This is a genomic window from Hymenobacter properus (genome assembly GCF_015694735.1).
Classification (GTDB): Bacteria; Bacteroidota; Bacteroidia; order Cytophagales; family Hymenobacteraceae; genus Hymenobacter; species Hymenobacter properus.
The window spans coordinates 113,472-159,193 of record NZ_JADQDP010000007.1 but is presented as its reverse complement, the minus strand read 5'-3'; the positions used below and the strand labels follow the sequence as shown (position 1 = coordinate 159,193).

The 45,722-nt window shown below is 60.9% G+C and carries 45 protein-coding genes (1 of these 45 only partly in view); 25 read left to right on the top strand and 20 right to left on the bottom strand.

Features of this window, described 5'->3' with window-relative positions; all coding sequences use genetic code 11:
* Positions 1–239: 239 nt before the first annotated feature.
* On the top strand, positions 240–1,280 hold the full coding sequence (locus tag I2I01_RS21985) for a threonine aldolase family protein (protein WP_196288679.1): 1,041 nt from the start codon (positions 240–242) through the stop codon (positions 1,278–1,280).
* Positions 1,281–1,387: 107 nt separating this feature from the next.
* On the opposite strand, the gene nhaA is transcribed toward I2I01_RS21985, so the two are convergent.
* Positions 1,388–2,575 carry a Na+/H+ antiporter NhaA gene (gene nhaA / locus I2I01_RS21980; RefSeq protein WP_196288678.1) on the bottom strand — a complete coding sequence of 396 codons (1,188 nt, stop codon included), beginning with the start codon at positions 2,573–2,575 and terminating at the stop codon, positions 1,388–1,390.
* 293 nt (positions 2,576–2,868) lie between these two features.
* On the opposite strand from nhaA, the gene I2I01_RS21975 reads away from it, so the two are divergent.
* Both I2I01_RS21975 and I2I01_RS21970 read left to right on the top strand, forming a co-directional pair.
* On the top strand, positions 2,869–3,540 hold the full coding sequence (locus tag I2I01_RS21975; protein ID WP_196288677.1) for a metallophosphoesterase family protein: 672 nt from the start codon (positions 2,869–2,871) through the stop codon (positions 3,538–3,540).
* 21 nt (positions 3,541–3,561) lie between these two features.
* Entirely contained in the window at positions 3,562–4,194 is a 633-nt protein-coding gene (locus I2I01_RS21970; protein ID WP_196288676.1) for a DNA-3-methyladenine glycosylase family protein, read from the top strand.
* 8 nt (positions 4,195–4,202) lie between these two features.
* On the opposite strand, the gene I2I01_RS21965 is transcribed toward I2I01_RS21970, so the two are convergent.
* Both I2I01_RS21965 and I2I01_RS21960 read right to left on the bottom strand, forming a co-directional pair.
* Complete coding sequence (locus I2I01_RS21965) at positions 4,203–4,880, bottom strand: 2'-5' RNA ligase family protein (protein WP_196288675.1); 678 nt, start codon at positions 4,878–4,880, stop codon at positions 4,203–4,205.
* Positions 4,870–5,433 carry a DUF1572 family protein gene (locus I2I01_RS21960; RefSeq protein ID WP_196288674.1) on the bottom strand — a complete coding sequence of 188 codons (564 nt, stop codon included), beginning with the start codon at positions 5,431–5,433 and terminating at the stop codon, positions 4,870–4,872. Before I2I01_RS21960 ends, I2I01_RS21965 begins: the two co-directional genes overlap by 11 nt.
* Before the next feature lie 155 nt (positions 5,434–5,588).
* Here I2I01_RS21960 and I2I01_RS21955 point away from each other — a divergent pair, with 155 nt between their 5' ends.
* The 3 genes from I2I01_RS21955 to I2I01_RS21945 all read left to right on the top strand — a co-directional run bounded on the left by I2I01_RS21955 (position 5,589) and on the right by I2I01_RS21945 (position 11,539).
* Positions 5,589–8,264, top strand: coding sequence for a hypothetical protein (locus I2I01_RS21955; protein ID WP_196288673.1), 2,676 nt, complete (start codon positions 5,589–5,591; stop codon positions 8,262–8,264).
* 245 nt (positions 8,265–8,509) lie between these two features.
* Entirely contained in the window at positions 8,510–9,490 is a 981-nt protein-coding gene (locus tag I2I01_RS21950) for a T9SS type A sorting domain-containing protein (RefSeq protein WP_196288672.1), read from the top strand.
* 144 nt (positions 9,491–9,634) lie between these two features.
* Positions 9,635–11,539, top strand: coding sequence for an ABC-F family ATP-binding cassette domain-containing protein (locus I2I01_RS21945; protein ID WP_196288671.1), 1,905 nt, complete (start codon positions 9,635–9,637; stop codon positions 11,537–11,539).
* Between the two features lie 122 nt (positions 11,540–11,661).
* On the opposite strand, the gene I2I01_RS21940 is transcribed toward I2I01_RS21945, so the two are convergent.
* From I2I01_RS21940 to I2I01_RS21930, 3 genes are all read right to left on the bottom strand, one after another.
* Positions 11,662–11,997 (bottom strand): hypothetical protein, encoded by a 336-nt coding sequence (locus I2I01_RS21940; protein ID WP_196288670.1) that lies wholly within the window; start codon positions 11,995–11,997, stop codon positions 11,662–11,664.
* A gap of 157 nt (positions 11,998–12,154) precedes the next feature.
* Positions 12,155–12,724, bottom strand: a complete 570-nt coding sequence (locus tag I2I01_RS21935; RefSeq protein WP_196288669.1) for a DUF4256 domain-containing protein — start codon at positions 12,722–12,724, stop codon at positions 12,155–12,157.
* Between the two features lie 105 nt (positions 12,725–12,829).
* Complete coding sequence (locus tag I2I01_RS21930; RefSeq protein WP_196288668.1) at positions 12,830–13,678, bottom strand: class I SAM-dependent methyltransferase; 849 nt, start codon at positions 13,676–13,678, stop codon at positions 12,830–12,832.
* Positions 13,679–13,942: 264 nt separating this feature from the next.
* Here I2I01_RS21930 and I2I01_RS21925 point away from each other — a divergent pair, with 264 nt between their 5' ends.
* Positions 13,943–14,500 carry a GNAT family N-acetyltransferase gene (locus I2I01_RS21925; protein WP_196288667.1) on the top strand — a complete coding sequence of 186 codons (558 nt, stop codon included), beginning with the start codon at positions 13,943–13,945 and terminating at the stop codon, positions 14,498–14,500.
* A gap of 74 nt (positions 14,501–14,574) precedes the next feature.
* Positions 14,575–15,906: a type IX secretion system plug protein gene (locus I2I01_RS21920; protein ID WP_196288666.1), complete on the top strand. Its 1,332-nt coding sequence runs from the start codon at positions 14,575–14,577 to the stop codon at positions 15,904–15,906.
* 130 nt (positions 15,907–16,036) lie between these two features.
* On the opposite strand, the gene I2I01_RS21915 is transcribed toward I2I01_RS21920, so the two are convergent.
* Both I2I01_RS21915 and I2I01_RS21910 read right to left on the bottom strand, forming a co-directional pair.
* A complete protein-coding gene (locus I2I01_RS21915) occupies positions 16,037–16,333 on the bottom strand; it encodes a hypothetical protein (RefSeq protein ID WP_196288665.1) in 297 nt (98 codons plus the stop codon).
* A gap of 14 nt (positions 16,334–16,347) precedes the next feature.
* Entirely contained in the window at positions 16,348–16,908 is a 561-nt protein-coding gene (locus I2I01_RS21910; protein WP_196288664.1) for a hypothetical protein, read from the bottom strand.
* 252 nt (positions 16,909–17,160) lie between these two features.
* Between I2I01_RS21910 and I2I01_RS21905 the strand changes: the two genes are divergently transcribed.
* Entirely contained in the window at positions 17,161–18,621 is a 1,461-nt protein-coding gene (locus I2I01_RS21905) for a M48 family metalloprotease (RefSeq protein WP_211538104.1), read from the top strand.
* 57 nt (positions 18,622–18,678) lie between these two features.
* Here the strand turns inward: I2I01_RS21905 and I2I01_RS21900 are convergent, their stop codons facing one another.
* From I2I01_RS21900 to I2I01_RS21890, 3 genes are all read right to left on the bottom strand, one after another.
* Positions 18,679–19,299 (bottom strand): HNH endonuclease, encoded by a 621-nt coding sequence (locus I2I01_RS21900; protein ID WP_196288663.1) that lies wholly within the window; start codon positions 19,297–19,299, stop codon positions 18,679–18,681.
* Positions 19,300–19,366: 67 nt separating this feature from the next.
* The gene (ychF, locus tag I2I01_RS21895; RefSeq protein ID WP_196288662.1) at positions 19,367–20,467 is read right to left on the bottom strand and encodes a redox-regulated ATPase YchF; all 1,101 of its coding nucleotides are present in this window, start codon (positions 20,465–20,467) and stop codon (positions 19,367–19,369) included.
* A gap of 293 nt (positions 20,468–20,760) precedes the next feature.
* Positions 20,761–21,114: a DUF3276 family protein gene (locus I2I01_RS21890; RefSeq protein WP_196288661.1), complete on the bottom strand. Its 354-nt coding sequence runs from the start codon at positions 21,112–21,114 to the stop codon at positions 20,761–20,763.
* Between the two features lie 258 nt (positions 21,115–21,372).
* Here I2I01_RS21890 and I2I01_RS21885 point away from each other — a divergent pair, with 258 nt between their 5' ends.
* The 5 genes from I2I01_RS21885 to I2I01_RS21865 all read left to right on the top strand — a co-directional run bounded on the left by I2I01_RS21885 (position 21,373) and on the right by I2I01_RS21865 (position 23,700).
* A complete protein-coding gene (locus tag I2I01_RS21885; RefSeq protein ID WP_196288660.1) occupies positions 21,373–22,290 on the top strand; it encodes a DUF58 domain-containing protein in 918 nt (305 codons plus the stop codon).
* A gap of 153 nt (positions 22,291–22,443) precedes the next feature.
* Positions 22,444–22,668 carry a hypothetical protein gene (locus I2I01_RS21880; protein WP_196288659.1) on the top strand — a complete coding sequence of 75 codons (225 nt, stop codon included), beginning with the start codon at positions 22,444–22,446 and terminating at the stop codon, positions 22,666–22,668.
* A 102-nt stretch (positions 22,669–22,770) separates the two neighbouring features.
* Positions 22,771–22,956: a hypothetical protein gene (locus I2I01_RS21875; RefSeq protein WP_196288658.1), complete on the top strand. Its 186-nt coding sequence runs from the start codon at positions 22,771–22,773 to the stop codon at positions 22,954–22,956.
* A gap of 27 nt (positions 22,957–22,983) precedes the next feature.
* Positions 22,984–23,448: a hypothetical protein gene (locus I2I01_RS21870; protein WP_196288657.1), complete on the top strand. Its 465-nt coding sequence runs from the start codon at positions 22,984–22,986 to the stop codon at positions 23,446–23,448.
* A gap of 78 nt (positions 23,449–23,526) precedes the next feature.
* Entirely contained in the window at positions 23,527–23,700 is a 174-nt protein-coding gene (locus I2I01_RS21865; RefSeq protein ID WP_196288656.1) for a hypothetical protein, read from the top strand.
* Between the two features lie 81 nt (positions 23,701–23,781).
* Here I2I01_RS21865 and I2I01_RS21860 read toward each other — a convergent pair whose 3' ends face one another.
* From I2I01_RS21860 to I2I01_RS21845, 4 genes are all read right to left on the bottom strand, one after another.
* A complete protein-coding gene (locus tag I2I01_RS21860) occupies positions 23,782–24,543 on the bottom strand; it encodes an SDR family NAD(P)-dependent oxidoreductase (protein WP_196288655.1) in 762 nt (253 codons plus the stop codon).
* Positions 24,544–24,662: 119 nt separating this feature from the next.
* The gene (locus I2I01_RS21855; RefSeq protein WP_196288654.1) at positions 24,663–25,376 is read right to left on the bottom strand and encodes an SDR family oxidoreductase; all 714 of its coding nucleotides are present in this window, start codon (positions 25,374–25,376) and stop codon (positions 24,663–24,665) included.
* 161 nt (positions 25,377–25,537) lie between these two features.
* Positions 25,538–26,482, bottom strand: coding sequence for a helix-turn-helix domain-containing protein (locus I2I01_RS21850; RefSeq protein ID WP_196288653.1), 945 nt, complete (start codon positions 26,480–26,482; stop codon positions 25,538–25,540).
* Entirely contained in the window at positions 26,482–26,949 is a 468-nt protein-coding gene (locus I2I01_RS21845; RefSeq protein ID WP_196288652.1) for a helix-turn-helix domain-containing protein, read from the bottom strand. The genes I2I01_RS21850 and I2I01_RS21845 overlap by 1 nt, the downstream gene beginning before the upstream one ends.
* 190 nt (positions 26,950–27,139) lie before the next feature.
* On the opposite strand from I2I01_RS21845, the gene I2I01_RS21840 reads away from it, so the two are divergent.
* The 4 genes from I2I01_RS21840 (at position 27,140) to I2I01_RS21825 (ending at position 30,599) form a co-directional block, all read left to right on the top strand.
* Positions 27,140–27,721, top strand: coding sequence for a hypothetical protein (locus tag I2I01_RS21840; RefSeq protein WP_196288651.1), 582 nt, complete (start codon positions 27,140–27,142; stop codon positions 27,719–27,721).
* Positions 27,722–27,889: 168 nt separating this feature from the next.
* The gene (locus I2I01_RS21835; RefSeq protein ID WP_196288650.1) at positions 27,890–29,197 is read left to right on the top strand and encodes a cystathionine gamma-synthase family protein; all 1,308 of its coding nucleotides are present in this window, start codon (positions 27,890–27,892) and stop codon (positions 29,195–29,197) included.
* Between the two features lie 95 nt (positions 29,198–29,292).
* Positions 29,293–30,177 carry an endonuclease/exonuclease/phosphatase family protein gene (locus I2I01_RS21830; RefSeq protein ID WP_196288649.1) on the top strand — a complete coding sequence of 295 codons (885 nt, stop codon included), beginning with the start codon at positions 29,293–29,295 and terminating at the stop codon, positions 30,175–30,177.
* 2 nt (positions 30,178–30,179) lie between these two features.
* Complete coding sequence (locus tag I2I01_RS21825) at positions 30,180–30,599, top strand: hypothetical protein (RefSeq protein ID WP_196288648.1); 420 nt, start codon at positions 30,180–30,182, stop codon at positions 30,597–30,599.
* A 57-nt stretch (positions 30,600–30,656) separates the two neighbouring features.
* Here I2I01_RS21825 and I2I01_RS21820 read toward each other — a convergent pair whose 3' ends face one another.
* The 4 genes from I2I01_RS21820 to I2I01_RS21805 all read right to left on the bottom strand — a co-directional run bounded on the left by I2I01_RS21820 (position 30,657) and on the right by I2I01_RS21805 (position 34,996).
* Positions 30,657–31,628: a deoxyhypusine synthase family protein gene (locus tag I2I01_RS21820; RefSeq protein WP_196288647.1), complete on the bottom strand. Its 972-nt coding sequence runs from the start codon at positions 31,626–31,628 to the stop codon at positions 30,657–30,659.
* A 173-nt stretch (positions 31,629–31,801) separates the two neighbouring features.
* On the bottom strand, positions 31,802–32,341 hold the full coding sequence (hslV, locus tag I2I01_RS21815) for an ATP-dependent protease subunit HslV (RefSeq protein WP_196288646.1): 540 nt from the start codon (positions 32,339–32,341) through the stop codon (positions 31,802–31,804).
* Positions 32,342–32,452: 111 nt separating this feature from the next.
* Positions 32,453–34,186 (bottom strand): pyruvate dehydrogenase complex dihydrolipoamide acetyltransferase, encoded by a 1,734-nt coding sequence (locus I2I01_RS21810; RefSeq protein WP_196288645.1) that lies wholly within the window; start codon positions 34,184–34,186, stop codon positions 32,453–32,455.
* 186 nt (positions 34,187–34,372) lie between these two features.
* Positions 34,373–34,996 carry a histidine phosphatase family protein gene (locus I2I01_RS21805; RefSeq protein WP_196288644.1) on the bottom strand — a complete coding sequence of 208 codons (624 nt, stop codon included), beginning with the start codon at positions 34,994–34,996 and terminating at the stop codon, positions 34,373–34,375.
* A 183-nt stretch (positions 34,997–35,179) separates the two neighbouring features.
* Here I2I01_RS21805 and I2I01_RS21800 point away from each other — a divergent pair, with 183 nt between their 5' ends.
* The 5 genes from I2I01_RS21800 (at position 35,180) to I2I01_RS21780 (ending at position 42,205) form a co-directional block, all read left to right on the top strand.
* Positions 35,180–35,614 carry a hotdog fold thioesterase gene (locus tag I2I01_RS21800; protein WP_196288643.1) on the top strand — a complete coding sequence of 145 codons (435 nt, stop codon included), beginning with the start codon at positions 35,180–35,182 and terminating at the stop codon, positions 35,612–35,614.
* Positions 35,615–36,856, top strand: coding sequence for a chorismate-binding protein (locus I2I01_RS21795; RefSeq protein WP_196288642.1), 1,242 nt, complete (start codon positions 35,615–35,617; stop codon positions 36,854–36,856).
* Between the two features lie 128 nt (positions 36,857–36,984).
* Positions 36,985–38,766, top strand: coding sequence for a 2-succinyl-5-enolpyruvyl-6-hydroxy-3-cyclohexene-1-carboxylic-acid synthase (gene menD / locus I2I01_RS21790; RefSeq protein WP_196288641.1), 1,782 nt, complete (start codon positions 36,985–36,987; stop codon positions 38,764–38,766).
* 127 nt (positions 38,767–38,893) lie between these two features.
* On the top strand, positions 38,894–39,718 hold the full coding sequence (gene menB, locus I2I01_RS21785) for a 1,4-dihydroxy-2-naphthoyl-CoA synthase (RefSeq protein ID WP_196288640.1): 825 nt from the start codon (positions 38,894–38,896) through the stop codon (positions 39,716–39,718).
* A gap of 240 nt (positions 39,719–39,958) precedes the next feature.
* Positions 39,959–42,205: an N-acetylmuramoyl-L-alanine amidase gene (locus I2I01_RS21780; protein ID WP_196288639.1), complete on the top strand. Its 2,247-nt coding sequence runs from the start codon at positions 39,959–39,961 to the stop codon at positions 42,203–42,205.
* A gap of 233 nt (positions 42,206–42,438) precedes the next feature.
* Here I2I01_RS21780 and I2I01_RS21775 read toward each other — a convergent pair whose 3' ends face one another.
* Entirely contained in the window at positions 42,439–42,627 is a 189-nt protein-coding gene (locus tag I2I01_RS21775) for a hypothetical protein (protein ID WP_196288638.1), read from the bottom strand.
* Positions 42,628–42,794: 167 nt separating this feature from the next.
* On the opposite strand from I2I01_RS21775, the gene I2I01_RS21770 reads away from it, so the two are divergent.
* Together I2I01_RS21770 and I2I01_RS21765 are read left to right on the top strand one after the other, a co-directional pair.
* The gene (locus tag I2I01_RS21770) at positions 42,795–43,898 is read left to right on the top strand and encodes an AMP-binding protein (protein ID WP_196288637.1); all 1,104 of its coding nucleotides are present in this window, start codon (positions 42,795–42,797) and stop codon (positions 43,896–43,898) included.
* A gap of 56 nt (positions 43,899–43,954) precedes the next feature.
* Positions 43,955–45,722, top strand: the 5' portion of a protein-coding gene (locus I2I01_RS21765) for a dipeptidyl-peptidase 3 family protein (protein WP_196288636.1). The gene runs 287 nt beyond the window's last position; 1,768 of the gene's 2,055 nt are visible here — the first part of the coding sequence; the start codon lies at positions 43,955–43,957; the stop codon falls past the right edge of the window.

The window sequence follows — 45,722 nt, the reverse complement described above, 5'->3', positions numbered from 1 at the left end:
ACGGGGGTGCGGAGCAGGTTTTTGATGATGTTCTGCTTGTTGTTAGCACGGGCAATGTTCTTGCGGTGCTTGCGCTTCAGACGGGTAACGGACATGGCCGGAAAAAATCTAGGGTCTTACGAAATGGAGGGCAAAAGTACGCAGCTGGGGCGGGAAGTGCAAGCCCGCCAGGCATTTTATGGCCGATGCGGCCCTTGGCCCGGCGCGACGGGCCGGTTAGCGCGCTACTTTTGCCAACGATGACAACTTCCGCCTCCCCTTCCGTGATTGACCTGCGCTCCGATACCGTGACCCGGCCCACGCCCGCCATGCTGGCCGCCATGATGGCCGCCCCGGTAGGCGACGACGTGTACGAAGAAGACCCCACCGTGCGCCGCCTCGAAGAAATGGCCGCCGCCCGCTTCGGCCTCGAAGCCGGCCTGTTTTGTCCCTCGGGCACCATGACCAACCAAATTGCCATCAAGGCCCACACCGAGCCGCTGAGCGAGGTGATTTGCGAGCAAACTTCCCACATCTACCTGTGGGAAGTGGGCGGTATTGCTTTCCACTCGGGCGCGAGCGTGGCGCTGCTGCCGGGCCAGCGCGGCCGCCTCACAGCTGCCCAGGTGGAGGCCGCCATCCGGCCCGAAAACGTGCACTACCCCAGCACCCAGCTTATCAGCCTCGAAAACACCCACAACCGCGGCGGCGGCAGCTGCTACGCCTTGGAGGACTTGCAGGCCATCAGCGACGTGGCGCGGCGGCACGGCATTGCGCGACACCTCGATGGAGCACGCATTTTCAACGCATTGGTGGCCACCGGGCAGCGCAGCGAAGACTACGGGCAGTTTTTTGATTCAATTTCGGTGTGTTTGAGCAAAGGGCTGGGCACGCCGGTGGGCTCGGTGCTGCTGGGCTCGGCGGCGTTTCTTAAGAAGTGCAAGCGCATCCGCAAGGTGATGGGCGGGGGCTGGCGGCAGGCCGGCTACCTGGCCGCCGCGGGCATTTATGCCCTGGAAAACAACGTGGCCCGCCTGGCCGACGACCACCGCCGCGCCGCCCGCTTGGCCGAGGTGCTCGGCCAGCAACCCTACGTGGCCGAGGTGCTGACCCCGGAAACCAACCTCGTCATTTTCCGGCTTGCTGACACCATGCCGGCCGCCGATTTCCTGGCCACGCTGGAGCAGCAGGGCATCCGGGCCAGCAGCTTCGGGCCGCAGTGGATTCGCTTCGTGACCCACCTCGACGTGGACGACGCCGGCCTGAACCGGGTAGAAGCGGCGCTGGCGGCCATGGCGTAGCCGGCTCAGAGGTCGTCGACCAGGAAGTTTGCATTCCGAAGGAGAAACCTGGGAAAGCTGCTAAGAGAGCCATCCCAAATTTCTCCTTTGTTGGAATGACAAACCGCTCAGGGTTGCTCAGACGTAGCTGATGCGGTGGCTTCAGCCTCAGCAGGCTTCTCATCAGCTCGGGCAAACCACAGCACCCCCGCCCCTACTATGGCGGCCAGAGCCGAACCGAGCAGTACGGCCAGTTTTGCTACGTCAACGGCCTGTGGATTGTGGAAAGCTAGCGTGGCGATAAAAATGGCCATGGTAAAACCGATGCCCGCGGTGAAGCCAAGGCCCACCATTTGCCGCCAACTCACTTCGGCGGGCAGATGGGCCACGCCCAGCCGCACTAGCAGCCCCACCATGCCCACAATGCCCAGCGGCTTGCCCAGCAGCAGCCCCAGCCCGATGCCCAGCGCCACCGGCGAGTGCAGCACCGGTCCCAATCCCCCGTTGAGGACAATGGCGGTATTACACAGGGCAAACAAGGGCAGCAGCAGGTAGTTGACCGGCCGCTGCAAGGCGTGCTCAATATCCTCGATGCGGTCCAGCGGAATGGTGAGGGCCAGCAACACGCCCGCCACAGTGGCGTGAATGCCCGATTCCAGCACGCAGAACCACAGCCCCAGGCCCAAAACCAAGTAGATTAATAAGGTTTTTACCCCCAGCTTGTTGAGCACCAACAGCAATGCAAAGATGCCGGCTGCCCCGCCCAGGTAGGCCCAATGCAAGCTACCGGAGTAAAAGAAGGCGATGATGAGCACGGCCAGCAGGTCGTCGATAATGGCCAGGGCGGTGAGGAAGATGCGCAGCCCGGCCGGCACGTGCCGGCCCAGCAAGGCCAAGATGCCGAGCGAAAAGGCAATGTCGGTGGCGGTGGGGGTGGCCCAGCCAGCCGCCCCGGACGTGCCGTGGTTGAAAGCCAGGTACAGCAGGGCCGGGGCTGCCACGCCGCCCACGGCCGCCAGCGCGGGCAGCAGCGCCTGCCGGGGCTCGGCCAGCTCGCCAACAATGGCTTCGCGCTTGATTTCGAGCCCCACCAGAAAAAAGAAAATGCCCATCAGGCCGTCATTTATCCAATGGGCCACCGATTTATTGAGCAGACCGGAGCCTAGGTGCAGCTCCCACAAGCCCAGGTAGCGGGGGCCGGCGGCGCTGTTGCTCAGCCCCAATGATACCAGCGTGGCTAGCAGCAGCAGCAAGCCCGCCAGCTTGCCGCTATCAGATAATTCCCGGATGGGACGCAGAACACGGCGAATGGGCATGGTGAGGAGTACGGCGGCGGGCCGAAAAATGGGCACTGGTGGGCAAAACTACCCGTTGCGCTCCCGCCAGGCGGTGTGCGGAGGTAAGCAAACCGCGCGGCCTTTACTTGGGCGGGCTGCCGGCTTTCAGCCGGCTGTCCGCTTGTCATCTGGCTGGCATCAGGCGCATTTCGAGCGGACAGCCGGCTGAAAGCCGGCAGCCCGCCCCAACGACGCTCCGGGGCAAACTTTCTGAGCTGCTGCACTGCTTCGGCGCCCGAGACCTAAATGCGGTTTTTAACGTTGTTTCGTTTATGAACCTCTTCCTCATCGGCGACGTGCACGGGTGTTTCCACACGCTTCAGGAATTGCTGCGGCGCTGGGACCCAGCCACCGACCACCTTATTCAGGTGGGCGACCTGGTGGACCGCGGCGCCCACATTCCGGCCACCGTGGAGCTGGCCCGGCAGCTGAACGAACAATACCCCGATACCACTACCTTCCTCATGGGCAACCACGAGGATGCCATGCTGCACCACTATAGCCCTTACGGCCCCTACCCCGGCTGGCTGAATTGGGGCGGCCGCAGCACCACCAACCAGTACAGCACCCGCGCCGGGCTGCTGGCCCGCCACCTACGCTGGCTGCAACAGCGACCGCTGCTCTGGCAAAACGAGCATGTGCTGGTGAGCCACGCCGGCATTGGCCCCTCGCCCTTGGCCTACGACCGCGACAGCCCCGACGGGCTGCTTTGGGCCCGCGGCCCGCTCCGGAGGCTTGAGCAGCAACTGCAGGTGGTGGGCCACACACCAATGGAAAATGGCGAGCCCGTATTCGACAAAACCTCTAATACCTTGTACATCGACACGGGCGCGGTGTTTGGCGGCAACCTCACTGGCCTGCGCCTCTCCCCCACCGGCGCGGTGCTAGACATTGTGATGATTCCGGTTTTTCCGCAGGACTTGCTCGAAAAGCCGCTTCTTTAATACCTCACTTCCCCCTGATTGATGCTTAACCAAGCTGCTATCGAACACCTCAGCGCCGCCGACCCCATCCTGGGCGGCGTCATTGCCCGGGGCCGCGAAATTCACCCCCGGCCCCACGAAGACTTGTACCTGGCGCTGCTGCGCGCCATCGTCAGCCAGCAGATTTCGACCAAGGCGGCGGCTGCTATCTGGAAGCGGTTTCAGTCGCTTTTCCCACCCGAAGGCTACCCCGAGCCGCGCGAGGTGCTGGCCCTGACCGACGACGACCTGCGCGCCGTGGGCCTCTCGCGCCAGAAGGCCGGCTACCTGCGGGCCATTGCCGAATACAACGAGCGCGGCCTGCTCGACTACGAGCACCTCACCAGCCTTTCGGAAGAAGCTTTCACCCAGCACCTCACCGCCATCAAAGGCGTGGGCCGCTGGACGGCCCAAATGCTGCAAATGTTTGCCCTCGACCAGCCCGACGTATTCTCCGAAGGCGACCTGGGCGTGCAAAACGCCATGCGTCGCCTCTACGGCCTCGAAGAAACGGGCCGCGCCCTGCAAAAGCGCATGCTGGCCATTGCCGAGGCCTGGCGCCCCTACCGCACGCTGGCCTGCAAGTACCTGTGGCAGAGCCTCGACAACGGCACCCAGATACCGCCCACCGTGTAGGCTGGCGCCTATTTGGCCGGCACTGGTACTTCGAACTGAAACTCCTCCTGCCGCAGGTACAAGTCGCCCTGCTGCTCCATAATGGCCAGGTTGTCAATCTGAAACTTCAGGTTGAAGGTCTGCTCGTTCAGGTAGCGCAGCACTTCGCCTAGCAGGTCGGGCGTGGTGTCGTGCAACGCCAGCGAGATGTGCGGCAGCCAGCAGTCGGGCCCGCTAAACTTGTCGGTGCGCAGGCAGAGCGGCGCGGTGGCCTCGTGGATGCGGCGGTGCAAGTCGTTGAGGGCCACCGAGCGCAGCACCGGAATGTAAATGGTGGGGTTGGGCCCCGGAAACACCCCCAGCCCGGTGGTGAAGGCCGGGAACGGCTGGGTGTGGCGCGCTACCTTGGCCAGCACCTCCATCAGGGCCGCCCGCTTGGCCACGCCGGCCAGTTGGTAGGTGATGTGCGGGTCGGGCGTGGCCTGCACGTCGTCGAGGCCGAATTCCTGCTCCAGACTTTTGATGATGCGGTTGATGCGCGCGGCGTGGGGCGGGCTGAGCACAGAAGTAATGGCAAGCATGGGGCTAGTACGTGCAGCGGCGGCGGGATGGTTGGCCGGGTCAAATTTGCGGCGCAGCAAGTCGGCGGGTGCCGGTTCGGGGCGCGCGTTTTCGGCGCGCAGCTGGCCTTTCAGGTTAAAGGGCACGGCGGGAAGTCATCTGGTGGTTGAATTGTCGGCTCTGGCCGCGCGGAATGCTGAGCGACTCGAAGGCCTCGCCCCGCTGGTGCTTGGCCAGCTGCACCAACTGGCCCACGTGGTAGGCGTAGTGCGCCACCTGGCGCTGCACGGCGGCCAGCACCGTGTGGTCCTCGCCCCGGATGGTGACGGTAGCCAGCAGGTCGGCGGCCCGCAACTCGTCGAGCAGCACGAACAACACCCGCCACGCCGCCTCCCACTCCTGCCGCAGGGCCGGCACGGCGTCGGGACTGGTGGGCTCCTCAAATTCCTGGTCGCGCTGGCGGGTGGGTTTTTCGCCGTCGGTGGTCAGAAAATCGGTGAAGCGGGAGCGCAGATTGCCGGCCATGTGCTGCACAATGACGGCGACGCTGTTGGCGCCCGGCGCAGGCTGGTGCAGCCACTCGGCGTCGGTGAGCTGGGCCAGCGCCCGGTCGGCCAAGGCTTTGTATTGCAGAAAGCTGTGGCGGAAACTGGCCAGCAGGGCCGTGCCCACGGCATCGGAAGAAGCAGGGGTGTGCATGCCCAAATGTAGGGCCTGCGGCCAACGTTTGCCCGGCCGGCGCAGTAATTGGCGGGGCCTTTGGTCGGGAAAATGAAGGTTTCCATCGACTTGGCCGCCCGGTGCACAACCCTGGCCGGGGCCTTTGCCGTTACGCTACTCCTACCTTACATCCCGTGTCTGAGCCTGTACGCCTTGCCGATTCGCCCCTTCCTGCTCGTCCTGCCCGCGGCCGGCGCTGGGGATGGTGGCTGCTGGGCATTGTGGGGCTGGTGGTGGCCGCGGTGCTGGTGGGCCTGCACTTTTTGGATGGCTGGCTGCTGAACACCCTGCAAAAGCAAGTCAGCAAGCAAACCCACGGGCAATACCAGCTGCGCATAGCCGATTTGAACACCAGCCTGCTGCAGCGGTCCATCCGGCTGCGCGGCCTGCGCCTGCGCCCCGCCGCCCAGGTGGCCGACACCCTCCCCCGCCTGCGCCTCGACGCGGCCGAACTGCACATCACCGGCATCGGCCTGCTGGCGCTGCTGCGCAAGGGCGTGGTGCCCGTTGACAGCGCGGTGCTCGATTCCGTGCGGCTTGACGTGCTGGCCTTGGCCACAAAATCGACCCGCCGGGCCGCCCAGCCCCTGCACCAGCGCCTGCCACTCGGGCTGAAAGGGCTGGACATCAACTACGCGGGCTTGCAGCGTGCGCAAGTCAATTACCTGCCCGACAGCACCCAAACTACCGCCCGACTCCACCGCGCCGACCTCAGCGCCCGTGAGCTGCTCCTCAGCCCTGCCGGCGCGGCCGACTCGCAGCGGCTGGGCTACGCCCAAAACTGGCACCTGCACTTGCAGCACAGCCAGGCGCGGGCCCAGGGCCACGCGCTGGACCTGGCCGGGCTGAACTTCTCAACGGCCGACCGCCGCTTCCGGCTCGATTCTGTGCGCGTGCTTCCCGTCGGTGCCGCCGCGCCCCATACCCCACGCCTCTCCCTGACCCTGCCCCGGCTGATGCTCACTGGTCTCGATGCAGCGCGCTTACAACACCAACACCAGTTACGGGTCGATTCGCTACTGGTGCAGGGGCCGCGGCTCACGCTCACGCCAGCGCAAACGGCAAAACCCGGCCCAGCCGCCCAAATGGGCTTCTTGCGGAGCGTTGAAGTAGCGCAACTGGCCATTCTGGATGGCTATGTGCACCTGGCTGGCACGGCCCAAAACCCCATTCTGCGGCAGCTGAACGTGAGGTCGACGGCCATTCGCTACGATTCGGCCGCCGCGCGTGATGCGCACAAGGTGCTCTTTGCCAAGAGTTGGAACGTGGCCCTGGGCCACAGCCAGGCCACATTAGCCGCGCATCCCGTTAGCGTAGGCAGTATGCAGCTATCGACCAAAACCGGCACTTTCGACCTGCGCGCCCTGCGGGTGCGACTGCCCGCGCCGGGTCAGGGCAAACCCGACGGCGCCCGCTTCGACGTGACCTTGCCGCGCCTGACGCTTAGCGGTTTTGACGCGGCCCAATTGCAGCACCAGCGCCACTTCCAGGCGCGCCGGCTGGAAGTAAGCGGCGCGAAGGCGCTGTTTATTCCGCCGGCGCAGCCGCCGCCCCCGCTGTGGCAGCTGCTGAGCAAGGTGGCCCGGCGCTCCGACCTGGCCGAATTGCGTGTGCGCAACACCGAAATCCGCATCGGGCGCTGGCGGCACTCGCCCCACATCCGCCAGCTCAACCTCACGGGCCGCAGCATCCGCATCGACCAGCCTTCGGACGATGCCCCCAACCGCATTGCCTACGCCCTGGGCTGGAAAGGGCAGTCGGGCCGTTTGTCGGCGCCCTTCGACGACCGCGTTTACTTTGCCAGCAGCGAGCGGGTGAAGGTCGACACCGATGCCCGCCTGCTGCGCTTTGAGGATATGCGCCTCAAGCCCCGCTACTCGCCCATGGGCATGAACCTGCACAAGGGCTACCAGGCCCCGGCCGTCACCATCAAAGTGCCCTCGCTCACGCTCACCGGGCTCGATTACCCCAACCTGGTGAACCACGGCGACTTCCGCCTGGCGCGGGCCGTGGCCCAGCGCCCCTACGTGCTGATTGCCTCCGACGGCCGGGGCCCCATCAACCCCAACCTCTCCAAAATCTCGCCCGAGGAGATGCGCAAGCTGAAAGTGACCGTGGACGTGCGCCGCCTCGACCTTGTGAACGGCAGCCTCTACACCACCTACCGCAGCCCGCGCACGCCCATCATCGGCAAGCTGAACATCACCCGCTTCAACGGTAGCTTTTTCAACCTGAGCAACGACCGGCGGCGCATGACGCCCGCCACGCCTCTCACCGGCCGGGCCACCACCTACCTGCAGGGCCAATGCCGCCTCGATGCCCAAATCTCAGCTTACCTGCTCGACCCCAAAGGCCGGCACCGGGTTTGGGGCACGTTCGGGCCGGGCCAGTTTGCCATCATCAACTCCATGACGGTGCCCACCCGGCTGGTGAAGTTTAAAAAAGGGGATGTGCAAGGCATTCGCTTCGCGCTGCAGGCCGACCGCAAGGGCGTGACCGGCACCATGACCACCCGCTACACGGGCCTGCAAATGGAGCTGCTGGGCTATAAGGACGAGGAAATCAAGAAGACGTTCTTCAAGCGCATCCTTTCAAAAGCCGCCAATGTCATCGTCATCCGCGACCAGAACCCGCGCAAGCGCGGCAAGCTGGTTTCGGGCGAGATGACCAGCAAGCGCGAGCCGCGCTTCTCGGTATTTACGCTGTGGCGGCAGGGCGTGGTGAGCGGTCTGTTCGACAACGTTGGCGTGCCCCAGAAGCTGGCCCAGAAGCTGAGCGAAAGCGCCGACGAGGCCCCGCTACCCAAGTAAAGCAGGGCTGCACAATCTGCGGGATTATATCACAGAATGTCATGCCGAGCGCAGCGATGCATCTCGCGTGCCGCCACTAATTCAATCAAAAGGGTTACTGCCGCACGCGGGATGCTTCGCTGCGCTCGGCATGACGTGCGGGTCCGCATTGTCCATTTCATCTAAAAAAGCTTAAACGATTAATTGGCCCGGCATTCTTCTCTTTTATATTTGACTCATCCCTTTTTCACCCCTTCTTCATTTTTATGCACAACACCTTTACTTCTCTCCGCACCCTGGCGCTCCTGACGCTGGGCCTGGGCGCCCTGCCCGCCGCCCACGCCGCCCTGGTACCTGTGGCTGTGACCGGCTACAACGCCGATGTGGTGGCCAACGGTGCCGGCACCGTCATTTCCTCGACCACCGACGACGTGGACGGCGGGGCAGTGGGCAACCGCTTCAACTTCATGGCGTCTACGTTCGTGAGCCCGACCAGTGGAGCACCCACTTCCTTCTTGCCCGCCAACGGCTCCTTTACCAGTGCTGTCACCAGCGGCCTCACGTTCCAGTTTGCTTCGTACTCGGCCAATAACTCACTGCGCATCAGCGGTATTGGTTCGGGCACGCTGGCTTTCCCCACGCCGCTGGCGGCTTCTGACGTGTATTTGCTGGCTACTTCGGGCAACGGGGCCAGCGGCTTTACGGCCACGGTTACCTTCACCGATGGCACCACGCAGGCCTTCACCGGGCTTTCGGCAGCCGACTGGTTTTCGGGCACGACCAACATTGCCCTGCGGGGCTTTGGCCGGGTGGGCCGCGACAACAACACCATCCAAAACAGCACCACCGACCCGCGCCTCTACGAGTTCCGCCTCACGCTGTCTGCCGCCAACGCCACGAAGTCGATTCAGAACATTGTGATTAACAAGCCTGCCGCTACGGGCACGCTCAACGTGATGGGCGTCACCGTGAACGCCACCCTGGCGGCCACGCTGCCCGCCCGCGAGGCCCTGGCCGTGAACGCCTACCCCAACCCCACGGCCAACGCCCTGACCGTGCAGGCCCCCGCCGAGGCCAGCCCGGCCGCTACTGTGCTGCTGCTCGACCACACCGGCCGCACCCTGCAAGCCGCGCCCGTGCGCAACCACGAAGCCCGCTTCGACCTCGGCAGCCTGGCTGCCGGCCTCTACCTGGTCCGCTACCAGGACGGCGACCGCACCCGCACGCTGAAGGTGGTGAAGCAGTAAGTTGACTTCTTTTGAGTGAATTGATAATCCCCGCGGCCCCGGCTGCGGGGATTTTTTGTGCGTCGGTGGTCGTTCAATTCCACTGGCCACGGCGGCGTTTACCGCGCCGGGGGCCGTACCTTTGCCCCTGAATACCCCGACTCAATGATTAGCATTTCCGACCTCGACTTCCACTTTGGCTCCCGCACGCTGTACGACGGCGCCAGCCTGCACATCAAGCCCAAGGACAAAATCGGCCTCATCGGCCTGAATGGCACCGGCAAATCGACCTTGCTGCGCCTGCTGGTGGGCGAGTACCGGCCCGACGGCGGCTCCATCTCGATGAGCAAGGACGTGAGCCTGGGCTTCCTGAACCAGGATTTGCTGAGCTACGACACCCACGAAAGCATCCTGCACGTGGCCATGCAGGCCTTCGAGGAGGCGCTGGAGCTGCAGAAAAAGATTGATGCCGTGCTCGAAGAGTTCGAGACGAACTACTCCGACGAGCTGGTGGAGAAGCTGGCCGCCATGCAGGAGCGGTTTGAGGCGCTTGGTGGCTACACCATGCAGGCCAAGGCCGAGGAAATTCTGGAAGGCCTGGGCTTCAGCACCGAGGAGCTGCAGCGCCCGCTCAAGTCCTTCTCGGGCGGCTGGCGCATGCGCGTGATGCTGGCCAAGATTCTGCTGCAACAGCCCTCGCTACTGCTGCTCGACGAACCGACCAACCACTTGGATTTGCCCTCGATTAAGTGGATTGAAAACTACTTGTCGGGCTACGAGGGCGCCGTCATCATCGTAAGCCACGACCGCGCCTTCCTCGACCAAACCACCAACACCACCGTGGAGGTGACCGGCGGCAAGCTGGTGCCCTACGCCGGCAACTACTCCTTCTATCTCGAAGAGAAAGAGGAGCGTAACCTCATCCAGAAAGGCGCCTACGAAAACCAGCAGGCCCAGATTCGGCAGGCGGAGCGGTTTATTGAGCGCTTCAAGGCCAAGGCCAGCAAGGCCAAGCAGGCCCAGAGCCGCGTGAAGGCGCTGGACAAGCTGGAGCGCATTGAGGACGTGACGCCCGAGGCGGCGAAGGTGAACATCCGCTTCCAGTTCAAGGTGGAGCCGGGCCGGCACATCCTGCGCATGGAGCACGTCACGAAGAAATACGACCAGAAGCTCATCTTCCGCGACACCCACGTGCACATCGAGCGCGGCGACAAAATCGCGTTGATTGGGGCCAACGGCAAGGGCAAGTCGACCCTGATGCGCCTGGTGGCTGGCACCGAGGCGCCCACCGCCGGCAAGCATCAGTTGGGCCACAACGTGATTATGTCGTTCTACGCCCAACACCAGTTGGAAAGCCTGAACGTGGAAAACGAGATTTTGCAGGAGATGAACGAGGCCGGCTCGAAGCGCAACGAGATGGAGTTGCGCTCGGTGCTGGGCTCCTTCCTGTTCACGGGCGACCAGGTGTTCAAGAAAATCAAGGTGCTGAGCGGGGGCGAAAAAAGCCGCGTGGCCCTGGCCAAAACCCTGATTTCGGAAGCTAACTTCCTGCTGCTCGACGAACCGACCAACCACTTGGACATGGTGTCGGTGAACATCCTCATCCAGGCCCTGGAGCAGTACGAGGGCACGTTCATCGTCATCAGCCACGACCGGTACTTCGTGGAAAACGTGGCCACCAAAATCTGGTACATCGAGGATTTCCAGCTCAAGGAATACCCCGGCACCTACGTAGAGTGGGAGCAGTGGATGGAAGACCGCGAGAAAGCCGCCAAGAAAGCCGGCCTGCCCTCCCCCTCGGCCCCCAAGCCCCAGCCCAAGGAGGAGAAAAAGGCCGAGCCCGCCAAAACCTCGTCGCCCGACCAGAAAAAAGCCCTGAAAGAGCTGGCCGAAGTTGAAGCCAAAATCGACACGCTGGAAAAGGAACTGGCCGGCTACGAAAAGCAGTTGGCCGACCCGAAAATCTACGAAAATGCCGCGCAGCTCAAAGACGCGACGATGAAATTCGAGCAGGTGAAAAAGGAGCTGGCTCAGCTGAACGACCGGTGGGAAATGCTGGCCGAGGTGTAAACCAGACAGCCACTTGAAAAGCGAAAGCCTCTCCCAAAGCGTGGTGCTTTGGGAGAGGCTTTTCTTATGACGCCTAGTGGCGTTTCTTTTAACAGGCTACAAGGGTAGTCGACGCGCCGCGCCTACTTCAGATTGGCAACGCCCTTGAAGAACTGGATGCCGCCGAAGATGATGGCGCCCCAGAAAATGAAGCCGATGTGGGCCAACGTCAGGGCCGTGCCGCCCACGCACCACAGCGCCCCGTGGAGCATGTCCTTCTTGGCCTGCGCGTTTTTGGCTTGCTTAATCTGGCCTTGCAGATTGCTGACGACAATGCCGGCGCTTTCGGCATCGAGCCCCTTTTCCTGCAGCAGCCGTTCTACTTCGGCGCCGCTGCGGCCGCCGTGGACGAGCTGGTTGGCGGCGTAGTCATACACCTGGTTAACGGTATCCTGAGTGCTGATTGTAGAAACTTCCATTTAGGTTGTTTTAAGGGTAGATAAAACCAGCTATGCTGGCATAAAACGCGAGCAATATACCGCTATCTACCAATGGCTACAAGCAGGTTAGCCGCTGATGGCGAAAAAGAAAAATCTGCTTCTGCACCGCTGCCTATCGGGCGTTTTCTTCGCCACCTCAAACCTTCAGCATGCCCCGGAAGCCGCGCCCGCTGTAGTACGACTGCGCCCCGTTGTGATACACGAAAACGGTGCCGTAGCGGAAGTCGGCGAAGATGGCACCGCCGAGCTTTCGGATGGCGGCCGGGGTTTTCAGCCAGCTGGAGGTTTTGGCATCGAAGCGGCCCAGCTGCTGCAATTCGCGGTATTGGGCTTCCGTCAGCAGTTCAATGCCCATGCTGGCCGCCATGTCGAGGGCACTGGTGGCGGGGCGGTGCTCTTTGCGCGACTCCAGCCCCGCGCGGTCGTAGCAGAGGCTGCGGCGGCCAGCCGGGCTTTCGGCGGCGCAGTCGTAGAAAATATATTCACCCGTTTGCGCGTCGAGGCCCACCACGTCGGGCTCGCCGCCGGTGGTTTCCATGTCGTCGAGCACCCAGAGCTTTTCTGGGTGGGCGTCCAGCCGGACCTGAACGTCGGCCCAAGCCAGGCCCTGGTGGCGGCTTGGGTGCTTTTCGAAGCGGTTTTTTAAGATGCTGAGGAGTTCCGCTCGGCGTTCTGCGGGCAACTTTTTTTCGTTACTCTTTGCCATAATGGGGTTTGCCTGACCGCAACCAGCGCGTTTGCCATGCGCTGGCATGCGGCTAAAGGCAGACGCAATATGGCCCGCTTAACGGCCAATGCAATCCCCTGCTAATTACTTCTCCCCCGCAATCACCAACGTGCCGGCCGGAATTGTTACCTCGCCGCTAGGGTAGCGCTGTTGCATCAGGGTCATTATATCGCGCTCGATGGCGGCGCGCTGTTCCGGGGTGGCCTGGCTGAGGGCGCCAGCCACAGGCGCGGCCACATCGGTCATAATTTCCCAATAGCCGGCGGCCGAGCCGGCGGGCAGGGCGGTGGGCACGGGTATTTCGGCCACGTGCTGCAGGCCGGCCTGGCGGAACATATTGGCGATAAAGTCGGGCTGGGCGCAGCGGAACATGCCGGGCGCGCCGGGCGGTGGCGGGGGCAGCTGCAGGTGCTGGTTGATGATGCCCATGCTGGCCGTCACCCAGAAATTCTGCTCGGGGCCGGCCCATACAGCGGTGGCCAAGCGGCCCCCCGGGCGGAGCACTCGCGCCATTTCATTAGCCGCGAGCTGCATATCCGGAAAGAACATAAACCCGAAGCGGCAGCTGATGGCGTCGAAGGAAGCATCGGGGAAAGGCAGCTCGCACACGTCGGCCACCTGGGTTTCGAAGTTGCGGAGGCCGCGCCGGGCGGCGTTTTCGCGGGCTACGGCCAGCATGTCTTCGGCTATGTCGATGCTGACAACCCGGCCGCCGGCCGTGAGCTTTTCAGCAATGGTGAGGCCGGGCTCGCCGGTGCCGGAGGCCACGTCGAGCACCACGTCGGTGGGCTTAAGGTGGAGGCGCTGGATGATTTCGTCGCCGGTGGGCCGCATGAAACTCATCATCAGCGTGTCCCACTTCTTCCAGCCGGGCGAGAATTTATTCCAGGAGGCGCGCTGCTGTTCGCGGATTTGCTCAAGGTGCTGTTCCATAAGGCTTAGGCTGGAAGAAATTAGCGAAGTGAAAGCCTTGTAAATATATAGCACATTCATTATTTAACAACCAATGTTTACTGCTATTTCAGCGCTAGCTATTTTGCTTATTATCAGTTGCGAAATAGCCCACTCAAGCACTGCACTGACGGCAGCTATAATCCGTTGCGGATGGCTTTTGCAGCTGCATGGGCGGCGGGTTTTACATTCGCATCAGCTACAGCCCAGGCCTGACCACACTTGGGCTGAGCGCGCCATCCGCCCATGCTCACTTTCAATTTCACTCCCTGCCCCACCCTCAGCACCGAGCGCCTGACGCTGCGCCCGCTCACCAGCGCCGATGCGCCGGCCCTGTTTGCCATGCGCGCCGACCCGGAAGTGATGCAATACATCCCCCGGCCCCTGGCCACCACTGTGGCCGATGCCGCTGCGCTAATCGAAGCGATGAATGAAGGCATGAGCCGGAACGAACTGCTCAACTGGGGCATCGCCCGGCACACGTCGGACGAAATCATTGGCACCATTGGCTTCTATCGCGTGCAGCCTGAGAACCACCGGGCCGAGATTGGCTATTTGCTTCACCCGTCCCAGCAGGGACAAGGCCTGATGCAGGAAGCTGTGGCAGCTGCGCTGGAGTACGGCTTCGAAGTGCTGCAGCTGCATTCGGTGGAGGGCGTCATCGACCCGCGGAACGAGGCTTCGGCGCGGGTCCTGCTGCGGGCCGGGTTTGTGCAGGAGGGCCTTTTCCGGCAGAATGGGTTTTGGAATGGCCAATTTCAGGACACGGCTTATTACTCGCTGCGCTGCCCGGCCAGCCGCTGAAAAGGGCGCATGCCAGCCCCAACGGCGAGGCACGGCATTGACCAGCGCGCAGCCGCCGCCGTACCTTGCGGGCCATGCGTTTCCTTCCCCTCGCTTCCTTCCTGCTGGCCACTGCCTGCGTGCCGCTGGGCACGCCCATCACCGACCCCAACGCCGGCCGCGCCGGCACCCAGAAGCCGCCCGAATATTACGCCGACAAAACCCTGAAGTACCAGGACTACGCCTACTCGCCCGACGTACGGAGCGTGCAGTGCTACGTGGCCACGGGCCAACCCAACGAAGTACTTCAACCACCGATAGTGCCGCTGGGGCAGTCCGGAGCCATCACGCTGGAGTTTGACGTGCTTGGTGAGCAGAGCCAGCGCTTCACGGCCAAGCTCATTCACTGCGATGTTGACTGGCAGCCGTCCATCCTCACGGACATGCAGTTTCTGAATGAGATAAATGAGTTTCTCATCACCGACTACCGCGTGGGCACGGGCACCAAAACGCCGTATTTCCACTACCGCCTGCGGGCGCCGCAGGTGAAAATCAGCGGCAACTACCTGCTGGTGGTTCAAAACCAAGGCGGCGCGCCGGTGGTGTCGCGCCGGCTGCTGGTGTACGAAAACCAGGTGAGCGTGGGCCTGAAACCAGGTATTGTGATTGGCGGCAAAGAGCGGTTCACCATGCAGCAGCTCGATTTTTCGGTGGGCTACGGCGCCGTGGAGCTGGTGAACCCGGCCGTGGAAGTGAAGGTGGTGCTGCGCCAGAACTTCCGCTGGGACAACGCTAAATACAACCTGCGCCCCACCTTCGTGCGCGACGCCGACCGCCGCCTCGAATACCAGTACTTCAACTTCGAAAACGCCTTCCCCGGCCTGAGCGAGTACCGTTTTTTCGACACCCGCTCGGTGCAGAGCGTGGGCATCGGCGTGCTGCACGTCAACCCCCAGGCCCGGCCCGTGACCACGGCCGAGCTGCTGCCCGAAACCTCGCGCGCCCTCACCGCCTACAACCAGTATGTGGATGCCAACGGCCAGCGCGTGTTCGAGAGCCGCGAGTACGGCAACGGCGCTACCAACGCCGACTATTTCGACGTAACCTTCCAGCTAAAATCCGACCAGCCGGCACCCGGCCCGGTGTATGCCTTCGGCGCATTCAGCGACTGGCAGCTTAAAGACGAATACAAACTGACCTACGACGAAGCCAAGCAGCTCTACTCGGGCCACGCCCTGCTGAAGCAAGGCTACTACAACTACGATTTTGCGGTGGGCGGCACGCGCGGCGCCAATGAAACCTACTTTGAAGGCAGCCACTACGAAACCGAAAACCAGTACGACCTGCTGGTGTACTACCGCCCGCCCGGCACCCGCGCCGACCTGCTCATCGGCTACCAGATGGTGGATATGAACAGCCGGCAGTAATCGACTGGTAGAATAATCTATAGGCAGTCATGCTGAGCGCAGCCGAAGCATCTCTACTGCAGGAGTAATTATTTACTTCCGCGGTAGAGATGCTTCGGCTGCGCTCAGCATGACGTTTTTTTAAACTGATTCATTTTGAAACCATATTTATGCTGGTTTTCAAGTCAATAGGAGCTGACTGTTGGCCGCTGTAGCTGCCCCGGCTGCCTCCGCCGCGCATTCCACCACCGCCCATACCGCCCCGCATTCCGCCGCCCCCCATACCTCCGCGCATGCCGCCACCGCCCATGCCGCCGCGCATGCCTCCGCCTGGCATACCGCCGCCCGCTGAGGGCATGGAGAACTTGCCGCCGGCCAGCGTGACGCCCACCACGGCGGGCCGGCCGCTGATGGTGGGGAGCTTGGGATAGAGCAGGCGCAGGGGCACGGCCAGCTCGTATATCAGGTTTCCTGCGCGTCGAGGGCCAGGGCGGCTTTCACGCCCAGCTGCGACTGCGTGTCGGTGAGCGTAGGCTCGGGGCTGCCTTTGTAGTAAAGCAGCTCCATCTCGCGCATGCCGGCCAGGGCCTGGGCCATGCGCTCGCGGCGGCCCTCCTGGCGGGCGGGCATGGGGGCGCTAGCATCGGGCCGGGGGGCGCTGTCGTCGGCGCCGGAGCGCGGGCTCAGAGGGCCGCCCAGTGGGAAATGCACGCCGAACTGGTGCTGGTGGCGGCCGGTGGTATCGAGCCACACGGTGAGGCCCAGGCGCACGATTTTGGCCTGAGTGGCTGGGTCGGCGGCTTTCAGGCGCAGGTACACCTGGCGGCCGTCGTTCAGCACCTGGTACTGCAGCTTGCTGCCGGGGTCGTAGTGTAGCGAGTCGGTCCACTCCGCGGCTTGTCCGTCGATACTGGGCGGGACCGCCGCGAAGCTGCTAGTGCTGCTGGCCATGGGCGTGCGGTGGCAGGAAAGCAACAAAAGTGCCGCGGGCAGCAAGGCCAGGCCAGACCGAAAAGCAGTCATTGAAACACAAGAATATGGACGAATGAAAACAGCCGCAATGCTACCCGGTCCCACGTGTGTTTTAAGTGAAAGTGCCGCGCGTGCCACAAATTGGCAGGAAAATGGCCTAAGGCTGGTAGCGGCTGTTGGCCCACCCCGGACACGGACGCGCGTTTACCCCCCGTTGCTGCCTTGGCGCAACCGCACCGGCCCTGCGGCCGTTGCAAGCCCATCGGTAGCCCTTCACTGGTTAATTCCGCTTTATTTATTCCCATGAATGTTCCTTTTTCCCGCAGCCTGAGCACCGCCGCCCTGCTGGCCTTGCTGCTGCCGCTGGCCGGCTCGTCCAGCATGACCGATTGGGCTGCCCGTCGCCCTGCATCGCCCGCAGCCCCAGCTGCCCGCCCCCTGCAAGGCGCCAAGCCCGACCCCGCCGTTATCGCCCAGTTTGGCCTTTATAATGACGCCAAATTGCAAAGCCTTATCACCGCCAAAGGCAAGCAGATGACGGCCATCTCGGACCGCCCCGGCGACTACGGCTTCACGGTGGTCGATTCGCCCATCATCAACGCCTTTGCCACCCCCGATGGGCACGTGTATTTCACGCGCGGCATCATGGCTTATTTCAACAACGAAGCCCAGTTTTCGGGTGTGCTCGGCCACGAGCTGGGCCACATCACTGCGCAGCACGGTAAGAAGCAAAGCCGCAACAACACCATTGCCGGCATCGGTATGATACTCGGCTCGGTGCTGGCCCCGCGCGTGATGCAGTCGGTGGGCGGCATTGTGCAGCAGGGCGTGGGCCTGTGGATGCTGAAGTACAGCCGCGGCGACGAAAACGAGGCCGACGGCCTGGGCGTGAAGTATTCCACCAAAATCGGCTACGACGCCAGCTACATGGCCGATTTCTTCCAGACCCTGCAGCGCACCGAGGAACAGAGCGGCAGCAGCATTCCCACCTTCCTAAGCAGCCACCCCAACTCGGCCGACCGCTACACCCGCGTGAAGCAGCTGGCCGCTCAGGCCAAGCAGAGCGCCGGCCGCAGCACCTACCTAGTGAACCGCGACCAGTACCTGCGCCAAATTGAGGGCCTGACCTTTGGCGAAGACCCACGCCAGGGCTTCGTGGAAAGCGGCGTGTTCTACCACCCCGATTTGAAATTCCGCTTCCCCATCCCTTCGGGCTGGAAGTCTAACAACTCGCCCGAAACCTTCCAGATGCAGGAGCCCAACGGCAAGGCGCTGCTGGTGTTCCTGGGAGCCAGCGGCAACTCGCTCGATGCTGCCGCCCAAAACTTGGCCAAGTCCATCGGAGTGGCCAACGCGCAGGCCCAAAAAACCACCATCAACGGCTTCCCCGCGCTGGTGTTTGAAGGCGACCAGCAGGCGCAGGACCAGCAGAGCACGCCGGCCCACGTGCTGGCCCAACTCATTCAGGACGGCAACAGCATCTACGCCTTCGTGGGCCTGTCCTCCCCGACCACCTTCGGCACCTACGCGCCCCAGTTTCAGCGCGCCGCCCAGGGCTACGCCCGCCTCACCGAAGCTGACAAGCTGAACCGCCAGCCCGAGCACATCCACATCCGCACCGCCACTGGCACCCAGACGCTGGCCTCCGCCCTGGCCTCGGCCGGCATCCCCAGCAAGCGCTACGAGGAAATGGCCATTCTGAACGGCATGAAAACCACGGATAAGCTGCCAAAGGGCATGTTATATAAGGTAGTAGGCCGCTAGAATCGCCCAGCGGACTTAATGAAAAGGCCGGCTCGTAATTACGAGCCGGCCTTTTCATTAAGTCCGCTTTTGCAACGTTGCTTCCACTTTAGCTTTTAGTGCAATCGCAGTTCTTTCGTAGGCAGCAAGCTTGTCAATTAAATCCTCACAGGATTTAAAGTATTCGGCAAACTCATGCCCAGAAACACTGTCAAAATCAAGTTTGGTAATTCTAGTTCTGCCCCATTTCTCAAAATCTTCAAGAACGCCAATTTTAATTTCAAGCTGTTCTTTTGTAATATTTAATTTACCATTCCTCAGTCTAGAAGTAGGTGAGAGTATAGCTTTACCACAAATCCAATCTTTCCAATAAGTCGCTCCTTTTGATTGATTACACTTACCACATGCGGGCACCAAATTATACACTTCTGTAATGTAACCTGTGGCCCTTTTATTAGAGACAGCCGAAAAGAAATGGTCCCATTCTGTAGGATTGTCTCCACAGTACGAACAACTTAAATTCCTCTCATTTTGCTGAAGCACTGTCAAGGCTGCTTCTATCTCCATTGGGTTAGGTATTATTTCGGGGATAACTGATTTAATAAATTCGGCCCTTATTGTACTAGACCGCCCTTTTATGCTTGCAAGAGCAGGGTACTTGAGGCCAGCAATGCTTCTGTTCATAGTAATTTTTGACATATTTGAAAAAAGAACCCCAACCGAAATAGGTTGGGGTATTGTAAAGCCCTAAATAAAGCGGTATCATTTAAACATTGAACCGGAAGTGCATGATGTCGCCGTCCTGCACCACGTAGTCCTTGCCTTCTACGGCCATTTTGCCGGCTTCTTTGATTTTGACCTCGGTCTTGTACTCCTGGTAATCGGGCAGCTTGATGACCTCGGCGCGGATGAAGCCCTTCTCGAAGTCGGAGTGGATGACGCCGGCCGCGGCGGGGGCTTTGTCCCCCTTGTGGATGGTCCAGGCGCGCACTTCCTGCACGCCGGCGGTGAAGTAAGTAATCAGGTTCAGCAGCTCGTAGCTGGCCCGGATGAGCTTGTTCAGGCCCGACTCGGTGAGGCCGTACTCGCCCAGGAACATGGCTTTTTCCTCGGGGTCTTCCATCTCGGCAATCTGGGCTTCGATGGCGGCCGACACCAGCACCACCTGGGCACCTTCGGCTTTCACGTGCTCGCGCAGGGCATCTACGTGCTTATTGCCGTTGCTGGCAATGCTGGCCTCGTCCACGTTGGCCACGTAAATCACGGGCTTGATGGTGAGCAGCTGCAGGTCGGCCACAGCGGCCAGGTCGTCTTCGGAAGCAGCCACGGCGCGGGCGTTCTGGCCGGCTTCGAGGGCGGCTTTGTATTTCTGGAGCGAGGCTACTTCCTTCTTGGCCACGGAGTCGCCGGCTTTGGCGCTGCGCTCCGACTTCTGCAGCTTCTTCTCAACGCTTTCCAGGTCCTTGAGCTGCAGTTCGGTATCGATGACGTCTTTATCAAAAACGGGGTCCACACCGCCGGCTACGTGCACGATGTTGGGGTCGTCGAAGCAGCGCACCACGTGAATGATGGCGTCCACCTCGCGGATGTTGGCCAGGAATTTATTGCCCAGGCCCTCGCCCTTGCTGGCGCCCTTCACGAGGCCGGCAATATCGACAAACTCGATGATAGTGGGCAGCACGCGCTTGGGGTTCACCAGCGCTTCCAGGATTTGCAGGCGCTCATCGGGCACGGTAATGACACCCACGTTGGGCTCGATGGTGCAGAAGGGATAGTTGGCCGATTCGGCCTTGGCGTTGGAAAGCGCGTTGAAAAGGGTGGATTTACCGACGTTCGGCAAGCCGACGATACCGCAGCGGAGGCCCATTTATCTAGGGTTGAGTGTTGAATGTTAAAGGTTGAATTGGGGGCAATTCGGCTGCAAAGGTACGGCTTAGGCAATGGCTTCTAGAAAAAAGAACGTCATACGGAGCGCCGTCGAAGCATCGCTGCCGCGCCGTCTGTCAGGCTGACGAAGGAAGCATCTTATCACCACTGAACGACAGCCGTTCTTACTTGATAAGGTCCTTCGCTTGGCGCAGGATGACAAATGGCGCGGCAGCGATGCTTCGACGGCGCTCCGCATGACGTTCTTCTGTGTCGTCGTACCGAGCGGATGCCCTAGTAGATGTCGTCGCTGCGGTTGGGGTCGAAGGCGGGGCGGGGCTGGTCCCGGTCGTCGTAGTCGCGCGGGCGGTCAAGCTCGGCCACTTCTTCGGGGGTGAGCAGCTCTTCACGCACGTAGTCCACGGCGTCCTGCAGGGCATCCACAAACTTCATGAAATCCTCCTTGTAAAGGAAAATCTTGTGCTTTTCGTACGAAACGGAGTCGTCGCCGTTCTGGCGGCGCTTGCTCTCGGTAATGGTCAGGTAGTAATCCTGACCGCGGGTAGCTTTCACGTCGAAGAAATACGTGCGCTTGCCAGCTTTAATGCGTTGGGAATAAATCTCTTCCTGGTCGTGACGGTCGTCCACTGGAATTGGGTGGGGTATGAGTGGGAAATAGAATCGGTCGGTTGGTTGAAGGGCCTAACTTACGAAATGCGCATCAAAGATAAACGCGGGGCGCGGGGCAGGTGTTGAGGTATCTTTGAACGTCAGCCGCGCAACCCATCTGTCATCCTGAGCACAGCGAAGGACCTTATCCCCTGAGCACTATTATCGCTCAAGCGTGAGAAGGTCCTTAGATGCGCTCAGGATGACATGCGGTTCTCTTCCAGCCCGCCCCAACCCATGCCCCTCGACCTCGCTTCCATTCGCTCCTTCGAAAACCTCGAGTTTCTGGCCCGCCAGCTGGTCGATGGGTTCATCACCGGCCTGCACCAGTCGCCTTATCATGGCTTTTCGGTGGAGTTTTCGGAGCACCGGCTGTACAATCCCGGCGAGAGCACGCGCCATATTGACTGGAAGGTATTTGCCCGCACCGATAAGCTGTTTGTGAAGCGCTACGAGGAAGAAACCAACCTGCGCGCCCACCTGCTGCTCGACGTGAGCCCCAGCATGTACTACCCCGCGCCAGGCCACGACAAGCTGAAATTCAGCATTCTGGCCTCGGCCGCCCTCACCACCCTGCTCACCCGGCAGCGCGACGCCGTGGGCCTCGTCACCTTCGCCGACAGCATCGAGCTGCAAACGCCGGTGCGCTCCACCAGCACCCACCGCCACACACTGCTGCTCACGCTGCAACAGCTGCTGGAGCGCCCGCCCGTGCCCAAATCGGGCCGGGGCACCAACGTGGCCGGCACCATCCACGCCATTGCCCAGCAGATTCCCAAACGCTCCCTGGTCATCGTGTTCAGCGACATGCTGGGGCGCGGCGCGGCCGAGCAGGAAGCTGCCTTGGCCGCTCTGCAGCACCTCAAGCACCAGCACCACGAGGTGCTCTTGTTCCACATCCTCGACCGCGCCACCGAGGCCAATTTCGACTTCGCCGAGCGGCCCTACATCTTCGAAGACGTGGAAACCGGGCTCGAAATCAAGCTTCAGCCCTCGCAAATCAAAGAGCACTACCAGGCGGCCATGACGGCCTACGAGCAGGAACTGGCCCAGCGCTGCGGCCAGCTGCGCATCGATTTCGTGCCCGTGGACGTGCGCGAGCCGTTCGAGAAAGTGCTGTATGCCTACTTGGTGAAGCGGGGCAAGGTGCGATAAAACATTAGTGAAACGTCATGCAGGGCGCAGCGAAGCATCTTTACCGCGCAACGTAATCTGAGTATCAGAACTGGTGTAGAGGTAAAGATGCTTCGCTGCGCCCTGCATGACGTTCCTCATATTTAACACTCACTATTATCTCCTCCATTACTCGTGTTCATTCTCCGTCTCGTTCTCATTTTCACGGTTTCGCTGCTGGTGTTTGCACCCATCACCGGTTACATCGCCTACAACTACGGCCGCTCGTTCTGGCGCTGGTTTGCGTTTGGGATGTTAGTGCCGTTTTTTTCCGTTTTCGTGGCGCTGTTTGTGGCCATGCGCGAGCGGGCGGCCGAGGAAAAAGCGGCCGGGCATGAGGCACGTCGGCGGCGGGGGTAGCCCCGGCATCGGCGCGACGGCCGTACCTTTGCCTGGTAATTTCTTTGCCATTCTGTTTCGATGCTTGAGGCACTTATTGTAATCCTAACCCCGCTGCTTTTCATGCCCGTCATGACGGCGTTTATGGCTTACAACCACGGTCGGTCGTTTTGGCGATGGTTTGGCGTAGGGTGTGCGCTGCCCTACGTGTCGCTGTTCGTGGTGATGTTTGTGGTGCACCGCGACAAGAAAATGCATGCATCGGCAGTGGCCGCTGACTTGACTAGCTTGGCGGGCCCGATTGGTTGATTTTTCGTTTCTCTCTTTTCTTTCTTTATGTACCAAACGCTGCTCATTCTTCACTCCTGGTCCCGCTGGTTTGTGGTCATCTTTGGCCTCATTGCTGTGTTTCGCGCCTACTCGGGCTATTCCGGCCGCCGCCCCTTCACTGGCGCCGACAACGGGATGAGCGCCGCTTTTTCGGGCTTTATGTGGTTGCAAGTGCTCATTGGCCTGGGCTTGTATTTTGGCCTTAGCCCCTGGGGCCTGAATGCCATGAAGCAAGCCGGCGCCATGCAAGACCCCACCAAGCGTTTCTTCGGCATGGAGCACGTGGCCGTGATGATACTGGCCGCCATTGTGGCCCAGGTAGGCCGCATCGCCGTGAAAAAAACCGCCGACAGCACCCAGAAGCACCGCAAAGCGCTGCTCTATTTCGGCGTGGCTTTGCTGCTCGTGCTGCTCATGATTCCGTGGGGCATCTGGAATCCGGCCCGGCCGTTGTTCCGTTTTGGGTTTTAAGTCCTAAGTTTGAGAAACGGCGTAGTTGCTATCACGCCGCTTCTCATAATTGTTTTGGTAATTTTTGCCAGTTAGCCTGTGCCCGCCGCGCCCAAACGTGCCTATTCCGTCGAGGACTTTTCCGACCTGATAAACACGCGTCTGCAAAAACTGGAAAGCAAGCGCGAGGCCCAGCAGCGCTATGGCAGCCTGTTGGCTGTGCTACGGCAGCAGATAGACTCCTACCGAAAGCACCAGAACGCAGGCAAGTAACCATTTGCTTTCTCGTTCGACACAAAAAAGCCTTCCTGCAGCTGTGCAGGAAGGCTTTTTTAGTTTATAGTCTCGGCAACGTTAAATTCCCTGTCCGCCCGATACTTCAATGCGCTGGGCATTCACCCAGCCGGCCTCCGGGGTGCAGAGGAAGGCTACCACGGGGCCAATGTCAGTGGGCAGGCCCACCCGGCCCAGGGCGGTGAGGCTGGCGATGTGGGCATTCACGTCTTTGTTGTCGCGGGTGCGGCCGCCGCCAAAATCGGTTTCCACCGCGCCGGGGGCCACCACATTGACGCGGATGCGGCGCGGACCCAGGGCCTTGGCCAGGTAGCGGGTCAGGATTTCCACGCCCCCCTTCATGCTGGCGTAGGCCGACGACAGGTCGTTGGTCATTTTCGTCAGGCCCGACGAGATGTTAACGATGCCGCCGCCGTCGTTGAGCAGCGGCAGGGCCTGCTGCGTCAGGAAATAAGGGCCTTTGAAGTGAATGTTCAGCATGTCGTCGAACTGCTGCACCGAGGTGCTGGCAAACGGCGCGTAGAGGCCCGTGCCGGCGTTGTTGATGAGGAAATCAAACTTGTCGGCGTCGAAGGTCTCGCGCAGGGCAGCCTGCACCTGCTCGAAAAAACCGGCGAAGCTGCCCACGTTCGACGCATCGAGTTGCAGGGCCACGGCGTTTTGGCCGGCGGCCCGCACCTGAGCCACCACGCCTTCGGCTTCGGCCTGCTGGCTGTGGTAAGTCACAATGACGTCGAGACCTTTTTTGGCCAGGTTCAGGGCCATGTCTTTGCCCAGGCCGCGGCTGCCGCCGGTGACGAGGGCGATTTTGGAATTGCTCATCAGTTGAGTTGGTTGAGGTGAAATGATGAGGCAAAGGTCCGGGCCCGATGGATGGGGTTTATGGTGAGTAGTTAAGTTTAAATGGTGACTGTTTCCGCTGCGGCGCCATTAGTTAGCCCTTACCAGGGCAGCAGGCCATTGGTGGCCGATGACATCGTGCCCGACGGCCCATCGGCCGGTAGCAGGGCCAGCCGGATGGCTTCGGCGGCCCCTTGCGCGGGGGTGTCGGAGCCGGCAAAGCCATTCAGCTCGGTGGCGGTGTAGCCGGGAGCGGCCGAATTTACTTTAATGGCCGTGTCGCGCAGCTCGTGGGCCAGCTGCACGGTGAGCATGTTAAGCGCGGCTTTCGAAGCGGAATAGCCCAGCAGCCCCCAGTCATTTTGCCCGCTGAGGGTGAGCGAACCCAACGGACTCGACACGTTGACGATGCGCCCCGCGGCGGCCTGCTTCACCAAGGTCAAAAACGCCTGGGTGACGGCCAGCGTGCCCAGAAAATTGGTGTGGAGCACCTGCTCTACACTGCGAATGTCGGCCGAGCTGGGCGCACCGTCGCCGGGCACGTTGATGCCGGCGTTGTTTACCAGGATGTCGAGCCGGCCTTCCGTGCGTTGCAGGTGCACCACGGCCGCGTCGAGGGTAGCTTGGTTGCCCAGGTCCACTTCCAAGAAGCGGACGTCGCCTGCCGATGCCAGTTCTGCTACGGCTTGCTGGCCTTTGGCGGCCTCGCGGGCGCCCAGGTACACGCGGCAGCCTGCCTGCAGCAGCCCCCGCACGATTTCGAAACCAATGCCTTTGTTGCCGCCTGTGACCAGCGCAATTTTCTCGTTTGCCATGTTGCTTGTGGTTTTTTGGCCTCTCGGAACGGAGACCGGTTGGTACGCCACAAAGGTCTGGCCGATGGATAACGGGGCAGCTTCGCCAGTCAATCCATCTATTTTAGATTTCAAACAACTTCTCTGCCCGGTCTGCTTCGCGGACTAAAAGGTCGCGCCACTTACCCGGCCAAGCGCCGGAAGTCGCCCGGGGTGTGGCCGGCGTGGCGCTTAAAGAAAGTGCAGAAGTGGGCCACATCGGCAAAGCCGAGGCTGTCGGCAACTTCCGACACGCTCCAGGTGGATTGCTTCAGCAACAGCCTTGCCTCCTGCACCAAGCGGCGGCTGATGAGGGCGGTGGTGGTGTGGCCGGTGGTTTCCTTCAGCACGCGGTTGAGGTGGTTGACGTGCACGGCCAGCTGCTGGGCATAGTCGGTGGCCGTGCGCAGGCGCAAGGGCGGCTGCGGGCTTCGGCGCGGAAACTGCCGCTCCAGCAGCTCCTCAAATTGGGAGGCCACGCGTTCGGCAGCGCTGTGCTTGGCCAGCGGAACTCGCACCAGCTGCAGCTTCTGCACCAGATAAATCAGCTCCCAGAGGTAGGTGCACAGCAGGTCGGGCTTGTAGGCGTAGGCCGAGGGCAGCTCGCGTGCCATCTTCTCGAAAATGGCTTCGAGCGCGGCGCAATCGGCCTCGGTCACCTCCCACACCGGGTAGGCCCCGGGCTGAAAAATCGGGAGCTCGGAAAGCACCACGCCGGTGCGGGCCGGCAGCAGAAAGGCATCGTCGAAGAGGCAGCAGTAGCCGGCGGGCGCCTCGGCAAGCGGCAGCCAGCGGTAGGTCACCCGCGGCGTCACCAGAAACAAGGTATTCGTGCCCACGTGCGGGGCCTGGTCGGCATATTCCACCTGGCTGCGCCCGTGGCAGAGCGTGATTTTGTAGTAATCCTTCCGGCTGAAATTCATCGGGGGCGCCCCACGCAAATCCTCCAGTGGGAATACGTTGAAGTGGCCTCCACCCGGCCCCAGGTCCGGCGGCGGCAGCACGCCCACCGCCGACTCCGGCGTGGGGGCACAAGCCTCGTAAAAGGCGGCGAGCGACTTAGGTTCCAGCGGGGCAGTGGTGCGCATTAGGCGGGGAAGTAAGCGGCGGCGACGGGCTTACGCACCTCTGCAGCAGCGGGTACACTTTCCGGAGCTGGTGCCGCGCGCTCGGCCGCCCACACCTGCTCGCGGTATTGCTTGGGTGTGCAGCCCTGGAAGCGCTTGAAAAACTTGGTGAAGTTGGAAGGGTCGTAGGTAAGGTTGGCGGCTACGTCGGCCACCGAGCGGCTGGGATCGCGCAGCAGCTGCCGGGCTGCGTCGAGGATGCGCTCCTCAAAAAAGTAGCACGGCGAATGGCCGGTGGCAAGCTTGATGGTGTTGCTCAGGTGCGTGGCGTGGATGCAAAGGATGCCCGCGAAATCACGGATTTCGAACATCTCGGTGGCGCGGCCGGCCACGATGTCGGCCAGGTGCCGGTCCACTTCGCGCAGGTAGTCGGCGGTGATTTCGTGCTGGCGGGCGAAGAGCGTCGGGGGGAGGGCAGGGCGGGGCATGGCTTGGAAATGACTGGACTGATACCCATTAGCTTCGCAACACGAAAATGGGCTTTCTGTTGCTGGCTTTTGTTTTTTGGATGTGACTTTGAAGCAGACGAAGCCGTGCGGAATTTACCTATTACTGCCAAAGAAATAACACCTAAAAGTCTGACAGCAAAACAGTACCATTCCTACCCCACCCTTTTTCATGAAGTTATTCTTAACGCTGAAGCATTGGCAGGTCTTTGCTCTGCAAATGGGGCCTGCTGTTATTTCGCAATGTTTTCTGTTCAGTGGATTGCAGTCTGGTGCCGCCATCGGTTCTTTCCTTCTGCTGTTCGCCATTGGGATGGTATTTTATGCGGGTACGCTCTTTGCCTGGTTGTACGCGGTGGCCAGTGGCTTGCGCAGTAGGCTTCCCGCTACGGTGCCCATGCGTCTGAACTGGTTTAGAACGGCTCTGTTTGTCCCTGCTTTCTACATCACGGCCATTCTGGCTTACTTGCTCTTCGGGTCCGTCGCAGATATGGGCGGTAGCCAGGTCGCGCTTCTCGCGGTGCTGATTGTGCCGTTGCACCTGCTCTCGATGGCCGGCATGCTGTACTGCATCTACTTTACTGCTAAATTGCTGAAAGCGGTTGAGCTACAGCGCCCACTGGACCTTTCCGACTATTTGGGGGAATTGTTCCTGATTTGGTTTTTCCCCATTGGCATCTGGCTCATTCAGCCGCGCGTCAACGCCTTGGTTGGTGCCACCCCGCTGGTTACCAGAGGCCCCAATCCTGGGTAGGCCGGATTTGATACTTAATCAGGCTCTCCCCAAATCGAAGTACCTCCTTGGTATCAAAAAGGGCCATAACGCCCCGTCGCTCCCCCGCGGCGGGGCTTTTTTGTGCCCCTTCGAAACAAAATCCTACCTTCGCCCCATCAATCTCCTCTCCCACCCAATCCCCATTTCATGCCCACCCTACACGACCACGCCCACATCGGCGGCCAAACCTTGCGCCCCGAAAGTTTGATGATGAGCTATGGCTATATCCCCGCCTGGAGCGAGGGCGCCATCAAGCCGCCCATTTTCCAAACGTCTACCTTCGTCTTCAGCAGCGCCGAGCAAGGCAAGGCCTATTTTGAGCTGGCTTACGGCCTGCGCCAGGCCAACCCCGACGAGGAAATGGGCCTCATCTACTCCCGCCTCAACAACCCCAGCCTCGAAATTCTGGAACACCGCCTCACGCTCTGGGACGGCGCTGAGGACGCGGCCAGCTTTGCCAGCGGCATGGCGGCCATCAGCACCACGCTGCTGGCCCTGCTCAAGCCCGGTGATGTGGTGTTGCACTCCGAACCTGTGTATGGTGGTTCCGATTTCTTCCTGAAAAACGTGCTGCCCAAGTTCGGCATCACCGCCGTGGGCTTCCGCCCCACCGCCACCCCGGAGGAGCTCACGGCCCAGGTGGCTGGCATCGAGCAGGGCCGCCTGGCCATGATTTTCGTGGAAACGCCCGCTAACCCCACCAACCACCTCGTCGACCTGGAAGCCTGCGCCGCGCTGGCCCGCCAGCACGGCACCCCCGAGCACCCCATTCGCCTAGTGGTCGACAACACTTTCCTGGGCCCAGTTTTTCAGCACCCGCTCAAGCATGGGGCCGATGTGGTGTTGTATTCTGCCACCAAGTTTCTGGGCGGCCACTCCGACCTCATTGCCGGCGCGGCCCTGGCCAATAAGGCGCTCATGAAGGAAATCAAAGCCATGCGCACCTTCATGGGCACCATGTGCGACCCCAACACCGGCTGGATGCTCATGCGCTCGCTCGAAACCCTGAAGCTGCGCATGGAGCGCGCCGCCCAGTCGGCCCAAACCATTGCCGACTGGCTGCGCCAGCACCCGCTGGTGGCTCGCACTTACTACCTCACCCACCTCGAGCATTGCCCCGCCCAGCAAGACATCTACCGCCGCCACTGCCTCTCGCCCGGCTCCATGATTTCGTTCGACATCAAGGGCGGCGAGGCGGAAGCCTTCCGCTTCCTCAACGCCCTGCGCCTCATCAAACTGGCCGTGAGCCTCGGCGGCACCGAAAGCCTGGCCGAGCATCCCGCCACCATGACGCACTCCGACATTTCGGTGCCCGAACAGGCCGAAATGGGCATCACCGCCCAAATGATACGCCTCAGCATCGGCGTGGAAGACCCGCAGGATTTAATGCTGGACCTGGAGCAGGCGTTTGCGGCCGTGGGCATGGCGCAGGCGCGGGAGTTGGAGCTAGCTTAGGTTTGACTCCCATCTCTATCAGTGACTTCAATGTACTGACGGACTATGAAGTCAGTACATTGGCTTGAATAATCTGTGCTTAGACGCAATTCACTATGCCCATAGAACGCAATCTACTATTCTGGAACACAAAAGGGCGCGATAAATGCATTTTGCCGTTACAAGAAATAGTAAAAAACAACCGCATTGATATTTTACTTTTAGCTGAATGTCCTGCTGACACTGCAGCAATAGCTTCGAAGATTGGGTTACCGTTCGTTTCTCACAGCAACGCAGGATTAACGTTCTTTGCTGCTATGCCTGAGCTTATTGTAGTGAACGACCAAAACATCCCAATAAACGCTCAGCTAGCCATAATACCCGACCCGGCCAATCCTGACCCAACAGCTGATAATTTAATTATCGCGCGATTGGATGTAGGCGATATGCATATATTATTGGCTGGTGTACATCTACCCAGCAAATGGCAAGGACGAGATGCCAATACGCAGGCGAATTTCGCTGAAAAATGCAGACGATACATCCAGATACAAGAGGGACTGCAAAACATAAATCAGACTATCATCTTTGGAGATTTTAATATGCATCCTTATGAGATGGGAATGACGGATAGCAAACGTGGATTCAGAACAATTTCCAGCAGCCACATTGCTCATCGGCGAAACACAATTGGCTATAGGGGAATTACCAGACGTTATTTCTATAATCCATGCTGGACGCTTTTTGGGGATTTTATTCCGAATTCGGCTACCTCACGTCCTCCCGGCACGTACTACCGCAGTCCACAAAACGATACTGACACATATTGGAATTGCCTCGATGGGGTGTTGGTTAGTCCTGAAGCCATTCCCCGGTTTGTGCTACCTTCACTAGAAGTCATAACCAATAACTCCTCTGTCAGCCATAAGCTATATGATGGCAAACGCCTTAAACCTGGCTATTCTGACCATTTACCAATCACATTCACTCTTACCTACTAATCATGCAGCCACAAAGTTTTTGGCCCTCTAAATCTGGCACTTCGCATAATGGCCCTCTTAAATTGCTTGAGAAACAGGCCGAGTTACTTAGTACTTACGATTCATCTCTAGAGGGGCGAGTGACTACCGCCTATTCCGATGGCGACGATAAAATAACTGTTGCTCTATACATTCTTAATCACAAGATTCGCGGTTATAACTACCGTCTTATCTCTTTCGAACAAAAAGTTGGCGAGGAGTATCCTGTGACATTACGAGTACATTATAATACGACTTCACCAGAAGTCGGAACCGCTTCAAATGCCGCCGAATTCGAAAAGCTTTTGGCAAAAACGTTAGCCGATAATTCCACAAAAAATATCCTCGACTATCTGCTCAATATGGGTAACATAATGCATGACTATCGGGAGGATTTAGAATAATAAAAAATGCCGCTAATACTTAGCGGCATTTTTTATTCATGTGCATAAGCCAGAAAACTACTGCCCCAGCACAATGGCGAACACCAACGGCGCCACGATGGTAGCGTCCGACTCGATGATGAATTTCGGCGTTTTCTCGCCCAGCTTGCCCCAGGTGATTTTCTCGTTGGGCACAGCGCCGGAGTAGCTGCCGTAGCTGGTGGTGGAGTCCGAAATCTGGCAGAAATAGCCCCACAGCGGCACGTCGTGGCGCTGCAGGTCCTGGTGCAGCATGGGCACCACGCAGATGGGGAAGTCGCCGGCAATGCCGCCGCCAATCTGGAAGAAGCCTACCTTGCTTTCCTCGGTGGCGGTGTTGGTGTACCAGTCGGCCAGATACATCATGTACTGGATGCCCGTCTTCATGGTGTGCACGTTCTTGATGTCGCCCGAAATCACGTGGCCGGCGTAGATGTTGCCGAGCGTAGAGTCTTCCCAACCGGGGCAGATGATGGGCAGGTTTTTCTCGGCCGCAGCCAGCATCCAGGAGTGTTTGGGGTCAATCTGGTAGTACTGCTCCAGGTCGCCCGACTTCAAAATCTGGTAGAAGAATTCGTGCGGGAAATACGACTCGCCGGCTTGGTCGGCTTTTTCCCAGTGCTTGAGCACGGTGTGCTCGATGCGGCGCATGGCTTCCTCCTCGGGGATGCAGGTATCGGTCACGCGGTTCATGTGGCGCTTCAGCAGCTCGTGCTCGTCGGCGGCGGTGAGGTCGCGGTAGTGCGGCACCCGCTCGTAGAAGTCGTGGGCCACGAGGTTGAAGATATCTTCTTCGAGGTTGGCGCCGGTGCAGCTGATAATCTGCACCTTATCCTGCCGAATAAGTTCGGCCAGCTGAATACCCAGTTCGGCGGTGCTCATGGCACCGGCCAGGGTTATCATCATCTTGCCGCCATCGGCCAGGTGCTTGTTGTAGCCATCGGCCGCGTCGATGAGGGCAGCGGCGTTGAAGTGGCGAAAGTGGTGGCGGAGGAAGTTGGTTACTTGCATGGAGAAATGGGGGGTTGTTTTCTATTTGGGTTCAGTTGAACGTCATGCCGAGCGCAGCCGAGGCATCTCGCTTGTGGTGGTAATCAAAATCCGTGAACCGATTGGATTACGCTGCGCACGCGAGATGCCTCGGCTACGCTCGGCATGACGTTGTGGTTGCTCTTACAGCTCACTTATGCCGGCGACTCAATCATTAAATTATGATTGGTGTAGATGCAGATATCGGCTGCGATGTGCAGGCCTTCTTCCACCATTTGCCGGGCCGAGAGGTGGGGCGCGTGCTTTTTGAGGGCTAGCGCAGCAGCCTGCGCATACATAGCGCCGGAGCCGATGGCAGCCACGTCGGAGTCGGGTTCCAGCACATCGCCGGTGCCGCTGATGATGAGCAGTTCGTCCTTATCGGCTACCACCATCATGGCTTCCAGCTTGCGCAGGTACTGGTCTTTGCGCCAGTCCTTGGCCAGCTCGATGGCGGCGCGCTTGAGGTTGCCGCCGTAGCTGGTCAGCTTCTCCTCGAAGCGGTCGAGTAGCATGAAGGCATCGGCCGTGGAACCGGCAAAGCCGGTCACAACCTTGCCCTCGCCGAGCTTACGGATTTTGCGCACGTTGTTTTTAGCCACGTGCTTGTCCATGGTAGCCTGGCCGTCGGCGCCCACGGCAATTTCGCCGTTGTGCCGGATGCCGAGGACGGTAGTAGAGCGGATTCTGGTCATTGCATTTGTTGTCAGTTGCTTATTGTCAGTTGTTAGTAAAAGCAGAAGTCAGTTGCCGGGCCAGCTTACGATGACCTGACAACTGACAACTAGCAACTGACAACTAAAAAATCAAATCATCAAGCGCATGGGGTCTTCCAGCAGGCTTTTCAGCGTTTGCAGGAAGGCCGCGCCGGTGGCGCCATCCACCACGCGGTGGTCGCAGCTCAGCGTCACCTTCATGATGTTGCCGATGGCCAGCGCGCCGTCTTTCACAATGGCAGTTTGCTTGATGCCGCCCACGGCCAGGATGCAGGCATCCGGCGGGTTAATGATGGCGGTGAATTCGTCGATGCCGAACATGCCCAGGTTCGAGATGGTGAAGGTGCTGCCCTCCCACTCGGCCGGCTGCAGCTTCTTGCTCTTGGCTTTGCCAGCCAGTTCCTTCACCTCGGTAGCGATGGTAGCCAGGCCCTTGCCATCGGCATTGCGGATAACCGGCACCAGCAGACCTTCGTCCACGGCCACGGCTACGCCGATGTTAATAACCTTGTTTTGACGAATCCGGTCGCCCAGCCACGAGGAGTTCACGGCCGGGTGCGAGCGCAGGGCAATGGCCGCCGACTTAATCACCAGGTCGTTGAAGCTCAGTTTCACCGGCGACAGCTCGTTGAGCTTCACGCGGGCTTCCATGGCCTTGTCCATGTTGATTTCCATCGTGAGATAGAAATGCGGAGCCGTAAACAGGCTCTCGGACAGGCGCTTGGCAATCACCTTGCGCATCTGCGACACGGGCGTGTCGGTGTAGGTGTCGGTCGAAGCCGGAGCGCTGGCAGCCGGCGCGGGGGCCGGAGCCGGAGCAGCGGCTTGTGGCGCAGCCGGGGCGGGCGCAGCCGCGGGAGCAGCTTGCGGCGCGGAAGCAGCGGCCGGAGCGGCGGCACCGGGCTGGAAGTTCTCTACGTCGCGCTGCACGATGCGGCCGTTGTCGCCACTGCCCACTATTTGGGAGAGGTTGATGCCTTTTTCTTTGGCGATGCTCTTGGCCAGCGGCGAGGCCAGGATGCGGCCGTTATTGGCCGGAGCGGCGGGGGCAGCTTGGCTGATGGCTTTTTCCTCGGCCTGCATTTCGGCCGGACGCTCAGCGTTTTCGGTTCGTGAATCCTGAACGACAGCCTGGGGAGCACCGCTGCTCTGGCCACCGCCGAGCAGAGCCTGAATGTCGGCACCTTCTTCGCCGATGATGGCGAGAATGCCGTCTACAGCTACGGCTTCGCCGGCTTTGGGGCCGGTGTAGAGCAGAGTGCCGTCTTCGTAGTTTTCCAGCTCCATCGTAGCCTTGTCGGTTTCGACTTCGGCCAGAATATCGCCCGATTTCACCTTATCGCCCACGTTTTTCAGCCAGGAGGCAATGGTGCCTTCGGTCATCGTGTCGCTCATTTTGGGCATGCGCACCACGGTGGCTTTCTTGCCATTAGGGGCAGCCGGAGCTGCAGCAGGGGCCGGCGCGGGAGCCGGAGCAGGTGCGGGTGCAGCTTTAGGCGCTTCGGCAGCGGGAGCAGCCGGGGCGGGTGCTGCGGCCGGAGCGGCACCGCCGCTCTGGCCGTTCAACAGGCCGGAAATGTCTTCGCCTTCTTTGCCTACGATGGCCAGAATACCGTCAACCGGAACGGCGTCCTTCTCTTTGGGGCCGATGTAGAGCAGGGTACCATCTTCGTAGTTTTCCAGCTCCATGGTGGCTTTGTCGGTCTCGACTTCGGCCAGGATGTCCCCGGATTTAACTTTATCACCCACTTTTTTGAGCCAGGCCGCGATGACACCTTCGGTCATCGTGTCGCTCATTTTGGGCATTTTTATGATTTCGGCCATCGGATATAGAAGCGCTAGGGTTGAGAAGGCCAAAATTAGCCGGAAAAGTTGGCGGGGGCAATGTTATTGCCGGGAGAATATAAGCAGCGTTGGTTAGAATCTGTCATCCTGAGCGCAGCGAAGGACCTTACACGTCAGAATTTCCAACGTGGTAAGGTCCTTCGCTGCGCTCAGGATGAGAGGCAATTATTTGGTTGCCTGCAAGTGCGATACGTCCAGAAAGTTCTTAATCGTGAACATCGACCCGGTGTATTCCAGCTTATATAGGCATAAGTTGCTGTGCTCAAAGCCCTCCATGCAGCTCAGTGGGTAGTTGAGGAGTTGGCAAAGCATCACGCGCATGGCCCGGCCGTGCATGCAGACCAGCACGGTTTGCTCATTTTCACGGGACTTAAGCAACTCGATGAAGGGGCGTTGGCGGGCGGCCACTTCCTCGGGGCTTTCGCCCCCGGTGAGGCGGGCGTGGGTGTTGCCGGCCAGCCAGTTGGCCAGCACCTGGCGGTATTCGGCGTCCTCTTCCATGGTGATGCGCGTGCCCTCGCGCACGCCCCAGCTGATTTCGTTGAGGCCGGCGTGGGCTTCGTGGGGCAGGCCCAGTTCGAGGAACTGCTGCACCGACTCGTGGGTGCGTCGCAGGGTGGACGTGTAGACCTTATCGAAAGGCACGTGGCCGTAAGCGGCAAAAAACTGGGCGGCCTGGCGCTGGCCGGTCTCGTTCAGGCTCGAATCGACGCCGCTGCCCTGCACGATGCCGCGCACATTGAAATCGGTCTGGCCGTGGCGGAGCAGGAAAATGGTTCGGGGCCTCACGTTGCGTGTAGTTTTGCGTAACAATCGGTCAACATTCCCTCAAAGTACGGGGATGTGGAAGAGTTGTTAGTTGCTTGTTGTTAGTTGTCGGCAGTGGCTCTGGCCTACTGTCGGTCAGCAACGAATACTCCAGCAACCAGCGGCCATTCCTAACAACTGACAACGAGCAACTAACAACTGAGCATGACCCTGGAAGAAGTACGGCGCTGGACTGCCTCCCGCCCCACCCTGGCCGATGCCCTCGGCATGGAAATCACGGACGTGCACGCCGACTACCTCGAAGGCCGGATGCCGGTGGACGGCCGCACCCACCAGCCCATGGGCCTGCTGCACGGCGGCGCCTCGGTGGCCCTGGCCGAAACCCTGGGCAGCATTGCCGCTGCCCTGCGCGTCGACCGCAGCAAACAGGCCTGCGTGGGGCTGGAAATCAACGCCAACCACATCAAAGGGGTACGCGACGGCTGGGTGCGCGGGCGGGCCACACCGGTGCACATCGGCCGCAGCACGCAGGTGTGGGAAATCCGCATCACGCACGAGGAAAGCGGCGCACTGGTGTGTATCAGTCGCATTACCATGGCCGTGATTGACCTGCCGGCCACCGGCCCCAAAGCTGTTTAGATGACAGGCTCGCAACTTCGGCACCTGCCCTGGCCGGCTGCGGCCGCCGCGCTCGATGCCCCGGCCCGGCTGCGGCACCTGGCAGCGGGCGCGCTGCGCACCGGCCGGCCGCTGGCCATCTGGCGCGAGCCCGGCCAGGAGCACCCGCGCCTGCTGGTGGCCCGCTCGCTCGAGGCCAGCTACACAGGCCTGCCGCCGGCCCTCGACGAGCAGGCGCCCGCTGGCTTCGCTTTCTTCCCCTTCCGCGACTCCGACCACAACCCGGCCCTATTCCTGCCGGCCGACGTGCGCTACGACTTGGCCCAGCCCGAAATCGTGGCCGTGACCCCGGCGGCCCGCGAGCTGGTGCCCGGCCTCACGGCCTGGCTGGCGCTGCCGCCGCTGGCCGAGCTGGCTTGGCACCACAGCACGCAACCTGTGCCCCACAGCGCCACCGAGGCCGAGTACACGGCGCTGGTGCGGGCGGGCGTGGCCGCCATTGCCGGGAAGTCGGTGGTGAAGGTGGTGTCGTCGCGGGCGGCGCGACGGCCCTTGCCACCGGGGTTCGACCCGCTGGCGGCTTTCGCGGAGCTGAGCGAGAAGTACCCCCGGGCGTTTGTGTCGTTGGTGAGCGCGCCGGGCGTAGGCACCTGGCTGGGCGCCTCGCCGGAGGTACTGGCCGAAGTGACGGCCGATGGGCAGTTTCACACCATGGCGCTGGCGGGCACGCAGCCGCTCAAACCGGGCCTGCTGCCGCAGGACGCCATCTGGCGGCAGAAGGAGATTGAGGAACAGGCGCTGGTGGCCCGCTACATCGTGAGCTGTTTCAAGCAGTTGCGACTGCGCGATTACCAAGAAACCGGACCACGCACCGTGGCCGCCGGGCAACTGCTGCACCTGCGCACCGACTTTGAGGTGGACCTGCGGCACGTGCCCAACCCCGCCTCGCTGGGCACCGACATGCTGCGGCTGCTGCACCCGACGTCGGCCGTGGGCGGCATGCCTAAAATCCCGGCGCTGGCCTTTTTGCAGCAGCACGAGGGCTACGACCGCGCCTACTACAGCGGCTTCCTGGGCCCGGTGAATGTGGCTGCGCCCGGCATCTCCCGCCTCTTCGTGAACCTGCGCTGCCTGCAGGTGCGCGCCACTGAGGCGGTGCTCTACGCCGGCACCGGCCTCACCATCGACTCGGACCCGGCGCGGGAGTGGCAGGAAACCCAGATGAAGATGCAAACCGTAAGCGCGGTGCTGCACGAAGCATAAAGAACGTCATGCTGAGCGCAGCCGAAGCATCTCTACCGCACTACTATTCATTTACTATTGCACGCGAGATGCTTCGGCTGCGCTCAGCATGACCGGTTTCTTTACCCTTAAACCTATAAAACCAGCCTATGCAGGCCGTTCATAACATCGCCGAAATCTGCGCCCGCCACGGCATTACTGATGTGGTGTTGTCGCCGGGCTCCCGCTCGGCGCCGCTCACGCTGGCATTTGCCCGCCACCCGGGTTTGAAAGTGCGTGTGGTGCCGGATGAGCGGGCCGCCGCTTTCATTGGCCTGGGCATTGCGCAGGCGCAGCGCCGGGCGGTGGCGCTGGTGTGCACTTCCGGCACCGCCGGGCTGAACTACGCACCCGCTGTGGCCGAGGCTTATTTCCAGCGCATTCCGTTGGTTGTTTTCACGGCCGACCGGCCCAATGAATGGATAGACCAGCTCGACGGCCAAACCATTCGGCAGCACAATCTCTACGGTGCCCACGCCAAAGGCGCGTTCGAGTTTCCGGTCGATACCTCGCACGCCGACGCCAAGTGGCATGCGGCGCGCCTCGTAAACGAGGCCATCAACCTGGCGCAGGCCGCGCCCGCCGGGCCGGTGCAGGTGAACGTGCCGCTGCGGGAGCCTTTTTATCCGAAGGCGGGCGAGGAAATCCAGTACGACCAAGACGTAAAAATCACGCTGGAAGCCACGCCCGAGCCGGTGCTGCCAGCCATCGAAGCAGCCGCTTTTCTGCGCGAGATAGAAACGGCCAAAAAAGTGCTGGTGGTAGCGGGCCAACACCCAGCTAATCCGGAAGTGCAGGCCACGCTGGCGGCATTTGCCACGGCCGTTGGTGCCGTGGTGGTGGGCGACACTATTTCCAATCTCTTGCCGCTGGGCGACATGGTGATTGGGCAGCAAGACGTGTTTCTGGCCGGCCTGTCGAAAGAAGCCCGCGCCGACTTGCGGCCGGATTTGCTCATTACCTACGGGCAGTCGTTGATTTCCAAAAGCCTGAAGCTATTTCTGCGCGATGCCGCACCGGCCGCGCATTGGCACATTCTGGCGCACGGCGAAGCGGCCGATACCTTCCGCGCCCTCACCCGCGTCATTCGCGTCGAGCCGGCTGGTTTTTTCCATCAGTTGGCGGCCTTGAAAACTGGTGAGAACACAACCCCTGGAGGTTCAAGTCCCGTCGGAAGCGCAGATGCACAAGGCCATACAGGTTCGGGTGCAAGTGAACTTACCGTTGCCTGGCAACAAGCTGACGCTGCGGCTGCCGAGTTTCTGAACAAATTCTTCACTGCCAAAGCCCAGCCTTTCAACGAATTTTCGGGTTTCCGGCAGGTATTGGCAGAGTTGCCTTTTTATACCGCCCTGCACCTCGCCAACAGCATGGCCGTGCGCTATACCAACATATTGGGCGTGCCCAAGGACCGCGAAATCGAGGTATTCGCCAACCGCGGCACCAGCGGCATCGACGGCTGCAACTCCACGGCCGTGGGCGCCGCCCTGGCCCAGCCAGGGCGGCCCGTGGTACTACTCACCGGCGACGTAGCGTTTTTCTACGACCGCAACGCCTTCTGGCACAACTACCCCACGCCCAATCTGCGGGTGGTGCTGTTCAACAACCACGGCGGCGGCATCTTCCGCCTCATCGACGGGCCGCGGCAGCAGCCGGAGCTGGACGAGTTTTTTGAAACGCGCCAGCTGCTCACGGCCGAGAACACGGCCAAGGATTTTAACCTGCGCTACTTCCCGGTTTCGTCTTTCGCTGAACTTGAAGCCGCGCTGCCGGTTTTCTTTGCAGCCGAAACCGGCGCGGCGATTCTGGAAGTCTTCACCGACTCGAAGACCAACGCGGCGTTTTTTGAGGAATACCGAACGGCTGTTAAAAAGGCTTTTTCAAAACTCTAACAGAACGTCATGCAGAGCGCAGCGAAGCATCTTTACCTCTTTGCTAATTCAATCAGTCAACGAAGCGGTAAAGATGCTTCGCTGCGCTCTGCATGACGTTTTTACTTCGTTCAAACCCCACTACATCATGACCGAACCCATTCAGTGGACCCCGATTAAGGAGTTCAAAGAAATCATCTTCTCGCAGTTTGGCGGAATCGCCAAAATCAGCATCAACCGGCCGCAGGTGCACAACGCCTTCACGCCGCTCACGGTACAGGAAATGATTGATGCCATGCGCATCTGCCAGGACCGCACCGACATCGGCGTCATCATCCTCACCGGCGAGGGCGGCCGGGCCTTCTGCTCGGGCGGCGACCAGAGCGTGCGTGGCCACGGCGGCTACGTGGGCGAGGACACCGTGCCCCGCCTCAACGTGCTGGAACTGCAGAAAATCATTCGCTCCATCCCTAAGCCGGTCATTGCCATGGTGGCGGGCTGGGCCATTGGCGGCGGCCACGTGCTGCACGTGGTGTGCGACCTGACGGTGGCCGCCGAAAACGCCCGCTTTGGCCAGACCGGCCCGAAAGTGGGTTCGTTCGACGGCGGTTTTGGAGCTTCGTACCTGGCGCGCATCGTGGGCCAGAAGAAGGCCCGCGAAATCTGGTACCTCTGCGACCAGTACGACGCCCAGGAAGCCCGCGAAATGGGCCTCGTGAACAAAGTAGTGCCGCTCGACCAGCTGGAAGCCACCACCGTGGCCTGGTGCCACAAGATTCTGCAGAAAAGCCCGCTGGCGCTGCGCATGCTCAAATCTTCGTTCAATGCGGAGCTTGATGGGCAAGCTGGCATTCAGGAGCTGGCCGGCAACGCCACGCTGCTCTACTACCTGAGCGACGAGGCCAAAGAAGGCCGCAACGCCTACGTGGAGAAGCGCCAGCCCGACTTCTCGAAGTACCCGAAATTCCCGTAGCGCATCGGGTGTTATCCAATGCAAAGAAGCCTTGCCCATGCGGCAGGGCTTTTTTTATGCGTGACTTCCAGGCAAAACCGACATAAAACAGACCTGTCCAAATTTTGCAGGAATTTGCACTGAAACCAGATATAATTTATTAATTTAACAAGATTATGGCATCATAATTAACGAATACTCAAAACACCTACCTTGCTTCTGCCAAATTCTCCCTAAATCTATCCATTTGGCAGAGCTTTTATGAAAAAAACTTTACTCCTGCTGGGGGGCTTGCTGTGCCTGTCCCCCGCGCTTCGGGCCCAGATGGCGCCGAGGCAGGCTGTCAGCGCGGAAACGCCCTACGCGGCCGATTTTGCTCAGGCCTACAAGCGCTACCCGCTGGTGCCGCGCGGCGTGCTGGAAGCGGTGGCCTACACGCAAACGCACATCCGGCACATCACGCCCAAAGACCCCACCAGTTGCATGGGCATGCCGCTGCCCTCGGGTGTAATGGGGCTTTTTGGCGACGGCAAGGGCTACTTCCGCGAAAACCTGCGGCTGGTGGCCAAGCTCTCAGGCCTGAGCGAAGAAGCCATTAAAAACGACCCGGCCAGCAATATTCTGGCTTACGCGGCGGCCTATGCGCAGCTGGCCGCCGCACGGAAGCTGCCGGCTGATGCGCCGGAGAAGCACCTTTCGGTATTGCTGGCGCTGAGCGAATTGCCGCTGGCCAAGGATGCAGTAAGCACCTTCGCCCTCGACTCGCACCTCTACAGCGTGCTCACGTTTTTGAACCAACCGGATAACCAGCTGCGCTACCATTTTCCGGACTATCACCTCGATTTGCGCGCCATTTTCGGGGCCAATTATGATGTATTGAGTTCGGGCATGGCCCAGGTGGCGCCCGACCACGTGCAGGCGCAGGGCCGGGCTTTTAATCCGGCGGGCTCGACGTATGCGCTGGTGGCGTCGTCGGATTACGGCCCGGCTATCAGCGACCTGACGACCTGCAACTACAGCTCGCGCAACGGCACGGCTGTCACGCATTATGCCATTCACACGGTGCAGGGCACGTATGCGGGCTGCATTTCGTGGTTTAAGAACTGCTCGGCGCAGGTGTCGGCGCACTACGTGGTGCGCTCCAGCGACGGGCAGATAACCCAGATGGTAACCGAGGCCAACAAGGCCTGGCACATCGGCTCCGAAAACCCCTACACCATCGGCACCGAACACGAAGGCTACGTGGACGATGCCTCGTGGTACACGTCGGCCATGTATAGCAGCTCGGCGGCGCTGGCGCGCGACATTGCGGGCAGCGGCTACGGCATCAGCGGGCTGCGCACGTTTTATGGGGCGGCCACCACGGGCACATTCAGCACGGGGGCCTGCGTGAAAATCAAAGGCCACCAGCACTTCCCCAACCAGACGCACACCGACCCCGGCGTGAACTGGAACTGGGAGAAATTCTACACCCTCGTCAACAACGCGCCCACGGTGACGAGCCTCACTGCGGCTTCGGGCACGGTGTACGACGCGGGTGGCCCCAGCGCCAACTACCCCGACGACGTGCGCCAGTGCCAACTCATTGCGCCCACTGGTGCCACCAGCGTCAGCCTGAGCTTCAGCAGCTTCGACCTGGAAAGCGGCTACGACCACCTACTGGTCTTCAATGGGCCTAACAACCAGGCGCCGCTGATTGGCAAGTACTCGGGCACCACTAACCCGGGCACGCTCACGGCCTCGTCGGGCAAAATGTACTTGGAGCTGCGCAGCGACTGCGCCACCACGCGCCCGGGCTTCGCGGCCAACTGGTCGTCGGTGGGCGGCGGCACGGGCTGCCCCACCGACAGCTACGAGGCCAACGAAACCCTTAGCGCCGGCGCGCCCATTGGCGTGAACGTGAACAACACGGCCTACATCTGCCCTACGGGTGACGTGGACTGGTACAAGTTTACGAGCAGCAGCACCAATAACAACATCAAAGTCACGCTCACCAACCTGCCGCTCGACTACGACATGGAGTTGTACAACGCCAGCGGCACGCTGCTCTACTCCTCCACCCAGCCCAGCACCACGGCCGAAACCATCACTTACAACGGCGCCCCGGCCGCCACTTACTACGTGAAAGTGTACGGCTACAATGGCAACACCAGCACCGCGGCCTACACGCTGCGCGTTTCCACGCAGTCGACCAGCTGGCTGATGGCCTCTACCGGCGGCGTGGCGGCCAATACTTCCCTGAGCCAGACGGAGCGCCCCCAGCTCACCATCACCAACCCGGTGGATGCGGGGGCCAGCGCCTGGCTCACGGCCACGGGCTACACCGGCCCGGCCGAAATTACGCTGCGCAACGCCCAGGGCCAGCCCGTGGGGGCCAGCACCCGCACCCAGCTCGAGGCCGACCAACCGCGCGGCTACGCGCTGCCGGCCGGGCTGCAGCCGGGCGTCTACGTGGTCACGGTGCAGCTTGGCACCGGGGTGCAATACCTGCGTTTGCTGGTGCAGTAAGGCAGTAGCATTCCCGGAAAGGCCAACGGCCCGGCTCGCATGGTGCGGGCCGGGCCATTTTGCTTACTGAATTTTGGTGCTGGCTGAAACGAGGTAGAGACGCGTATTTGCGTCTTGTTGTTGAACAACGATGGTGGGACAAATCCGCACGAAGCCCAAACGGCACGGCCGACGAGACGCAAATACGCGTCTCTACTCCACTGAATAAACGGAACCAAAAATCCAGCCCGTCGCTAGAAAGCCGACCCGAAGGCCTGGCAGCCTTCGCACCAACCGAAAAAGAAGCGCAGACGCGCGTGCTTGCGCTCTTTTTTTGCCAGTTTAGCTTGGGCGCGGGCTTGTTGCTCTTCGGGTGTGCCCGCGGCGGACTGGCTGCCAGAAGCCAATGTGGCGGAAGGCCGAGCTTGCGGCTGAGTGTTCATGGCGAAAGGCTTTGGTGAGAAACCCAATTTAGTGATTCCTCACTTAAAAGTCAAGAACTATTTAGATTGGTGGGGTAGCGGCAGTCTTGCTGGCCGAAAAAAGGCCTTCCCGCCTGCTTTCAACTTCCAGCCGAACGCTGGAGTGGCGCGGCGCGTAGCTTTGCCTCATGACCACTGCCCTGCCCACCTCCCTCCTGCTCAACGGCCGCGAATTCACTTACGCGGCCATCCAACAATACCCGGCGCAGCTCGACGCGCCCGTGAACGGCTACGAAGCCAAGGTGCTGGACTTTGTGCGGCAATGGCTGACGGGCACGCAGGAATTTGGGCTCACCACCTCGGGCAGCACGGGCACGCCCACGCCCATCACGCTGCGGCGGCGGCAGCTCGAAGCCTCGGCTCACCGCACCGCCGACTACTTCGACCTCGGCCCCGGCGACCGCGCGCTGGTGTGCCTCAACTGCGAGTACATCGGCGGGCTGATGATGCTGGTGCGCGGGCTGGAGCGTAACATGCACCTGACCATCGTGGAGCCGCACGCTAACCCGTTCGACTACGTGGCGCCCGAGGCGGAATTTGATTTCGCGGCCTTCGTGCCCCTGCAGCTCAAGACGGTGCTGACCGCCGGGCTGGCGCCGCGCCTCAACCGCATGAAGGCAATTTTGGTGGGTGGCGCGCCCGCCGACGCCTCGCTCACGCAGGAGCTGCAGCCGCTGAGTGTGCCCGTGTACCTCACCTACGGCATGACCGAAACCTGCTCGCACGTGGCCCTTCGCCGCCTTAATGGGCCCGAGGCCAGCGCACGCTTCCGGGTGTTTAAGGGCATTGCGGCGGGGCAGGACGAGCGGGGCTGCCTGACCTTGCGCGGCGACGTGACCGACGACCAGCTCATCGTGACCAACGACCAGGTGAATTTGCTCGATGCCCACACGTTTGAGTGGCTGGGCCGGGCCGATTTTGTGATAAATACCGGTGGCGTGAAAGTGCCGGCCGAGAAGGTGGAGCTGGTGCTGGACGTGGCCCTGGCTGAAATGGGGCAGTCGCGCCGCTGCTTCGTGGCCGGGCGCTCCGACGAGCGCCTGGGCCAGGCCGTGACGGCCTTTATTGAAGGCAAAGCGCTTTCGCGCGAGCAGGAAAAGCAGCTGCAAACCCTGCTGGCCGAGCGGCTGGGCCGCTACGAGGTGCCCAAGCAACTGCGCTACGTGGCCGAGTTCCAACTCACGGCCACGGGCAAGCTGAACCGGGCGGCCACGTTGCGCGGGTTGGAGTAGCGGGCCGGGGCTGGGGTGCCTTTTGTAGCTTTACGGCTTCACTCCCACTGTTCTTTATGAAGCGAACCGTTTATTCGTTGGCGCTGGCGGCACTGCTGGCCGGGCCGGCCGCGCACGCCCAAACTCCCACCCCCGCCAAATTTCAAGTAGCCACCGAGCAGTTTGCCGATTTGCGCATGCTGCGCTACCAGGTGCCGGGCTTCGCGCAGCTAAGCGCCAAGCAGAAGGAAATGCTCTATTACCTGTCGGAGGCCGCGCTGAGCGGGCGCGACATCGTGTACGACCAGAACTACAAGCACAACCTGCGCGTGCGCCGCACCCTGGAAGCCATTTGGGCTGCCAACCAGCAGAACCTGAAGGGCGCCCAGGCTGCCGAGGCCGAAAAGCTGAACGTATACGCCAAGCGGGTGTGGTTTTCCAACGGCATTCACCACCACTACTCCACGCGCAAGTTTGTGCCCGAGTGCTCGGCCGCCTACTTCACCAAGCTGGTGAAGGGCGTGGACGCCAAGACCCTGCCGTTGGAAAAAGGCGAAACCGTGGACAAGTTCGTGGCCTTTATCACGCCCATCGTTTTCGACCCCAACGTGGCCCCGAAAAAGGTGAACCAGGTAGCGGGACAGGACTTGCTGGCTACTTCAGCTACTAACTTTTATGAAGGCGTGACGCAGGCCGAGGCTGAGGCGTTCTACGCCCAGAAAATTGATAAAAAAGACCAACGCCCCATATCCTACGGCCTGAACTCCAAGCTCATCAAGAATAAGAGCGGGCAGCTGGAGGAGCGCACCTGGAGCGCACAGGGCATGTACGCGCCGGCCATCAAGCGCATTGTGTACTGGCTGCAGAAGGCCGCCGACGTGGCCGAAAACCCCACCCAAAAGGAGGCCCTGACCAAGCTCATCAGCTTCTACCAGACCGGCAGCCTCAAAACCTGGGACGACTACAACATTGCCTGGGTGAAGGACACGAAGTCGGCCATCGACGTGGTGAACGGCTTCATTGAGGTGTACGGCGACCCGCTGGGCTACCGCGCCACCTACGAGTCGGTGGTGAGCTTCCGCGACGAAGAGGCCACCAAGCGCATCAAGGCCATCGGCGACCAGGCGCAGTGGTTCGAGGACCATTCGCCCATCATGGACCAGCACAAGAAGAAGAACGTGGTGGGCATTACGGCCAAGGTCATCACGGTGGTGATGGAATCCGGCGACGCGGCCCCGAGCACGCCCATCGGCATCAACCTGCCCAACGCGACCTGGATTCGCAAGGAATACGGCTCGAAATCGGTGAACCTGGGCAACATCGTGGAAGCCTACGACCAGGCCAGCGCCAGCTCGGGTGCCCTCACCGAGTTTGCATTCGACCCCGCCGAAGTGGCCCGCGTGCGCCAGTACGGCGCGCTGGCCGGCAAGCTGCACACCGACATGCACGAGGTTATCGGCCACGCCTCGGGGCAGATAAACCCCGGTGTGGGCACCACCAAGGAAACGCTGAAAAGCTATGCCTCGGCCCTGGAAGAAGGCCGCGCCGACCTCGTGGCCCTGTATTATCTGCCCGACGTGAAGCTGCAGGAGCTGGGCGTGGCCCCCTCGCCCGATGTGGCCAAGGCCGAGTACGACAGCTACCTGCGCGGCGGCCTTATTACCCAGCTCACCCGCCTGCAGCTGGGCGAAACCGTGGAAGAAGCCCACATGCGCAACCGCCAGATGATTTCGAAGTGGGTGCTGGAAAAAGGCAAGGCCGACAACGTAGTGGAAATGGTGAAGCGCGACGGCAAAACCTATGTGCACATCAACGACTACACCAAGCTGCGCGGCCTCTTCGGCC

Excerpts from the sequence above, each read along its gene's own strand:
- I2I01_RS21910 (WP_196288664.1), bottom strand. The coding sequence starts at position 16,908 with ATGACTGCTTTTCGGTCTGGCCTGGCCTTGCTGCCCGCGGCACTTTTG.
- I2I01_RS21795 (WP_196288642.1), top strand. The coding sequence starts at position 35,615 with ATGACAGGCTCGCAACTTCGGCACCTGCCCTGGCCGGCTGCGGCCGCC.
- I2I01_RS21920 (WP_196288666.1), top strand. The coding sequence starts at position 14,575 with ATGCGTTTCCTTCCCCTCGCTTCCTTCCTGCTGGCCACTGCCTGCGTG.
- hslV (WP_196288646.1), bottom strand. The coding sequence starts at position 32,341 with ATGACCAGAATCCGCTCTACTACCGTCCTCGGCATCCGGCACAACGGC.
- menB (WP_196288640.1), top strand. The coding sequence starts at position 38,894 with ATGACCGAACCCATTCAGTGGACCCCGATTAAGGAGTTCAAAGAAATC.
- I2I01_RS21840 (WP_196288651.1), top strand. The coding sequence starts at position 27,140 with ATGAAGTTATTCTTAACGCTGAAGCATTGGCAGGTCTTTGCTCTGCAA.
- I2I01_RS21975 (WP_196288677.1), top strand. The coding sequence starts at position 2,869 with ATGAACCTCTTCCTCATCGGCGACGTGCACGGGTGTTTCCACACGCTT.
- menD (WP_196288641.1), top strand. The coding sequence starts at position 36,985 with ATGCAGGCCGTTCATAACATCGCCGAAATCTGCGCCCGCCACGGCATT.
- I2I01_RS21930 (WP_196288668.1), bottom strand. The coding sequence starts at position 13,678 with ATGGAACAGCACCTTGAGCAAATCCGCGAACAGCAGCGCGCCTCCTGG.
- I2I01_RS21770 (WP_196288637.1), top strand. The coding sequence starts at position 42,795 with ATGACCACTGCCCTGCCCACCTCCCTCCTGCTCAACGGCCGCGAATTC.
- I2I01_RS21935 (WP_196288669.1), bottom strand. The coding sequence starts at position 12,724 with ATGGCAAAGAGTAACGAAAAAAAGTTGCCCGCAGAACGCCGAGCGGAA.
- I2I01_RS21855 (WP_196288654.1), bottom strand. The coding sequence starts at position 25,376 with ATGGCAAACGAGAAAATTGCGCTGGTCACAGGCGGCAACAAAGGCATT.
- I2I01_RS21945 (WP_196288671.1), top strand. The coding sequence starts at position 9,635 with ATGATTAGCATTTCCGACCTCGACTTCCACTTTGGCTCCCGCACGCTG.
- I2I01_RS21830 (WP_196288649.1), top strand. The coding sequence starts at position 29,293 with ATGCCCATAGAACGCAATCTACTATTCTGGAACACAAAAGGGCGCGAT.
- I2I01_RS21960 (WP_196288674.1), bottom strand. The coding sequence starts at position 5,433 with ATGCACACCCCTGCTTCTTCCGATGCCGTGGGCACGGCCCTGCTGGCC.
- I2I01_RS21925 (WP_196288667.1), top strand. The coding sequence starts at position 13,943 with ATGCTCACTTTCAATTTCACTCCCTGCCCCACCCTCAGCACCGAGCGC.
- nhaA (WP_196288678.1), bottom strand. The coding sequence starts at position 2,575 with ATGCCCATTCGCCGTGTTCTGCGTCCCATCCGGGAATTATCTGATAGC.
- I2I01_RS21985 (WP_196288679.1), top strand. The coding sequence starts at position 240 with ATGACAACTTCCGCCTCCCCTTCCGTGATTGACCTGCGCTCCGATACC.
- I2I01_RS21940 (WP_196288670.1), bottom strand. The coding sequence starts at position 11,997 with ATGGAAGTTTCTACAATCAGCACTCAGGATACCGTTAACCAGGTGTAT.
- I2I01_RS21825 (WP_196288648.1), top strand. The coding sequence starts at position 30,180 with ATGCAGCCACAAAGTTTTTGGCCCTCTAAATCTGGCACTTCGCATAAT.
- I2I01_RS21820 (WP_196288647.1), bottom strand. The coding sequence starts at position 31,628 with ATGCAAGTAACCAACTTCCTCCGCCACCACTTTCGCCACTTCAACGCC.
- I2I01_RS21885 (WP_196288660.1), top strand. The coding sequence starts at position 21,373 with ATGCCCCTCGACCTCGCTTCCATTCGCTCCTTCGAAAACCTCGAGTTT.
- I2I01_RS21850 (WP_196288653.1), bottom strand. The coding sequence starts at position 26,482 with ATGCGCACCACTGCCCCGCTGGAACCTAAGTCGCTCGCCGCCTTTTAC.
- I2I01_RS21900 (WP_196288663.1), bottom strand. The coding sequence starts at position 19,299 with ATGTCAAAAATTACTATGAACAGAAGCATTGCTGGCCTCAAGTACCCT.
- I2I01_RS21970 (WP_196288676.1), top strand. The coding sequence starts at position 3,562 with ATGCTTAACCAAGCTGCTATCGAACACCTCAGCGCCGCCGACCCCATC.
- I2I01_RS21950 (WP_196288672.1), top strand. The coding sequence starts at position 8,510 with ATGCACAACACCTTTACTTCTCTCCGCACCCTGGCGCTCCTGACGCTG.
- I2I01_RS21875 (WP_196288658.1), top strand. The coding sequence starts at position 22,771 with ATGCCCGTCATGACGGCGTTTATGGCTTACAACCACGGTCGGTCGTTT.
- I2I01_RS21905 (WP_211538104.1), top strand. The coding sequence starts at position 17,161 with ATGAATGTTCCTTTTTCCCGCAGCCTGAGCACCGCCGCCCTGCTGGCC.
- ychF (WP_196288662.1), bottom strand. The coding sequence starts at position 20,467 with ATGGGCCTCCGCTGCGGTATCGTCGGCTTGCCGAACGTCGGTAAATCC.
- I2I01_RS21860 (WP_196288655.1), bottom strand. The coding sequence starts at position 24,543 with ATGAGCAATTCCAAAATCGCCCTCGTCACCGGCGGCAGCCGCGGCCTG.
- I2I01_RS21775 (WP_196288638.1), bottom strand. The coding sequence starts at position 42,627 with ATGAACACTCAGCCGCAAGCTCGGCCTTCCGCCACATTGGCTTCTGGC.
- I2I01_RS21845 (WP_196288652.1), bottom strand. The coding sequence starts at position 26,949 with ATGCCCCGCCCTGCCCTCCCCCCGACGCTCTTCGCCCGCCAGCACGAA.
- I2I01_RS21780 (WP_196288639.1), top strand. The coding sequence starts at position 39,959 with ATGAAAAAAACTTTACTCCTGCTGGGGGGCTTGCTGTGCCTGTCCCCC.
- I2I01_RS21800 (WP_196288643.1), top strand. The coding sequence starts at position 35,180 with ATGACCCTGGAAGAAGTACGGCGCTGGACTGCCTCCCGCCCCACCCTG.
- I2I01_RS21870 (WP_196288657.1), top strand. The coding sequence starts at position 22,984 with ATGTACCAAACGCTGCTCATTCTTCACTCCTGGTCCCGCTGGTTTGTG.
- I2I01_RS21835 (WP_196288650.1), top strand. The coding sequence starts at position 27,890 with ATGCCCACCCTACACGACCACGCCCACATCGGCGGCCAAACCTTGCGC.
- I2I01_RS21810 (WP_196288645.1), bottom strand. The coding sequence starts at position 34,186 with ATGGCCGAAATCATAAAAATGCCCAAAATGAGCGACACGATGACCGAA.